This window comes from Bordetella genomosp. 6 (genome assembly GCF_002119705.1).
Lineage (GTDB): Bacteria > Pseudomonadota > Gammaproteobacteria > Burkholderiales > Burkholderiaceae_B > Bordetella > Bordetella bronchiseptica_F.
The window spans coordinates 3,720,166-3,775,107 of record NZ_CP021107.1 but is presented as its reverse complement, the minus strand read 5'-3'; the positions used below and the strand labels follow the sequence as shown (position 1 = coordinate 3,775,107).

Sequence of the window (54,942 nt, the reverse complement as noted above, 5' to 3'; positions counted from 1 at the left end):
CGGCGGCGCGCCGCGACGTCGAGCAGCGGGTGGCCGGCGGCCTCGTCCTTCCAGACCGGGCCGCCGTCAAAGCGCGTGGTGGGACACAGCTCGGTGTTGGAGGCGCCCGGATACAGCACGCCGCCGTCGGGATCGCGGTTCAGGTCGATGACGTAGCGCGAGTGGGTGGCCGCCATCAGCGTGACGCCGCGCGCGCGCACGAAATCGTACAGGCGGTCGACGTGCCAGTCGGTGTCGGGCACGCCCAGCGCCTCGGCCTGCATCAGCGGACGCAGTTCGGCCGGCACCCAGGTGCCGACGTGGGGGATGTTGACGACCAGCGGCGCGTCGCCGCGGGTCAGGGTATAGAGCGTGCTCATGGTCGGATCGGATGGGAAAGGGCGGCCGCGCTCAGACCGAGCGCGTGATGCCGCCGTCGATGCGGATGTTCTGGCCGGTGATGTAGCCGGACTGCGGCGAGGCCAGGAAGGCGATCAGGTCGGCCACCTCCTCGGCGCGGCCATAGCGGCCCATCGGAATGCGCGCGCGGCGGTCTTCCTTTTCGGGCAGGCTGTCGATGAAGCCGGGCAGCACGTTGTTCATGCGCACGTTGTCGGCGGCGTACTGGTCGGCGTACAGCTTGGCGAAGGCGGCCAGCCCGGCGCGCAGCACGCCCGAGGTCGGAAACGCCGCCTCGGGTTCGAAGGTGGCGTAGGTGGAAATATTGACGATGCTGCCGCCGCCCTGCTCGCGCATGACGGGGGTGACCAGCCGGGCGATGCGCACCACGTTCAGCAGGTAGTAGTCCATGCCCGCGTGCCAGCCGGCGTCGTCGATTTCCAGCAGCGCGCCCTTGGGGCCGTGGCCGGCGCTGTTGACGACCGCGTCGATGCGGCCCCAGCGCTGCAGGGTGGCGTCGACCAGCGCCCGCAGGTCGGCCGGCTCCAGGTTGGAGCCGGTCATGCCCAGGCCGCCCAGCTCGGCGGCCAGCGCCTCGCCCTTGCCCGAGGAGGAGAGAATGGCGACCCGAAAGCCGTCGGCGGCCAGCCGGCGCGCCGCCGCGGCGCCCATGCCGCTGCCGCCGGCGGTGACGATGGCTGTTTTTTCCGTGCTCATGGGCGTCTCCTGGGGATGTCCGAGCAGGCTATTTGAGCAGGCGCGGCGTCCGGGCGCAAACGACGGGCGCCAGGTTCACCCGCGCCGGCGCGCGCGCAGCTCGTGGCGCGCGACGATGCCCGCGCCCGCCAGCACCATGGCGGCCAGGCCGAACCAGGTGAGGGCATAGCCCAGGTGGTTGTTGGGGAAGCTGAGCACCGTCAGCCCGCCCACCGGCGCCTGCGCGGGGTTGCGCGGCGCGCCGGCGGCGGCGTCGGCGTCGATGAAATAGGGCGCCACCTCGCCCAGGCCGCGGCGCGCGGCGATGGCGGGCAGGTCGCGCGAGTACCAGAGGTCCGCGGCGGGCTTGTTCTCGCGCAGGAACCCGCCGGCCGGCTCGCCCATGCGCAGCAGGCCTTCGACCTGCGCCGGCGCGTCCGGCCGCGCGGCGTCGCCGGCCGATTGCTGGCGGCGCCATTCGGGCAGCACGAAACCGCGGTTGACCAGCACCGTGCCGCCGCCGTCCAGTCGCAGCGGCGTCATGACCCAATAGCCGCTGCCCAGTTCGGTGGCCGCCTGCACCAGGGTCTGGCCGGCGTAATGCCAGGTGCCGCTGGCGGCGACGCGCCGGTACTCGGCATTGGCGTTGCTCAGGCCGGACCAGTCGGCCGGCGCGGGGGCGGGCGTGGCCGGCGCGTGCGCGCGCGTCTCGACCTGCGCGATGAGATTGCGCTTCCAGGCCAGGCGGTGCACCTGCCACACGCCCAGCGCGCAGGTGCCGGCGAACAGCGCGGCCGCCAGCACGGCCAGGACGATCAGGGTCGCCACGCCGCGCGGTTGGCGCGCCGGGACCGGTTCGCGGCCGGCGGCCGCGTGTTGCTGCTTGGGATGTGTCAAGGCATGTTCCGTACGTCATGCACGGACATGGGCATCATGTTGGTGTTGAGGTGATACATGATCCAGATCGAGCCACTGAGCGTAATCACGACCAGCACCAGCGTGAAGATCAGCGCCAGCATGTTCCAGCCGCTTTCCGACTTGGCGTCCATGTGCAAGAAATAAACCAGGTGCACGACGATCTGCACCACTGCGAACGCCAGTATAACCAGCGCGGTGGTGCGCGAGCTGGCGAACACGCCGTCCATGACCAGCCAGAACGGGATCGCCGTGAGGATCGCGGCCAGCACGAAACCGGTCAGGTAGCTCGCCAGCGTGCCGTGCGGGCCGTCGTCGTCCTCGTGGTGATGGCCTGCGCCGTGCGGGGGAGACAGATTGGGCGTGTGCTGGGTGTGCTCGCTCATGGCAGGACTCCCATCAGGTAGACGAAGGTGAACACGCCGACCCAGATCAGGTCCAGGAAGTGCCAGAACATCGACAGGCACATCAGGCGGCGCCGGTTCTCGGGGATCAGGCCGTGCCGTGCGACCTGCACCATCAGCGTCGCCAGCCAGACGATGCCGAAGGTGACGTGCAGTCCATGCGTGCCGACCAGGGTGAAGAACGCGGACAGGAAGGCGCTGCGCTGCGGGCCGGCGCCCTGGTGGATCAGGTGGGCGAATTCGTACAGCTCCAGGCCCAGGAAGCCGGCGCCCAGCAGCCCGGTGACGGCCAGCCAGGCCTGGGTGGCGCCCAGGCGCCGCCGGCGCATCTCCAGCATGGCGAAGCCGTAGGTGATGGACGACAGCAGCAGCAGCGAGGTATTGACCGCCACCAGCGGCAGGTCGAACAGGTCCGCGCCGGTCGGCCCGCCGTCGTAGTTGCGGCCCACCACGCCGTAGGTGGCGAACAGGCACGCGAACACCAGGCAGTCGCTCATCAGGTAGACCCAGAAGCCCAGCAGGGTGCCGTTCTTCGGGTGGTGCTCGCCCGGGACGTAGAACAGGCGTTCCGGATCCGGCGCGTGCGGGGGCAGGGTGGTGGCGGTGGGCTCAGACATGGCGGGACAGGAGCGCGGTGCGGGCGGCTTCGCAGCGGACGACTTCCTCGGCCGCTACGTAGTGGTCCCGCTGGTAGTTGAAGGTATGGGCGATGGTGACGCCGATCAGCGCGGCGAACGCCAGCACGACCAGCGGCCACATGTGCCAGATCAGGGCGAAGCCCAGCACGCCGCTGAGCCCGGCCAGCACGATGCCGGCCCAGGTGTTGCTGGGCATGTGGATGGGCACGAAGCCTTGCTGCGGGCGGACGTAGCCGCATTGCTTCATCTGCCACCAGGCGTCCAGATCGTGCACGCGCGGCGTGAACGCGAAGTTGTAGGCCGGCGGCGGCGACGAGGTGGACCACTCCAGCGTGCGGCCGTCCCAGGGGTCGCCGGTATCGTCGCGCAGCGCTTCGCGGCGGCGATAGCTGACCACCAGCTGTACCAGGAAGCTGGCGATGCCCAGGGCGATCAGCAATGCGCCCAGCGCCGCGGCCTGGAACCAGATCTGCAGCGAGGCGTCCTCGAAATGGTTGACCCGGCGTGTCACGCCCATCAGTCCCAGCACGTACAGCGGCATGAAGGCCAGGTAGAAGCCCACCAGCCAGAACCAGAACGAGCACTTGCCCCAGAACGGGTCGAGCCGGTAGCCGAACGCCTTGGGAAACCAGTAGGTGATGCCGGCCATCAGGCCGAACAGCACGCCGCCGATGATGACGTTGTGGAAGTGCGCGATCAGGAACAGGCTGTTGTGCAGCGCGAAGTCGGCCGGCGGCACCGCCAGCAGCACGCCGGTCATGCCGCCGATGACGAAGGTCACCATGAAGCCCAGGGTCCACAGCATGGGCACTTCGAAGTGGATGCGGCCGCGGTACATGGTGAACAGCCAGTTGAAGATCTTGGCGCCGGTCGGGATCGAAATGATCATCGTGGTGATCCCGAAGAACGAGTTGACGCTCGCGCCCGAGCCCATGGTGAAGAAGTGGTGCAGCCAGACCAGGTACGACAGCACGGTGATGACCACCGTGGCGTACACCATCGAGGCGTAGCCGAACAGGCGCTTGCGGCAGTACGTGGCCACCACTTCGGAGAAGATGCCGAACGCCGGCAGGATCAGGATGTACACCTCGGGATGGCCCCAGATCCACACCAGGTTCACGTACATCATGGCGTTGCCGCCGCCGTCCGCGGTGAAGAAGTTGGTGCCGACGTAGCGGTCCATCGACAACAGCGCCAGCACCGCGGTCAGCACCGGGAAGGCCGCCACGATCAGGATGTTGGTGCACAGCGCCGTCCAGGTGAAAATCGGCATGCGCATCAGCCTCATGCCCGGCGCGCGCATCTTGACGATGGTCACCAGCAGGTTGACGCCGGAAAGCAGGGTGCCCACCCCGGCGATCTGCAAGGCCCAGATGTAGTAGTCGACCCCCACGTCCGGACTGTGCAGGATGCCCGACAGCGGCGGATAGGCCAGCCAGCCGGTGCGCGCGAACTCGCCCACGAACAGCGACATCATCACCAGCACCGCGCCGGTGGCGGTCATCCAGAAGCTGAAATTGTTGAGAAACGGAAAGGCCACGTCGCGCGCGCCGATCTGCAGCGGCACGATGTAGTTCATCAGGCCGGTCACCAGCGGCATGGCGACGAAGAAAATCATGATCACGCCATGGGCGGTGAAGATCTGGTCGTAGTGGTGCGGCGGCAGGTAGCCCAGGTTGTCGCCGAAGGCGATGGCCTGCTGCAGCCGCATCATGATGGCGTCGGCGAAGCCGCGCAGCAGCATCACGATTCCCAGCACCACGTACATGATGCCGATCTTCTTGTGGTCGATGCTGGTGAACCATTCGCGCCACAGGTAGCCCCAGGCTCGCATATAGGTGATGGCGCCCAGCAGCGCGATGCCGCCGATGGCCACGACGATGAACGTGACCAGCAGGATGGGCTCGTGATACGGAATGGCCTCCCAGCTCAGGCGGCCGAGGAGCAGCGTTTGGTCCGGTTGATCAGTCATGTCGATTTCCGCGTGAGCCATGAATGAAAGCCCGCGCGCGCCGGCGGCGTGCGCGCTACAGCACCAGGTCCTGCTCGCCGCGGCATACCTGCCCGGCCAGTTGGGTCGCCAGCGCCTTGGCGGGAGACGGTTTGCCGTGGTCCATGCAGGCGCGGCCCGGTTCGACGCAGCGCCCGACGATGCGCGCGAACAGGTCGGGCGCCACGCTGGCGTAGTGGCGCACCGGCTCGCGCTCGCTCGGCTGCGCCAGCGCCAGGTAGGCGTTGCCGTCGAGCGCGCCGCCGGCCTGCCTGACCCGCGCGATCCACTGGTCGAAGCCGGCCTGGTCCAGGCCATGGAAACGAAAGCGCATGCCGGAGAAGCCGCCGCCGCTGTAGTTGGCGGACAGGCCCTCGTATTCGCCGGGGTGGTTGATGACCGCGTGCAGCGTGGTCTGCATGCCGGGCATGGCATAGATCTGGCCGGCCAGCGCCGGCACGAAGAACGAATTCATCACCGACGAGGAGGTGATCTGGAACTTGATGGGGCGGTCCACCGGCGCCGCCATTTCATTGACGGTGGCGATGCCCTGCTCGGGATAGACGAACAGCCATTTCCAGTCCAGCGCGGCTACCTGCACCACCAGCGGCCTGGTGCCCGGCGGCACGTCGCGGCCATCGGCGATGCGCGCCAGCGGACGGTACGGGTCGAGCTGGTGGGTGCTGACCCAGGTCAGCGCGCCCAGGGCGATGATGATCAGCAGCGGCGCCGACCAGATCAGCAGCTCCAGCACGGTCGAGTGGTTCCAGTCCGGCTCGTAGCGCGCCGCGGTGTTGCCGGCCCGGTAGCGCCAGGCGAACAGCAGGGTCAGGGCGATCACCGGCACGATGATCAGCAGCATCAGGCCGGTCGAGATGATGATGAGATTGCGTTGTTGCAGCGCTATGTCGCCCGACGGCGAAAGCAGCACCGCATTGCATCCCGCAAGCAGGGGCAGCACGCCCAGCATGGTCAATCCGCGGAGTCTTTGGAATAACGGCATAGCCCTACCCCGAAACGTAACCGTGGGAAATGAATCTGAACGCTACGCTGGAAGACGCGAAAAATCTAGGGTAAAAAGAGTAAAAGTGTGCGGTGGCGGTGTTTTTTCGCCCAGGCGGCGCGGGTCATGGCGCGGCCCGGCGCGGCGTTGCCCGGCTTCGCATGCGGTGAATTGCACGAACGCAGAAAGGCGAATTCAGACCTCCGAATTCAACCTCCGGACCAGCGAGCAATCACATGGCGACCACCACGCAGCACCCCGGCTATGCCCCCGCAACGTCCCATCCGGGCTCCTCGGGCGGCGCCAGCCACTCGCACGTGGCGCCCGGCGAGATCGCGGTCGGCGTGGTCATCGGCAGGGCCTCCGAATACTTCGATTTCTTCGTCTTCGGCATCGCCTGCGTGCTGGTGTTTCCCAGCGTGTTCTTTCCGTTCGAGAGCGAACTCGACGGCATGCTGTGGGCGTTCGTGATTTTTTCCTTCGCGTTCATCGCGCGTCCGTTCGGCACCGCGCTGTCGATGGCGGTGCAGCGTCGCTGGGGGCGCGGCGCCAAGCTGACCGCGGCCCTGTTCCTGCTGGGCACGGCGACCTGCGGCATGGCCTTCCTGCCCGGCTACGACGCCATCGGCATGTATGCGATCCTGTTGCTCAGCCTGTTTCGCTGCCTGCAGGGCCTGGCGCTGGGCGGCTCGTGGGATGGCCTGCCATCGCTGCTGGCGCTGAACGCGCCGGCGGGGCGGCGCGGCTGGTACGCCATGCTGGGCCAGCTGGGCGCGCCCATCGGCTTCATGATCGCCAGCGCCCTGTTCCTGTTCCTCATCTCGACGCTCAGCCGCGAGGATTTCCTCGACTGGGGCTGGCGCTATCCCTTTTTCGTCGCCTTCGCCATCAACGTGGTCGCGCTGTTCGCGCGCCTGCGGCTGGTCGTGACCGAGGAATACACCCAGTTGATGGAAGAGGGCGAACTGGAGCCGATCCGCACCACCGAGATGTTGCGCGAGCAAGGCTACAACATGCTGATCGGCGCGTTCGCGGCGTTGGCCAGCTATGCGCTGTTCCACCTGGTGACCGTGTTCCCGCTGTCGTGGATCGCGGCCGGCGCCAGCCAGATGAGCAGCGATGTGCTGGTGGTGCAGATCGCCGGCGCGGCGCTGGCCATCTTGTGCACCCTGGCCTCGGGCTGGCTGGCCGACCGCATCGGCCGGCGCACCACGCTGGGCCTGATGGCGCTGCTGATCGGCGTGTTCGCGCTGTTCACGCCCTGGCTGCTGGGCGGCGGGCCGCTGGCGCAGGATGCCTTCATCCTGATCGGCTTCGCGCTGCTCGGCTTGTCGTACGGGCAGGCGTCGGGCACGGTGACGGCCAACTTCATCCGCCGTTTCCGCTATACCGGCGCCGCGCTCACGGCCGACATGGCCTGGCTGCTGGGCGCCGCGTTCGCGCCGCTGGTGGCGCTGGGGCTGTCGGCGCGCTTCGGCCTAGTGGCCGTCAGCGTCTACCTGCTGTCGGGCGTGGCCTGCACGCTGCTGGCGCTGCGCGTCAACCGGCTGCTGGAAACGCGCGACTAGCGGCAGGCCGGACGGCATCAGGGTAAACCAGCACGCCGGGGCCGCCGGCGCGATCGCCGGTAGAATCCTGCGCATGGGGCGGTTTGCGCCCCGGTTCCGACGTGCTCCCATGAATGCCCCGCCCATCCTTCGCCAATCCTGTCCGCCAGGCGCCTGCGTGTGCGAACGCGAACGCCTGCAGGCCGACCCGCAGGGCGACCTGCGCATCCTCAAGCTGACCCGCGAGGAAGAAAAACGGCTGACGTCCCGGCTCGAGAACCTCGCCAGCCTGGATGACCTGCGCGCCATGCAGGGGCGCATGTACGCCCTGCTGGGGCTGGTGGTGCGCATCGTGCCCAGCGCGCGCGGCGTGCGCACCGTGCGCGGCATCGCCATCGAGCTGGACGCCCAGCCGGGCCTGTGCCGCAAGACCCGCGCGGCCATTCCGGCCGCCATCCGGCGCGGCTTCGAGCGCAATCCCGAAATCGTCTACGCCCTGCTCAACGAGCGCGACCTGCTCTCGGGCGCCTGAGGGGGGCGGGCTCAGTCCGGGCCCAGGTGGCGCGCGAAGGTGGCCGGGTCGGTGTTGGTGCCGCACAGCAGCACCCCCACGCGCTGGCCGGCCAGTTCTTCTCGCAAGGGCCCCACCAGCGCGGCCGTGGCGGCCGCGCAGGCCGGCTCGGTGGCCAGCTTGAGCTGTTCGAACAGCAGCCGCATGGCCGCGCGCAGCGCATCGTCGTCCACCTTGACCAGCCGGTCGACATGGCGCCGGCACAGGTCGTAGGTGTACTGCTCGGTGTGCGGCGCCATCAGGCTGTCGGCGATGCTGTGCATGGGGCCCATTTTGATCGGGCCGCCGGCGGCGAAGCTGCGGTGCATGGCGTCGGCGCCTTCGGGCTCGACGCCGATGACCTGGCATTGCGGCGCGGCCAGCTTGATCGCGGTGGCTATGCCGGAGATCAGCCCGCCGCCGCCGATGGGCACGATGACCGCATCGAGTTCGCCGGCTTGCTGGAGCCATTCGTGGCCCAGCGTGGCGGTGCCCAGCACCGTGCGATAGCCATCGAACGGATGCACGAAGTAGCGGCCCTCCCCGCTTTCGATGCGGCGCACCGTCTCGAAGGCCCGCGGGCCGTCCTCGGCCAGGACGACCTCGGCGCCGTACTGGCGGCACAGCGCCACGCGCGCCGGGCTGGCGGTCTTGATCATGACTACCTTGGCCGGCATGCCCAGCCGCATGGCCGCGTAGGCGACGGCCACGGCGTGGTTGCCGGCCGAGACGCAGGTCACGCCGGCCTGGCGCCGCGCATCGTCGAGCGCCAGCAGGTGGGAGAAGGCGCCGCGCGCCTTGAAGGTGCCGCTGGCCTGCAGCAGTTCGAACTTGAAGCAGACGGCCGTGCCGGCCACCGGCTCGAAATCGCTTCTCTCCAGGATCGGCGTGGCGCGCACCCAGCGCTGCAGCTGGGCGTACAGGTAGGCGATGGCGGAACTGTCGGGGACGGCGGCGGTATCGGAGGTCACGTCGAGGATCCTTGCGGCCGCCGCTGGCGCGGGGCAGCCAGGCGAGGGGCTATGGGGGGGCGCCATCGGACATGGTAACCGCGATGCGCGCCGGCGGCGTGCCGGCCATGGGCCGGCAGCCCTGCCGCCTCAGCCGCGCCGCCGGCCGGTGGCGGTGATGCCGGCCGAGGCCGCGACGATGGCGGCCACCGCCAGCCACTGGGTGGCGTTGAGCGTCTCGCCGAGAAAGAGCAGGCCCGACAGGGCGCCGAAGACCGGCTCGAGGCTGAGCAGGGTGCCGAACGTGCGCGCCGGCATGCGCGTGAGCACCTGCATTTCCAGCGCATAGGGCAGCGCGCTGGAAAGAATGGCCACGGCCAGCCCCAGCGGAATGATGGCCGGCGAGAACAGCGCCGCGCCGGCGTGGGCCAGTCCGAAAGGCAGGACCGCGGCCGCGGCGACGGTGGCCGCCAGCGCCACCGTGCGGGTGCCGTGGCGCAGGCCGGCGCGCTGGCCGAACACGATGTACAGCGCCCAGCAGGCGCCGGCCGCCAGCGCATAGGCCACGCCGGCCGGGTCCAGCGGCCCGGCGGCCGCGTCATGGGGGATCAGCAGCAACAGGCCGCCGGCGGCCAGGCCGATCCAGGCAAAGTCGTGCCAGCGCCGCGAGGTCAGCACGGCCACCGCCAGCGGCCCGGTGAATTCCAGCGCCACCGCGATGCCCAGCGGAATGGTGCGCAGCGACAGGTAGAACAGCAGGTTCATGCAGCCCAGCGCCAGGCCGTACAGGATCACCACGCGCCAGCCGGCCGCGTCCAGGCGCAACCGCCAGGGCCGCAGCAGCGGCAGCAGGATCAGCGCGGAAAAACCCAGGCGCAGGGCGGCCGTGCCCTGGGCCCCCACCGCCGGAAACAGCGTCTTGGCCAGCGAGGCGCCGCCTTGCAGCGACGCCATGGCGACCAGGAGCAGGACAACGGGAAGCAGGGCGGACCCGGCGCGCGGGGTGGGGCGTTTCATGGCTGCGGCGGTGAAAAAGGCCGCGCCATTCTACGGCAGACGCGGCGGCTACTTGACCAGCGTGACGGGCGTCTCGGTCAGGTGCAGCACCTTGGTCGCGACCGAGCCCAGCATGACCGACGAGATCGAGCCCAGCCCGCGCGAGCCCATGACGATTTCGTCCACGTCCAGGCGCTTGGCCAGGTCGACCAGGCTTTCGGCCACCTGCCCCAGCTCGCTGTGCGTTTCGTAGGGTACGCCGGCCGCCTCCAGCAGCTTCTGCGCGCCGCTCAGGGCGAATTCGCTTTCCTCGCGGTAATAGGCGTCGATCTCGGCCTGCGACAGGCCCATGTGCACGCCTTGTGGATACAGCGGCACCTGGGCCGTGGCCAGGTGCACGCGCTCGAGCGACGGATACAGCTTGGCGTCCAGCACGGCGCGTACCGCCGCCAGGGCGTGTTCCGAGCCATCGACGGGAACCAGGACTTGCTTCATGCGGGCCTCCTGAATGGGCGGGTTGTCCGGGACTGACAGGAATACTGTAGCCCACCCGGCGCGCCAGGCGTCTGCGCGGGATCAAACGATTTGCGTATCGGGGCGGCCGGGAGTAGGCTTTCGGGCCGCTGGCCATCCTCTCTTTCCGGTCCGGCGCCGCGGCGCCGGATGCCTCATCCATGACTGCCGTGCCAACCGACTCCGACGCCTCCTCCCTTGCCACGCCGCCCTCGTGCGGCGCCCTGTTCAACGGTTTCTTCTGGCTCGGGGTGACCGCCTTCGGCGGCGCCCTGCCGCTGGCGCGCAGCATGATGGTCGAGCGCCGCCGCTGGCTCTCGCCCGACGAGTTCACCGATCTGCTGGGCCTGTGCCAGTTCCTGCCGGGCGGCAACATCATCAATATGTCGGTGGCGGTGGGCATGAAATTCCGCGGCCCGCGCGGCGCCTTCGCCGCCCTGATGGGCCTGATCCTGGCGCCGTCCATCATCGTGATACTGCTGGGCATGGTGTACCAGCGCTACGAGCAGGACCCGCGCGTCCAGCATCTGTTCACGGGCCTGGCGGCGGCCGCCGCCGGCCTGCTGGTGTCGATGGCGCTCAAGATCGCCCGGCCGCTGCGCGGCAAGTGGGCCGGCATCGCCATCGCCGCGGCCTGCTTCGTGGCGATCGCCCTGTTGCGCCTGCCGCTGTTGCCCACCATGCTGGTGCTCACGCCGCTGAGCATCGCGCTGACCTGGAGGCTGCGCCGATGACGGACATCCTGCTTGCGCTGGCGGGGATCTTCGCGCAGCTGTCGTTGCTGGCGTTCGGCGGCGGCAATACCATCCTGCCGGAAATGCAGCGCCAGGTGGTCGATGTGCACCACTGGATGACGGCGGCCGACTTCAGCGCGCTGTTCGCCCTCGGCCAGGCCGCGCCCGGTCCCAACCTGATGGTGGTGACGCTGGTGGGCTGGCACGTGGCGGGCTGGCAAGGCGTGCTGGTGACCACGCTGGCCAAGTTCGGCCCGTCGTCGGTGGTGGCCGCGGTGGCGCTGGGACTTTGGGAACGCTTCAAGGACCAGCCCTGGCGCGGCGTGGTCCAGGCCGGCATTTTTCCCATGACCGTGGGCCTGATGGCCGCCAGCGCCGCGCTCATCTCGCATGCGTCGGTGCATGGCTGGCTGACCGCCGCCATCGTGGCCGGCGTGGCGGCCGTGGCCACGTTGACGCGCGTGCATCCGCTGTGGCTGCTGGCCGCGGGGGCGCTGGTCGGGTTCGTGGCGCTCTGAGCGGCGCCGGGCAGGCTTAGCGGGCCGCCAGCCGCCACAGCGAGGTGACTTCGGCCGCGCGCGCCGCGTGCAGCGGGTCGGCGGGGTCGCTGGCGCGCGGATGGACCGGACGCGTATCGACGCGACCCGCCACCCGCAGGCCGGCCTGCTCGATCCGCGCCAGCAGCCAGTCCCGGCTGCGCAGGCCCAGGTGTTCGGCCAGGTCGGACAGGATCAGCCAGCCTTCGCCGCCCGGGTTCAGGTGGCCCGCCAGTCCGGCCAGCCAGCCCGTCAGCATGCGGCTGTCGGGGTCGTAGATGGCGTACTCCACCGGCGCCGAGGGCCGCGCCGGCAGCCAGGGCGGGTTGCACACCACCAGGTCGGCGCGGCCGGGCGGAAACAGATCCGCCCGGAGCAGCCGGACACGCTCGTCCAGGCCCAGCCGCCGCAGGTTGTCGGCGGCGCAGGCCAGGGCGCGGGGATCCAGGTCGGTGGCCGTTACGTCCAGGCCGCGTCGCGCCAGCACGGCTGCCAGCACGCCCGTGCCGGTGCCGATGTCGAAGGCCGTGGCGCCGGCCGGCAGCGGCGTGTTCGCCACCAGGTCGACATATTCGCCGCGCACCGGGGAAAACACGCCATAGCGGGGGTGGATGCGCGCGTCCAGCGCCGCGATGGGCACGCCTTTGTGCTGCCACTGCGCCGCGCCGATCAGGCCCAGCAGCTCGCGCAGCGACACCAGATAGGGGGCGGCGGCCGGGCCGTAGGCGTCCAGGCAGGCCTGCCCGACGTCCGGCGCGCGCCGCAGGGCCACGTGATGGCCGGGTTCGACCGGCACCAGCAGCATGCCCAGCGTGCGGGCGCGCTGGCCCTGCCGCATGCGATGCTGGTTGAACGCGTCCAGGGGGCTGGCGGCGGGCTTGGCGGGCCGCTTGTCGAAGCGCCGGCCCATGGCCTGCAGCAGCTGGCGCGCATTGTGGAAGTCGCCGCGCCACAGGATGGCCGTCCCTTCGCAGGCCAGGCGCCAGGCGGCGTCGGCCTTCAGCGTGTCGTCGGCCGCCACGATGCGGTGCGGCGCCGGCGCGCCGCTTTCCGAGCGCCACAGGGCCTGGCGGGTAGCGCCGTTCTCGGCCCATTGCACGGTGGGGAGTTCATTCATGGGCGAAACGGCGGCAGGCAGGCGGCAGGTGGCGGAAACCGGCACTGTAGCAGTTTCAAGGCGGTGCCTGTCCTCGTGGGGACAGGCACCGCGGGAGTGGCAGGTGCCTGTCCTCGTGGGGACAGGCGCCGCGGGATCTCACGCCTTGGGCGTCAGCCGGGCCTGGGCGTCGCGGACGGCGTTCAGCACGATGCCGTTCAGGCGCGCCTGTCCGTCGTCGCCGTCGGGGTGCCGGGCCACGAAGGCCAGCAGCTGGATGCGCATGCGCGGTTCCCAGAATTTCTGGATGTGGGTGGCGATATTGGCCTGCGCTTCGGCGCGGTCGGGGTAGGCGTCGAAGAAATCGCCAATGCGGTTGGCCATGCGGATCAGGTTGCCGATTTCCATAGCGTATGCGTTCAGGCAGCGATGCGCTGCGGGTGGGAATAGATGGTGGCGTCGCTGTTGCGCACGAAGCCCAGCAGGGTGACGTTGGCCTGGCGGGCCAGGCGGATGGCCAGCGCGGTGGGCGCCGAGACGGCCGCCAGGATCGGAATGCCGGCCGAGGCGGTTTTCTGCACCATTTCGAAGCTGGCCCGGCTGGAGACCACCGCCATGCCGGGCAGGGGGGCGATGCCCTGGCGCGCCAGGGCGCCGATCAGCTTGTCCAGCGCGTTGTGGCGCCCCACGTCCTCGCGCGCCAGCACGACTTCGCCGCTGGCGTCGGCCCAGCCGGCGGCATGGGTGGCGCCGGTGGCGTCGTGCAGCGTCTGGCGCGAGCGCAGCGACTGCATGGCGCGCAGCACGTTTGCCACCGGCACGGCGGCGCTGTCGGCGACCGGCGCCACGTCGCGCACGACTTCGGGCAGGGTCTCCACGCCGCACAGGCCGCAGCCGGTGCGCCCGGCCATGGCGCGGCGGCGCTCTTTCAGGCGCACTTCGCACGAGGTGGCGATCTCCACCTGCACCACGATGCCGTCGCAGCGGGTTTCCAGCTCGACCCCGCGCACGTCGGCCATGCCGCCGACGATGCCCTCGGTCAAGGCAAACCCCAGGGCGAAATCGTCCAGGTGGGTCGGCGTCACCAGCATGGTGGCGTGGCTGATGCCGTTGAACTCCAGCGCCACCGGCGTTTCCTCGGCCACGTGGTCGCTTTGCCCGGCCGCCTGCAGCGCGCCGCCGCGCACCCGCACCACCTGCGTGGCGAGGTGGTCGGGCCAATCGGCCGAAGAGGTGTGCAGACGGTCCATGGCGGCGCTCCGGGGCTATTTGTTGGCGAGCGCCGGTTCGGTCTCGCGGCTGCGTTCATGCAGCAGCTTCTGCTGGATGTCCGCAAAGCGTGACCATTGCCGTTGCCATTCCGACGGTTGCGACACGCGGGTCACCTGCACGGCGGTGACCTTGTATTCGGGGCAGTTGGTGGCCCAGTCGGAGTTGTCGGTGGTGACGACGTTGGCGCCCGATTCGGGGAAGTGGAACGTCGTATATACCACGCCTGGCTGTACCCGGTCGGTCAGGGTGGCCCGCAGCACGGTCTCGCCGGCCCGGCTCTGGATGCCGACCCAGTCGCCGTCGGCCAGGCCGCGCTCCTGGGCGTCGTGCGGATGGATCTCCAGCACGTCCTCGCCATGCCACATGACGTTGGGCGTGCGGCGGGTCTGGGCGCCCACGTTGTACTGCGACAGGATGCGCCCGGTGGTCAGCAGCAGCGGATAGCGGCGCGTGCTGCGTTCGTCGGTGGCGACATACTTGGTCAGCATGAAGCGCCCGCGGCCGCGCACGAACTCGTCGATGTGCATGGTGGGCGTGCCCTCGGGCGCCTCGTCGTTGCAGGGCCACTGGATGCTGCCCAGGCGGTCCAGCTTCTCGTAGGTCACCCCGGCGAAGGTGGGCGTGAGGCGGGCGATCTCGTCCATGATTTCGCCCGGATGCGCGTAGTGCATGGGGTAGCCGAGGGCGTTGGACAGCGCCATGGTGATTTCCCAGTCGGCCATGCCGTTGCGCGGCCGCATGACCTTGCGCACGCGCGAAATGCGCCGTTCGGCGTTGGTGAAGGTGCCGTCCTTCTCCAGGAACGACGAGCCCGGGAGGAAGACGTGCGCGTACTTGGCGGTTTCGTTCAGGAACAGGTCCTGCACCACGATGCATTCCATCGCCGACAGCGCCGCGGCCACGTGCTGCGTGTTGGGGTCGGACTGCACGATGTCCTCGCCCTGGCAGTACAGGCCGAGGAAGCTGCCGCCCAGCGCCGCCTCGAACATGTTGGGAATGCGCAGGCCCGGTTCGGGCTGCAGCGTCACGCCCCAGTCGCGTTCGAATTCGCCGCGCACGGCGTCGTCGGAGATGTGGCGATAGCCGGGCAGCTCGTGCGGGAACGAGCCCATGTCGCACGAACCCTGCACGTTGTTCTGGCCGCGCAGCGGGTTGACCCCCACGCCTTCGCGGCCGATGTTGCCGGTGGCCATGGCGAGGTTGGCGATCGCCATCACGGTAGTCGAGCCCTGGCTGTGCTCGGTCACGCCCAGGCCGTAGTAGATCGAGCCGTTGCCGCCGGTGGCGTACAGGCGCGCGGCGCCGCGCACCAGCTGGGCCGGCACGCCGGTGACCTCCTGCATGGCCTCGGGCGAGTTCTCGGCGCGCGCCACGAATTCGCGCCACATGTCGAACGACGGCGCCTCGCAGCGCTCGGCCACGAAGGATTCGGCGACCAGGCCTTCGGTGACGATGACGTGCGCCATCGCGGTCAGCAGCGCCACGTTGGTGCCCGGGCGCACCTGCAGGTGGAAGTCGGCCTTCACGTGCGGCGCGCTGACCAGCTCGATGCGGCGCGGGTCGATCACGATCAGGCGGGCGCCTTCGCGCAGGCGGCGCTTGAGCCGCGAGGCGAACACCGGGTGCGCGCTGCTGGGGTTGGCGCCCATCACGATGACCACGTCGGTATGCATGACCGAGTCGAAGGTCTGCGTGCCGGCCGATTCGCCCAGCGTCTGCTTCAGTCCGTAGCCGGTGGGCGAGTGGCACACGCGCGCGCAGGTGTCGACGTTGTTGGTGCCGAACGCGGCGCGCACCAGCTTCTGGACCAGCCAGGTTTCCTCGTTGGTGCAGCGCGACGAGGTAATGCCGCCGATGGCGTCGCGGCCGTGGGCGGCCTGGATGCGGCGGAATTCGGAAGCGGCGTAGCCGATCGCCTCGTCCCACGAGACTTCGCGCCACGGGTCGGTGATGCGCTGGCGGATCATGGGCTTGAGCACGCGCTCCTTGTGGGTGGTGTAGCCCCACGCGAAGCGGCCCTTGACGCACGAGTGGCCGCGGTTGGCCTGGCCGTCCTTCCACGGCACCATGCGGACCACTTCCTCGCCCTTCATCTCGGCCTTGAAGCCGCAGCCCACCCCGCAGTAGGCGCAGGTGGTGATGACCGAGTGCTCGGCCTGGCCGAGCATGATGATGGACTTCTCCTGCAGCGTCGAGGTCGGACAGGCCTGCACGCAGGCGCCGCACGACACGCATTCGCTGTCCATGAACGGCTGGTCCTGCCCGGGCGACACGCGCGAGGCGAAGCCCTTGCCGGAGATGGTCAGCGCGAACGTGCCCTGGGTTTCCTCGCAGGCGCGCACGCAGCGGTTGCAGACGATGCATTTGGACGGGTCGTACGTGAAGTACGGGTTCGATTCGTCCTTGGCCTCGGCCAGGTGGTTCTCGCCGTCGTAGCCGTAGCGCACTTCGCGCAGGCCCACCACGCCGGCCATGTCCTGCAGCTCGCAATCGCCGTTGGCCGGGCAGGTCAGGCAGTCGAGCGGGTGGTCGGAGATGTACAGCTCCATGACGCCGCGGCGCAGGTCGCGCAGCCTGGCGTTCTCGGTCTGCACCACCATGCCGGCCTCGACCGGCGTGGTGCACGACGCGGGATAGCCGCGCCGGCCTTCGATCTGCACCAGGCACAGGCGGCACGAGCCGAACGGCTCCAGGCTGTCGGTGGCGCACAGTTTCGGGATATTGATGCCGGCCTCGGCGGCCGCGCGCATCACCGAGGTGCCGGCCGGCACGCTGACCGGCTGGCCATCGATGGTCAGGGTGACGAGTTGGGCGGATTCGCGCGCGGGCGTGCCCAGGTCGCGGTCGCGCTTGATGACGGTTTCGAGCATGGCGGTCTCGTAGGCGTTCAGGCCGGCTGCGCGGCGGGTTGCGGGGCGAGCCCGAAGTCTTCGGGGAAGTGGTTCAGGGCCGACAGCACCGGATAGGGAGCCATGCCGCCCAGCGCGCACAGCGAGCCTGCCAGCATGGTGTCGCACAGGTCGCGCAGCAGGTGCACGCGCTGTTCGCGCTGCGGGCCGCCGGCGATGATCTTGTCGATGGTCTCCACGCCGCGGGTCGAGCCGATGCGGCAGGGCGTGCATTTGCCGCACGATTCGATGGCGCAGAACTCCATCGCGTAGCGGGCCATGCGCGCCATGTCGACCGTGTCGTCGAAGGCCACCAGGCCGCCATGGCCGACCATGGCCGAGATCTGCACGTAGGCCTCGTAGTCCAGCGGCACATCCCATTGCGATTCGGGCAGGTAGGCGCCCAGCGGGCCGCCCACCTGTACCGCGCGCAGCGGCCGGCCGCTGGCGCTGCCGCCGCCGAAGCCGTAGAGCAGGTCGCGCAGCGTCAGGCCGAAGGCCTTCTCGACCAGGCCGCCGTGCTTGAGGTTGCCGGCCAGCTGGAACGGCAGCGTGCCGTGCGAGCGGCCCACGCCGAAGTCGCGGTAGTAGGCCGCGCCGCGCGCCATGATGGTGGGCACCGTGGCCAGCGAAATCACGTTGTTGATGACCGTGGGCTGGCCGAACAGGCCGGCGATGGCCGGCAGCGGCGGCTTGGCGCGCACCACGCCGCGCTTGCCTTCCAGGCTTTCCAGCAGCGAGGTCTCCTCGCCGCAGATATAGGCGCCGGCGCCCTCGCGGACTTCCAGGTCGAAGCGCTGCCCGCTGCCGTGGATGTCGTCGCCCAGCCAGCCGACTTCGCGGGCGCGCGCGATGGCCTGCCGCAGCGTGGCGATGGCGTGCGGATACTCCGAGCGCACGTAGATATAGCCGTACGTGGCGCCCACCGCCAGGCCGGCGATGGTCATGCCTTCGATCAGCGAGTAGGGGTCGCCTTCCATCAGCAGGCGGTCGGCGAACGTGCCCGAGTCGCCCTCGTCGGCGTTGCAGACGATGTACTTGCGCGGCGCCGGCGTGGTCAGCACGGTCTTCCACTTGATGCCGGTCGGGAACGCCGCGCCGCCGCGCCCGCGCAGGCCCGAGGCGCTGACTTCGTCGACGATCTGCTCGGCGCTCATGGCCAGCGCCCGGTTCAGCCCGGCCAGTCCGCCGTGCGCGGCATAGTCCTGCAGCGACAGCGGGTCGATCACGCCGACGCGGGCGAAGGTCAGGCGCTCCTGGTGCTTGAGGTACGGGATCTCGTCGGTCAGGCCCAGCCGCAGCGGATGCGCGCCGCCGTCCAGCCAGCCGGCGTCGAACAGCGCGGCCACGTCTTCGGGCTGCACCGGGCCGTAGGCGATGCGGCCGGCCGGCGTGGCCACTTCGACCAGCGGCTCCAGCCACAGCATGCCGCGCGAGCCGTTGCGCACGATGCGCACCGGCAGATCCCGCGCCGCGGCCTGTTGCGCGATGGCCTGCGCCACGGCGTCGGCGTCCATGGCCAGCGCCGCGGCATCGCGCGGCACATAGATGGTGACGGGGGTGGTCAGCGGCGCGTTCATGGCGTGGCCTCGATGGTGCGGGCCAGCAGGCGGTCCAGCTTGGCGGGGGTGACGCGGGCGTGCGGCTGGCCGTCGATCATCACGGCCGGCGACTGGGCGCACAGGCCCAGGCAATACACCGGCTCCAGCGTACAGCTGCCGTCGGCGGCGGTGGCGTGGAAGTCGCAGCCCAGCCGCTGGCGCGCATGGGCGGCCAGCGCGTCGCCGCCCATGGCCTGACAGGATTCGGCCCGGCAGATTTCCAGCACATGGCGGCCCGCCGGCTCGCTGCGGAAATGGGGATAGAAAGTGATCACGCCGTGTACCTCGGCGCGCGACAGGCTGAGCGTCTCGGCGATGGTCTGGACCGCCTCGGGCGGAATGCAGCCCAGTTCGTCCTGCACCGCGTGCAGCACGGGCAGCAAGGCGCCGGGCTGGTCTTTCATGGCGGCCAGCAGGCGCGCGGTCGTGGCGATGGCGGGGCTGGCCGAATGCTCGGCGCTCTCCAGCGCCAGGGCGCCGCCGCGGGCGCCGGCGCTGGAGGCGAGATCGGTCTTCGCCGGATGGGCAGGCATGGCAATGTCTCCGGATGCGGGGCGGCGGCAGGCGCGCGCCCGGGTCGTTCATATGGGCGAATATATGTTATTCAGTACATATTTGATTCGCGCGCAAAGGCCTTTTCCGCTACTCTAGTCGTCTATCTTGTTGGGTTCAATAAGAAATAAATGACATATAAATTCCGCATCGGCCTGCGGCCGCAATGGGTGCTGGAAGGCGGCGAGGGCGCCGCCGGCCAGCCCCTGCAGGACATGCTGGCGCTGCTGGCGGCCATCGACGCCAGCGGCAACATCGCCGGCGCGTGCAAGACCTGCGGGCTGTCATACCGCCACGCCTGGGGCGTGCTGCGCCGTTTCGAGGCGCTGTTCGGCACGCCGCTGCTGGTCACGCGCCGGCGCCTGGGCACGGCGCTCTCGCCGTTCGCCCAGCGCCTGCTGTGGGCCAACCGGCGCATCGACGCGCGCCTGATGCCCACGCTGGAGAGCCTGGCCTCCGAGCTGCAGGAAGAACTGGAACGCCTGCTGCCCGAAAGCCGGCCGCACCTGCGCCTGCACGCCAGCCACGGCTTCGCGGTCGAGGCGCTGATGCAGCACCTGGGCACGCGCCTGCCCGGCGTGGAGCTGCGCTACCGCACGGCCGCCGAGGCGCTGGCCTCGCTGCGCGGCAACGATTGCGACCTGGCCGGTTTCCAGGTGCCCCAGGGCGAGTTCGAGGCGCCCATCCTGCGGCTCTATGCCCAATGGCTGGACCCCGACGAACACCTGCTGATCCACCTGGCCGTGCGCAATACCGGGCTGTTCGTGGTGGCGGGCAACCCCAAGGGCATCGGCGGGGTGGCGGACCTGGCGCGCGCGGACGTGCGCTTCGTCAACCGCCAGGCAGGCTCCAGCACGTACTACCTGGTCAATCTCATGCTGCAGCGCGCCGGGGTCGAGCCGGCGGCCGTGCAGGGCTACCAGAACAACGAATTCACCCACATGGCGGTCGCTGCCCATATCGCCAGCGGCATGGCCGACACCGGCATCGGGGTCGAAACCGCGGCGCGGCGCTTCGGGCTGGACTTCATCCCGCTGGTGCGCGAGCGCTATTTCTTCGCCATCCGCAAGACGGCGCTGGAGAGCGCGGCCATGCGCGCGCTGCTCGAAGGCATGCGCAGCCCCGAATACCGCGGGTTCGTCGGCCAGCTGCCCGGCTACGATGCCAGCGATACCGGCGCCATCCAGACCCTGGAGCAGGCGTTCTCCCGCGATTTCCGGCCGCGTGCCGCGCTATGATCGACTATCTATGAGCAAAGTCATCTTCCTGACCGATCGCCGCCAGGCCGACCTGGCGGCGCCGAGCGCGGACCTGCCGCCGGCCGGCGAGCCCGCGCGGGACGCCCGCGCCCGGCCGCTGCGCGACCTGCGCATTTCCGTGACCGACCGCTGCAACTTCCGCTGCACGTACTGCATGCCGCGCGAAGTGTTCGACAGCAGTTATGCGTTCATGCCGCACTCGGCGCTGCTGTCGTTCGAGGAGATCACCCGGCTGGCCGCGCAGTTCGCCCGCCTGGGCGTCGAGAAGATCCGCCTGACCGGCGGCGAACCGCTGCTGCGCAAGAACATCGAAACCCTGGTCGGCATGCTGGCCGAATTGCGTACGCCCGCTGGCCGCCCGCTGGACCTCACGCTGACCACCAATGGCAGCCTGCTGGCGCGCAAGGCGGCGGCGCTGAAGCAGGCCGGCCTGTCGCGCGTCACCGTCAGCCTGGACGCGCTGGACCCGGCGCTGTTTGCGCGCATGAGCGACAGCAACTTCAGTCCCGACGACGTGATGCGCGGCATCGACGCCGCCGCCGACGCCGGGCTGGCGCCGGTCAAGGTCAACATGGTGGTGCGGCGCGGCCTGAACGACGCCGAGATCCTGCCCATGGCGCGGCGCTTTCGCGGCAGCGGACATATCCTGCGCTTCATCGAATACATGGACGTGGGCAGCACCAACGGGTGGAACCTGTCCGAAGTCGTGCCCAGCGACGAAGTCCTGGCGCGCATCGCCGAGCACCATCCGCTGGCGCCGCTGGATACGCCGGTCATGGGCCGGGTGGCCGAACGCTGGCGCTACGACGATGGCGGCGGCGAAATCGGCGTCATCTCCAGCGTGACGCATGCCTTCTGTTCGGGCTGTACGCGGGCGCGCCTGTCGCCCGAGGGCCGGCTGTTCCTGTGCCTGTTCGCCTCGCATGGCCACGACCTGCGCGCGCCGCTGCGCGAAGGCGCCGACGACGACGCCCTGGCGCGCATCCTGACCGGCATCTGGGGCCGGCGCGACGACAACTACTCCGAACGGCGCGGCCAGGGCGGCGGCGCGGCCGACCGCATCGAGATGAGCTACATCGGCGGGTGAGCGCGGTGCCTGCTCCCGTGGGGAGTGGCACCTGCGGCGTGCCTCGGAGCCAGTCCCCATGCCGGGACAGGCGCCCGAGGATCAGGTCAGCCAGTGCCTGAGGTCGTAGTAGCCGACGCGCTCGCCGTCGTTGACGGGGACGCCGGCGGGCAGGCGGGCCAAGCCGGTGGACCAGGGCACGGAGGTGATGATGGCCGAGTCCTGGTTGCCGAAGGGCAGCAGTTCGCCGGCGCCGTCGTCGGTGGCGCGCCATTGCACGCGCAGGAACTCCTCGCGGCTGTCCTGGCGCGGCCGTTCGGTGCGCAGCGGCAGGCGGCTGACGGCCGGATAGAGCTCCACGCGGCCTTGCATGCGCCGCACCAGCGGCGACACCAGCAGCGCGAACACCGCATAGCTTGAGACCGGGTTGCCCGGCAGGCACACGACCGGCTTGCCGTCGATGTGCGCCAGCGCGACCGGCTTGCCCGGCTTCATGCGCACTTTCCACAGCCCCAGTTCGCCGCCCAGCGATTCCAGCACCGGCTTGACCAGGTCGCGCTCGCCGACCGAGACCCCGCCCGAGCTGAGCACCAGGTCGCTGTCGGACAGCAGGGTGCGCAGCGCCGCGCGCAGCGCGTCTTCGTCGTCGCGCGCATGCAGCACGTGCGAGACCTGCGCGCCCATGCCGCGCACCAGCGCCGCCAGCATCGGGCCGTTGGAGTTGTAGATCTGCTGCGCGGCGCGCGGCTGCCCGGGCGCGACCAGTTCGTCGCCCGTGGTCAGCACGCCGATGCGCAGCCTGGCCCGCACCGGGATGCTGGCCAGGCCCTGGGTTCCCAGCAGGCCGACGTGGCCGGCATGCAGCAGGGTGCCGGCGGCCAGCAGCGGCCGGCCGGCGGTGGTGCCGTCGCCGCGCTTGCGTATCCATTGGCCGAGCGCGGGCGCCTGGGTGATCTCCACCTGGCCGTCGGCTTCGCGCGCGTCTTCCTGCATGACGACGGTGTCGGCGCCGGCGGGAATGAGGCTGCCGGTGAACAGGCGGGTGGCCTGGCCGGGCACGAGCGCCTGCGGCATGTCGCCGGCGTAGGCGCGCTGCTGGATCGGCATGCGCGCGCCGGCCCGGTAGTCGGCCAGGCGGATGGCGTAGCCGTCCATGGCGCTGTTGTCGGCCGGGGGCAGGTCCACGGTGGCGGCCAGGTCGCTGGCCAGCACGCGGCCGTCGGCCTGTTCGAGCGCCACGTGTTCGGCGCCGGCCACGGGTTCGCCGGCCTGCGCCAGCAATTGCTGGGCTTGGTCGAATTCAAGCATGATGGGTCAGTCCGCGGCCGGCTTGGCGCGGTAGTGCATGGCGAAGTTGCAGGGTTTGTGGGCGTCGTCGAGCTGTTCGCGGATGATGCGGTTCCATCCCAGCTTGCAGGCATGGTTGGAGCCCGGCATGCAGAAGATGACGGTATCGTTGGCGGTGCCGGCCAGCGCGCTGGACTGCACGGCCGAGCTGCCGATCTCCTCGTACGAGAGCTGGCGGAACAGCTCGCCGAAGCCTTCGATGGTCTTGTCGAACAAGGGTTCGATGGCCTGGGCGGTGCAGTCGCGCGGCGTGAAGCCGGTGCCGCCTGACACCAGGATGACCTGGACTTCGGGGTCGGCGATCCATTCGCTGATGACGCGGCGGATCTGGTAGAGATCCTTCCTGACCAGGTCGCGCCGCACGCACATGTGCCCGGCGTGCGCCAGGCTCTCGGCCAGCATGTTGCCCGAGGTGTCGTCGCCGGCGCTGCGCGAGTCGCTGACGGTGAGGATGGCGCAGGCCAGCGAAACCTGCTTGGCGTCGTTCATGGATGCTCCTTGGTGGGCGTGCCCGGGTCGTCCCAGGACTGGGTGCGGTCGGCGTCGGATTGGCGCTGCTCCACCCAGAAGCTGTCGCCGGCCGCCAGGGTTTCGCGTTTCCAGAATGGCGCCCGGGTCTTCAGGGCGTCGATGATGTATTCGCAGCCGCGAAAGGCGTCGCCGCGATGCGCGCTGGCGGCCGCCACGAACACGATCTGCGCGCCGCGCGGCAGGGCGCCCACCCGGTGGGCGATGACCGTGCCGGCCAGGTCCCAGCGCTCGCGCGCGGTGGCCGCGATGGTTTCCAGCTCGCGTTCGCACATGCCGGGATAGTGGTCGAGATACAGCGTCTCGGTGGCCCGCTCGGGCGCGAAGTCGCGCACGTAGCCCACGAACGTGACGATTGCGCCGGCCTGTCCGCCGACCCGCTCGCGCAGCGCCGCCAGCAGGGCGGCCCCGTCGAAATCGGCTTCCTGGACGATAACCATGATGTTCAACCCCCGGTCACCGGTTCGAAGACCGCGACCTCGTCGCCCGGGCGCACCGCCGCGCCCACCTTGACATGCGTCTGGTTGACGGCCAGCTTCAGGCGCTCGGCCGGCTCCAGCTGCGGATAGCGTGCCGCCAGCGCGGCCAGCAGCTGCGCGCCGGTCACGGTTTCGGCCAGCGGCCAGTCTTCGGTGCGCTTGCCGACGAGTTCGGCCACGCGCGCGAAATACAGAACCTTAATCGTTGCGCCACTCACCGCTTTTTCCTCCAGCCTTGTATTGCAGGCGTATCTGTTCGATGACGATGCCCTTGTCGGCGGCCTTGCACATGTCGTAGATGGTCAGCGCCGCGACGCTGCAGGCCGTCATGGCCTCCATTTCCACGCCGGTCTTGTACTGGGTGCGGCAGGTGGCGCGGACATGCACGCTGTGCGCGGCTTCGTCGAGCTCGAAATCGATGCCCACGAAGGCCAGCGGCAGGCTGTGGCACAGCGGGATCAGTTCGGCGCAGCGCTTGGCCGCCAGCACGGCCGCCACGCGCGCGGTATTGAGCACCTCGCCCTTGCCCTGGCCGGGCTGGGTCAGCAGCCCGTAGGCGGTCGCGTTCATGCGCACGCTGCCGCGCGCGATGGCGACCCGGTCGGTGTCGGTCTTGTGGCCGACATCGACCATACGGATCTGGCCCGATTCGTCCAGGTGGCTCAGGGTGGGGGTAGTAGACATGGCGCAGCCGCTGTGGATCGTCAAATATTGAAAGTACCCGGCCTTCGGGTATGCCTCGAGGCCAAGCATGCCTATCATAGACGAGCCGCGATAGCGGCGCGATAATCCCCCCAATCCGTGTCGGGAGTTGCCCAATGCCTGTGCGAATGCCCGGAGTGAGACTCACCCGCCGTACCGTGAAAGTCCTCCTGGCGACCGTGCTGGTCGTGCTGCTGCTGGCCGGCCTGGCGGCGTGGCAGGTGCCGCGCATCGTGCGCGGCGCGCTGACGCAGGACGTCTCCGCCATGCTGGGCCGCGACGTCAGCGTGGGCAAGATCCGCTTCAATCCCTTCACGCTCACGCTGCGCGCCCATGACCTGGCGCTGGCGCAGCCCGAGGGCGCCGCGCCGCTGCTGCAGGTGGCCGAACTGGACGTCAGCGCGTCCTGGATGTCGCTGTTCTGGTTCGCGCCGGTGGTCGACTCGCTGGTGGTGCGCCAGCCGAAGATCGCGCTGGTGCGCGAAGACGTCACGCGCTTCAACTTCTCCGACATCCAGCAGAAAGTCGCCGACATGGCGGCGCAGGCGCCGCCCGAGCCCGAGCCCAAGCCGGGCCTGCCGCGCTTCTCGCTGAACAACATGGTGCTCGAAGGCGGCGAGATCACGCTGGACGACAAGGTGTCGGGGCGCCGGCAGCGCATCGACGAGATCGCCCTGGGCGTGCCGTTCATCTCGACTTTCGGCTACGCCACCGACATCGACGTGCAGCCGCGCGTGCACATGCGCATCAATGGCAGCCCGTTCGACCTGACCGGCGTGGCGCGGCCGTTCGATACGGTGCCGAGCTCGACGCTGGACGTCTCGTTCGCCGGGCTGGAGCTCGAGAAATGGGCCGACGCCTGGCCGCTGCCGCTGCCGGTCAAGCTGGAGCGCGCGCTGCTGGACTCCAGCCTGCAGGTCCTGTTCGAGCAGCCCAAGGACGCGGCGCCGCGCATCAAGGTGGTGGGCGAGCTGGGCCTGCGCCAACTGGATGTGCGCGAGTCGTCCGGCGATGTGCTGGCGCAATGGGGCGCGCTGGCGGTGCGCCGCATCGCCTTCGAACCCATGCAGCGCAGCCTGTACATCGGCGAGGTCGAGCTGTGGTCGCCCCAGATCCAGACGCGGCGCTACGCCGACCAGCGCCTGAACTGGCTGGACATCGCGCAGAAGCTGCAGAAACTGGGCGCCGGCGACGCGCCGGCCAGGCCGGCGGCCGCGCCCGCGCCCGCGCCCGCGACGCCGGCTCCGGCTCCGGCCGCCGAGGCGGCCGCCGCGCCGCAGGCCAGTGCCGCCGCGGCCCCGCCCGACGCGTGGCACGTGGCGGTGGATGCGATCAATGTCAGGGATGCCGAGCTGCACTTGCGCGACGCGGTCACCAAGCTGGACTACGTGATGAACGGCGTGGGCGCCACGGTCGAGGGCCTGGAGCTGCCGCAGCCGCCGGACCGTCCGATCGGCCTGTGGCTGACCATGGACAGCACCATCGATGGCAGCTGGCTGCGCGCCAAGGGGCCCTTGACGCTGGAACCGCTGAACCTCGACGTCAAGGTGGAGCTCGACAGGCTGGCCCTGGCGCGCCTGGCGCCGGCGGTGCGGGCCAGCGCGCCCATCCTGGTCGAGGACGGTCGCCTGGGGGCGCAGGCGCGCGTGCGCCTGGCGCAGCGCGAGGGCGGCACGCAGGTCGTCGCCGAAGGCGTGGCGCTGCGGCTGTCGGACCTGAGCCTGCGCGACGAGTCGGTCAAGCCGGCGGTGCCGGTCAGCGTGAAGCAGTTCGAGGCCCGCTTCGACCGGCTGGCGCCGGATGCCCAGCCGTCGCCCTTCACCCTGAAGGCCGATGGCGTGCAGGGCGAGGGCGCGCTCGCCATGCAGGGGTCCCTGACGGCGCAGCCGCTGGCGCTGAAGTCCAGCGTGGACCTGGCCCGCCTCGACCTGGCGCCGTTCGCGCCGTATATCGCCTCCAGCCTGAACGCCACGGTGCGGGCCATCAATCTCAGCGCGCGCGGCGACGCCGAGTTCGCCGCGGCCGCCGGCGCGGCGCCCATGAAGGCGGCCTGGCGCGGCGCGGTCGACGTCAACGACCTGGACCTCGCCGACCGCGTCAATCGCGACGACTTCATGCAATGGAAGCGGCTGGGCCTGGCCGGCATGCAGGTGTCGGTCAATGGCGATGCCTTTGCCGCCAACCTGGGCGACATCACGCTGGAGGATTTCTACGGGCGCGTGCTGCTCAACGCCGAGGGCCGGCTCAACGTCATGGACCTGGTGGCCGAGCCCGGCCAGGCGGGCGGTTCCATCACCCAGGACACCCAGACCCGCGCCCGCGCCGCGGCGCCCGCCAAGCCCGGTCCGATGCCCGACATCGCGATCGGCAGCGTGACGCTCAAGGGCGGCAAGATGACCTTCACCGACCGCTTCGTCAAACCCAACTACACGGCCGAGCTGTCGCGCATCGAAGGCTCGGTGTCGGCGGTGTCCTCGCGCCAGCCCAAGCCGGCCAAGGTCAACGTGGCGGGCCGCGTCTATACGTCCGCGCCGTTCTCCATCAGCGGCACGGTGCAGCCCTTCGCGCAGTTCCTGTCGCTGGATCTCAAGGCCTCGGCCAAGGGGGTGGACCTGCCGCGCTTCACGACGTACTCGGCCAAGTACGTGGGCTATCCGATCAAGCGCGGCAAACTGTCGCTGGACGTGCAGTACCAGATCAAGGACCGCGCGCTGCAGGCGAGCAACCGCGTCGTGCTCAACCAGCTGACCTTCGGCGACAAGACCGACAGCCCGGACGCGGTCAAGCTGCCGGTGCTGCTGGCGGTGGCGCTGCTCAAGGACAGCCGCGGCAACATCGACATCAACCTGCCGATCTCCGGCTCGCTCGACGATCCGCAGTTCTCGGTCGGCGGCATCATCGTGCGGGTGCTGGTCAATCTGGTGGTCAAGGCCGTGACCTCGCCCTTTACGCTGCTCGCCTCGGCCTTCGGCGGCGGCGAGGAGCTCTCGTACATCGAGTTCGACCCGGGCAGCGCGGCGCTCACGCCCGAGGCCGAAAGCCGCATCGAGACGCTGGCCAAGGCGCTGAACGACCGTCCGGGGCTGAAGCTGGACGTGGCCGGCCGCGCCGATCCCGCCAGCGACGAGGAAGGCCTGCGCCAGGCCTGGGTCGAGCGCCAGATCCGCCTGGCCAAGGCCCGCGATACCGCCGGGCGCGGCAAGAAGCCGGCGCCCGACGGCGTCGAGGTCGCGCCGGCCGAACGGGAGAAGTACTTGGAGGAGGTCTACGACGATACTAAGATCGAAGGCAAGCCGCGCAATTTCATCGGCATGGCCAAGTCGATCCCGGCCGAGCAGATGGAGGCGCTGCTGCGCGGCGCCGCCCCCCTGGGCGCCGACGACCTGCGCAAGCTGGCCGACGCGCGCGCGCAGGCCGTCTATGAAAAGCTGCAGGCCGCAGGGCCGGCCGACCGTATTTTCGTCGTAGCGCCCCAGCTCGACGCCGACGGCATCAAGGATGACGGCAAGCCGACGCGCGTGGACTTTTCCCTGAAGTGACGCACCGGAGGTTCCCCATGACCGATGCAGATCCGCATTTCGACAGCCTGTTGCCGCCCTTGACGCTGACGCGGCGCGGCTTCGTCGTCACCAGTCTGGCGGCCGGCTTTTCGCTGGCGGCCGGCGCGGCCGCCGCGCAGAGCGCCATCCATACCGACGCGGCCGGGCTGACCGCGGGCAAGGTCGACATTCCCACGCCCGACGGCAAGATGCCGGCCTATCGCGCCGCGCCGGCCGGCAAGAAGGACCTGCCGACCCTGCTGGTGGTGTCCGAGATATTCGGGGTGCACGAGTACATCCAGGACGTCTGCCGCCGCCTGGCCCGGCTGGGCTACCAGGCGGTCGCGCCCGAGCTGTTCGCGCGCTACGGCGACCCGACCGGCTATACCGACATCGGCCGCCTGCGCGCCGAGGTGGTGGACAAGGCCGGCGATCGCCAGGTGCTGGCCGACCTGGATGCGGCGGCGGCCTGGGCGGCCGCCAACGGCGGCAATTCGTCCCGCCTGGGCATACTGGGGTTTTGCTGGGGCGGCCGCATCGTGTGGCTGTATGCGGCGCACAATCCCGGGCTGAAGGCCGGCGCGGCCTGGTACGGCCAGCTGGGCGGGCAGGCCAGCGAGCTCAAGCCGCGCTCGGTGCTGGAGTCGGTCGGCGACCTCAAGGCGCCGGTGCTGGGCGCCTATGGCGGCAAGGATGCCGGCATCCCGCTGTCGGACGTGGACCGGATGCGGCTGGCGCTGGCCAAGGGGCCGCCGGCCGCGCGCGACTCGCGCATCGACGTCTACCCGGAGGCGCCGCACGCGTTTCACGCCGACTACCGGCCCAGCTACCGCAAGGCCGAGGCCGAACAGGCCTGGCAGCGCATGCTGGACTGGTTCGGCCAGCACGGCCTGGCGGCGTAGCGCCGGCGTTCAGTCGGCGGGCTGGTCCTCGGGCAGTCCGTCGGTCGCCTCGGCGATCGCCTGTTTCATTTCGTCGTAGGTCATGGCGCGTTCGCGCTGGAAGCTGGCCAGCGCGCCCGTGCAGCCGTCCACCCCCGAGGCGCGCATGTCCGCCATCATTTCGGCGCCTTCCTGCTGGCCGCGCGCATAGCGCTCGTCGAAAGCGTCGAAGGCGTAGTGGTACTCATCGGCGTAGCGCCGCAGGTTCAGCCGCCAGGTTTCGGCGTGCTGGGCCAGGTCCGGGGGCGAGGCGCCGCAGGTCCGCGCCGCGCCGTTGGCCGCGCCCGAGGTGAGCACGATCTGGTCGAAGATGGCCTGGCCGGCCGGGTCGGCGGCGGCCTGGGCGCAGGCCGCGCCGCTTGTGGCCGCCAGCAGCAGGGCGGCCAGGAAATGTCTGGTCATGAAGAGGCCTCCACATGGCGCCGCGCGGGGCGGCGCGGGCGTGGCACGCGTGTGCCGCAATCCTGCATTATGGCCAAAGCCGCGCCGCGCCTGGGCGGTTGGCGGTTTTGAGTCGTTTCAGACTGTGCGGGGTTTTTTCCGCTGCGCGGCGGGCGGCGCGAAAACCGCGCAGGAACTATGATTGAGCTTTGCCGCGCCCGCCCGGGCGCACCTCACCCGAGAAACCGGAGAGCCTCATGACCATCAAAGTCGGCGATCGCGTGCCCGACGGCACGTTGACCGAATTCATCGAAACCGAAACCGCCGGCTGCACGCTGGGGCCCAATGCCTTCCAGGTCGCCGACCTCGTCAAGGGCAAGAAGATCGCCCTGTTCGCCGTGCCGGGCGCGTTCACGCCGACCTGCTCGGCCAAGCACCTGCCCGGCTATGTCGAACAGGCCGCCGCGCTGCGCGCCAAGGGCATCGACGAAATCTGGTGCGTGGCGGTCAACGACGCGTTCGTGATGGGCGCATGGGGCCGCGAGCAGCAGGCCGGCGGCAAGGTGCGCATGCTGGCCGACGGCTCGGCCCTGTGGACCACCGCGCTGGGCCTGGAACTCGACCTGGTGCAGCGTGGCATGGGCGTGCGCTCGCAGCGCTATTCGGCGCTGATCGACGACGGCGTGGTCAAGCAGCTCAACATCGAGGCGCCTGGCAAGTTCGAAGTCAGCGACGCCGCCACCATGCTGGCCCAGGCCTGAGCCTTACGCAGTTGCTGTATGCCGCGGGCCATCGAGGCCCGCGGCCCGTTTTGCCGCAAGCGGACATCCGTGTTCCCATGCTCACCACGATTTCCTCATTCTCGTCGCTTTATTTCGCCACCCTGCTGATGCTGATCGGCACGGGCCTGTTCAATACCTACATGGGGCTGCGGCTGACCGCGCAGTCCGTCAACGAGATCTGGATCGGCGCGCTGATCGCTGGCTACTACCTGGGGCTGGTGTGCGGCGCGCGGCTGGGGCACAAGCTGATCATCCGGGTCGGCCATATCCGCGCCTTCGTGGCCTGCGCCGCCGTGGCCACCAGCATGATCCTGGCGCAGGCGCTGGTCGACCACCTGCCGCTGTGGCTGCTGCTGCGCCTGATATCGGGCATCGTGATGGTCACCGAGTTCATGGTGATCGAAAGCTGGCTCAACGAACAGACCGAAAACCACCAGCGCGGCCGTGTCTTCTCGGTGTACATGGTGGTGTCCGGCCTGGGCACGGTCCTGGGGCAACTCGCCCTGACCGCCTACGCCACGCTGGACGACGGCCCGCTCACCCTGGTGGCCATGTGCCTGGTGCTGTGCCTGGTGCCGATCGCCGTGACCGCGCGCTCGCACCCGCCCACGCCGCTGCCCGCGCCGCTGGACCTGCGCTTTTTCGCCAGCCGTGTGCCGCTGTCGCTGACCGTGCTGTTCGTGGCCGGCAACCTGTCCGGCGCGTTCTACGGGCTGGCGGCCGTCTACGCCGCCAAGCACGGCCTGTCCACGTCGCAGTCGGCCATTTTCGTGGCCGCCGCGGTAACGGCGGGGCTGCTGTCGCAGTGGCCGATGGGCTGGCTGTCCGACCGCATCAACCGCGCCGGGCTGATCCGGTTCAACGCGGCGGTGCTGGTGCTGCTGCCGGTGCTGATGTGGGGCTGGATCGTGCTGCCGTACTGGGCGATGGTGGCGTTGTCGTGCGTATTCGGCGTGCTGCAGTTCACCCTTTATCCGCTGGGCGCCGCCTTCGCCAACGACCACGTCGAACCCGAGCGCCGCGTCGGCCTGAGCGCCATCCTGCTCATGACCTACGGCGTGGGCGCCTGCCTGGGGCCGCTGATCGCCGGCGTCATGATGTCGCTGGGAGGCCCCGGCATGTACTACGTGTTCATTTCCGCCTGCGCGGTGATCCTGGTCTGGCAGGTACGGCCGGCGCGCGTTACCGGCGCGCACCAGGTGGACGAGGCGCCGGTGCACTTCGTGCCCATGCCCGACACCCTGCAAAGCTCGCCCGCGGCCGTCGCGCTCGATCCGCGCGTCGACCCCGACGTGGACATCACGATGGAAATGGCCGATCCCGGCCCCGACGTGGTCGAGCCGCCGGCGCCGGCCGGCCCGCCCGCGCCGAGCGCCGACAGCGAAAGCACGAGCGCGCCGCAGGCCGGCGAGCAGGCCGCGCCAGACGACGCGGCAGCCCGGCGCACCGGAACCTGAGGCGCGCGGCCTGGGGAGCGGCAGCCGCGGCAAAGGTAGCGGGAACCTGTCCCCGCTGGGACAGGCTTCCGGGGATCGGGGTTACCACGGCAGCATGGCGGCGATGGCCGCCAGCGCCAATGCCAGGCCGGCCAGGTTGAGCGCGCTCAGGCGTTCGCGAAACGCCAGCGCGCCCACCAGGGTGCCCACCGTGATGACCCCCATGTTCATCGCGCCGAACACCAGGGCCGGGTGGTCCGGCAGGCTTTGATGGGCCCGCACGTACGTGAGGATATTGCCGAAGTTGGCCAGGCCCAGCGCGACGCCGGCCAGCGCGTGGCGGGCTTGCCAGCGGGTGCGCCGGATGCACAGGTAGGCCAGCGTCAGCAGGCCCGCGGCCACGAAGGTCGTCAGCAGGCCGGCCGAAAACGCCGTGCCGCTGCGCGCCAGCTGCTTGAACAGGATATCGATCACGCCATAGCCGGCCCAGACCGCCAGCGGCCACATCCATGCCGCGCGGCGATCGTCCGGCGCGTCTTGCGCCGCCGCGCCCGCGGGCGCGCGGCGGCGCAGCAGGCAGGCCAGCGCCGCGAACGCCAGCGCGATCGCGGCCAGCTTGCGCGCCGTCAGGCTTTCGCCGAACAGCACGAAGGCGGCCAGCAGCGGGATGAACAGCGACAGGCGCTGCGCCGCGTCGCTCTTGACGATGCCCGCGTGGCGCACCGAGCGCGCCATGGCGACGAACACCGTGGGCAGCAGCACGGCCAGCGCCGCCAGCACGGGCGCGCCCTGCATGGCCTGGCGCAGCGCCTGCGCATCGGGGCGCAGCAGCAGCCAGCACAGGGCCGCCGCCACGGCGTAGTTCACCGCGATGGCCTGGCGCACGTCGATGGCGTGGCGGCGCGCCAGCTTCAGGAGCACCGCCACGGTGACGCTGCAGGCGACGCTGGCCGCCAGGTACAGCAGGCCCTGGTTCATGCCTGCCCCGCCGCGCAGGGCAGGCCTTCGGCGCGCATGCCCAGGCGTTGCAGCAGCCGCCGGTCGGCCTCGACCTGCGGGTTGCCGGTGGTCAGCAGCACATCGCCATAGAAGATCGAGTTGGCGCCGGCCATGAAGCACAGCGCCTGTTCGCTGTCGCTCATGGTCTCGCGGCCCGCCGACAGCCGCACCTTGGCCAGCGGCATGGTGATGCGCGCCACGGCGATGGTGCGGATGAACTCGAACGGATCCAGCGTCTCGGCGCCCGCCAGGGGCGTGCCTTCGACCTGCACCAGGTTGTTGATGGGCACCGATTCCGGGTAGGGCTCCATGTTCGCCAGCTGGGCGACCAGGCCGGCGCGATCGCGGCGCGACTCGCCCATGCCGACAATGCCGCCGCAGCACACGTTGATGCCGGCCTCGCGCACCTGTTGCAGCGTGTCCAGGCGGTCCTGGTAGGTGCGCGTCGAAATGATCTTGCCGTAGAACTCGGGCGCGGTATCCAGGTTGTGGTTGTAGTAATCCAGCCCGGCGGCCTTCAGCTGCCCGGCCTGGCCGTCGCGCAGCATGCCGAGCGTGACGCAGGTTTCCATGCCCAGCGCCTTGACCGCGCCGATCATTTCGGCCACGGCCTGCAGGTGATGCGGCTTGGGGCTGCGCCAGGCCGCGCCCATGCAGAAGCGTTGCGCGCCGTTGGCCTGGGCCGCGCGCGCCGCGCGCACCACCTCGTCCAGCGGCATCAGCTTGTCGGCATCCACGCCGGTATCGTAGTGGGCCGATTGCGGGCAGTACGCGCAATCCTCCGGACAGCCGCCGGTCTTGATCGACAGCAGGCTGGACAACTGCACCGTATTGGCGTCGAAGTGCTGGCGGTGCACCTGCTGGGCGCGATGCAGCAGGTCCAGGAAAGGCAGCTCGAACAATTCGGCGACCGCCGCCAGGGGCCAGCGCTCGGCGCCGGGCGGACGGACGGGAGTGGGGACGGGAACGTAGGCCGTATGCATGGGGCGGGGCTCCATAGGGGCGGTGGGACAAGCGGCTGGGCGCCGGGGGCAATGCGGCCGATCGTAGGAATGAACTCGCGGTTTGGGCAATATCCCGGATTTCCGGGAAAATGAATGAAAATTGACGTAATTTAAAAGAAATAAAAGGATTTTATGGCGCGGCCGATGTTAACGCGATGCGATCTTCCGGCAGGCGGAGGCATCGAATTATTGTTTCAGTGTGTAAATTTTTCATCGATGCGCCAGGTCTGCCCGATGTTGCGGGCAGGCGACGTCTTATCAAGTTACAAAAAACCCGTGCGGAAAGGCTTGCGCTGTCTATCTACTAGTAGGTAATATTCATCCATCGACGCAGCAATCCCGTTTCACGCGGCATCGATGCAGCAAGGCTTACCGGCCTTTTTTATTTATCGGCTTATCTATCTACACATAGATAGCTCAATGCAGCATCCTCTATCGGAGATTGACCATGAACCGCATCGCTACCGCCCTGATTCTTTCCGCTTCCGTGTTCGGCGCCGCCCAGGCCGGCGAGCTGGACTATCCGCCCGCCATCGAAAGCGCCAGCACCCTCAGCCACGCCCAGGTGCAGGATGAACTGCTGGCCGCCCGCGCCGCCGGCCAGATGAACAGCGCCGAGCTGGCTTATCCGCCCGTCCTCGAGCAGGCCGCCACCCAAGTGTCGCGCAGCCAGATCCGCCAGGAGCTGAGCGCCGCCAAGGCCCAGGGCCTGGACGCCTCCGGCGAGCTCGACTATCCGCCCGTCGCCGGCTGATATTTCGCCTTCACACCTATCTACGCATAGATCATTTTTCTTGACGAATCCAGGAGTCTCACCATGAACCGCATCGCTACCGCCCTGATTCTTTCCGCTTCCGTGTTCGGCGTGGCCCAGGCCGGCGAACTGGACTATCCGCCCGCCATCGAAAGCGCCAGCACCCTCAGCCACGCCCAGGTGCAGGCCGAACTGCAGGCTGCCCGCACCCAGGGGTTGATGGCCGCCGGCGAGCAGGACTATCCGGTCACCGCCTATGCCGCCGCCAGCGCCGTGTCGCGCGAGCAGGTGCGCAACGAACTGGCCGCCGCGCGCGCCCAGGGCCTGACCGAGTCCGGCGAACTGGCCTATCCGCCCGTCGCGGGTTGAGCCATGCCGGCTCGCGCGAGCCTGCGCGCCCCAGGGCGGCGGGTTCGCTTCGCCGCTTGCCGCGTGAACCCGTTCTGGGTTAACCCGCTATCGCCCCAACCTACGTATAGGTAAAATTCGATCATGGACACGCCAAGCACAAACTCCACCCGCGACCAGCTTCTCGACTACGCGCAGAAGCTGATCCGCACGCGCGGCTGCAATGGCTTCAGCTATCGCGACCTAGCCGATCACGTGGGCGTCAAGACGTCCAGCGTGCACTACTACTTCCCGTGCAAGGACGACCTGCTGTACGAAGCCGTCGAGAACTACACCGGCTCCGCGCTGGAAACCCTGCGCGGCATCTCGCCCACGCTGCCCGCCAAGGAGCGGCTGGACGCCTATATCGCCATGGTCGAGTCGCACAGTTGCCAGGCCGACCAGCTTTGCCTGGGCGGGATGCTGGCCGCCGAGCTCAACACCTTGCCGGAACGCGTGCGCGCCGCGCTGCAGGCTTTTTTCACGGTCGAGGAAAACTGGCTGGCCAATGTGCTGGCCGACGGCGCGCGCGAAGGCACGCTGCGCTACGCCAGTACGCCGGAGAAGGCCGCGCGCGCGCTGTTCGCCACGGTGCAGGGTTGCCTGCTGGGCGCGCGCCTGTTCCAGCGTCCGCCCGATCTGCGCGAAGCCCTGGGCGCGTTGTACGTCCAGTGCGGCGAAAGCCCGGCGCATTGAGCGCCGGCGTATCGCCATGACGAACGGCCGCCGCGGGCGGCCGTTTTCTTGGCTGGCGGCGGATCGGTGCCTGTCCCTGCGGGGACAGGCGCCCCGAGAGTTTGCGGGTGCCAGTCCTCATGCGGGGACAGGCACCCGGAAAAGAAAAAAGCCAGTTGCTTACGCAACTGGCTTTCCGGAATCTTTTGGCGGAGCGGACGGGGCTCGAACCCGCGACCCCCGGCGTGACAGGCCGGTATTCTAACCAACTGAACTACCGCTCCGCAGCGGCGTAACTTGCTACACCATGCCAGGCGAACTGGCGTCCCCTAGGGGATTCGAACCCCTGTACTCACCGTGAAAGGGTGATGTCCTAGGCCTCTAGACGAAGGGGACAGGACTTGCACATACCGTCGCGTTACTGGTGGAGGTAAGCGGGATCGAACCGCTGACCTCTTGCATGCCATGCAAGCGCTCTCCCAGCTGAGCTATACCCCCTATGTGTCAAACATAGTGTCGTAAGCGACAGGGCCGCAATTATGCACTATTTTTGAAACGCCTGCACGGCGCTGCGATCGCGCGCTGCGCGAGGGGCGCGCGATCGCGCCGGGCAGCGTCAGTCGAGCGTGGTCAGCTTCTTTTCTAGCGCCCGCATGGTTTCGTAGTCCATCAGTTCCATGATGTCCTCGATGCCGACCAGCAGGTCGGGGCGGTGGGCCGGCGTGCCGGTGGCGATGACATTCTTCATTTCTTCCAGCGCGCTGCGCATGCCATGGATGGCGGCGGCCGGCAGCATGCGCGGCAGGCTGATGCGCTTGACGCCGAGCCGCTTGAGTTCGGGCAGGGGAATGAGCGGCGTGGTGGGGCGCTGGCGCACGCCGAAGCCCATGTTCACGCTGACCGGCACGCCCGCCGCCTCGACGATGCGGCCGATATCCTCGGCGGTGCGCACCGCGTCGGGAAAGATGACGTCGGCGCCCGCGGCGGCATAGGCCTGGGCGCGGCGCGCGGCGCCCTCGATGCCTTCGACGGCCAGCGCGTCGGTGCGGGCGATGATGACGAAGTTGTCGTCGCGTCGCGCCAGGCAGGCCGCCTCGATCTTCTTCACCATTTCCTCGAGCGGGATCACGTCCTTGCCGGGCATGTGTCCGCAGCGCTTGGGGCTGACCTGGTCTTCCAGGTTGACGCCGGCCACGCCGGCTTCCTCGAACATCTGCACCGTATGGAAAACGTTCACGGGATTGCCGTAGCCAGTATCGGCATCGGCCGTCAGCGGGATGTCGACCGAGCGCGCAAGCATGCGGCAGTGGTTGACGTTTTCCATCAATCCCATCACGCCGATGTCGGCGATGCCGAGCAGGGCGTTGGACAGGGCCGCGCCGCTGGTGCAGGCAGTCTTGAAGCCGGCGGCCTGCACCAGACGCAGGCTGTAGCCGTCGTACACGCCTGGCGAGACGATGAATTCGGCCGAATTGAGCAGATCCCGAAATTTCTTGGCGGCGGAGGACATGAGTGGGTGGTTCCTTTGAACGGCGAATGGCGGCGCACGGGCGCAGAGTGGGTGCATTATCCGGCTCGGCTCGATAAAGTGTCAACTCTTTTGTCTGTGGCGGCGGGCGCTTCCCGTTATTCTGGGTGGATGGATAGCCTGTTTCGCTGATTTTCCGTGTTTTCGGAATTTACTGTTGACAGTTTGCTGCCTCCACGCCTATGCTTTCGAGATGACAGACAGGGGCTACATGAACGCGTCGTTTCTCCACCAAGGCACTCCGATCCATTACGCCGATGTGGCGGCCGCGGCCGCCCGCTGCGGGGTCGAGCTGGCTTCGCTGCCGTACGTGATCCGCATCCTGCTGGAGAACCTGCTGCGCCATCGCGGGCGCGGTCGTCCGGTGCAGGAAGCCGAGATCGAGGCTGTCGCCCATTGGCAGGCCCATATCTCCGAGCAGATCTCGCTGCACGTCGAGCGCGTGATCCTGCCCGATTCCAGCGGCCTGCCGGTGCTGCAGGACCTGGCCGCGCTGCGCGACGCGGTGCGGGCCGGCGGCGGCGATCCGGCGCGGGTCGACACCCGCGTGCCGGTCGATCTGATCGTCGATCATTCGCTGCAGGTCGATGCCTGGAGCCGTGAAGACGCCGTGCGCCGCAACCTGGACGCCGAGTTCGCGCGCAACGAAGAGCGCTACCGCTTCCTCAAGTGGGCGCAGCAGGCCTTCGACGGGTTGCGCGTGTACGCGCCGGGCACCGGCATCATCCACCAGGTCAATCTCGAGAAGCTGGCGTCGGTGGTCAGCACCGGCGAACACGGCGGCCAGCAGTGGGCCTGTCCGGATTTCGTGATCGGCGGCGACTCGCATACGCCCATGGTCAACGGGCTGGGCGTGCTGGGCTGGGGCGTGGGCGGCATCGACGCCGAGTCGGCCCTCCTGGGCCGGGCCTATACATTCCCGATTCCCGAGGTGGTCGGCGTCGAGCTCAAGGGCGCGTTCCGCAGTCCGGTCAGCACGACCGACGCCGCGCTGCTGGTCACGCAGCGACTGCGCGCCGAAGGCGTGACCGGCTGCATGGTGGAGTTCTTCGGCGAGGCCCTGCCGGGCCTGTCGGTGGCCGACCGCGCCACCATCGCCAACATGGCGCCCGAGTACGGCGCCACCTGCGGTTTCTTCCCGGTCGACGGTCAGACGCTGGATTACCTGCGTCTGACCGGCCGGCCGGCCGAGCACATCGAACTGGTGCGGGCCTATTGCCAGGCCAACGGCCTGTGGCGCGCCGACCCGACCGCCGCCGCGGTGCGCTACGCGCGGGTCGTGCGCATCGACCTGGCGCAGGCCGAACCTTGCATGAGCGGCCCGCGCCGCCCGCAGGACCGCCTGCCGATCGGCCAACTGGCCGAAGACTTCAGGCAGCGCCTGCCGCGCCCGGCGGCCGAGGGCGGTTTCGGCCTGGACGCCGCCGCGCTGGCCCGTGCGCCCGGCAGCGCCGGGTTGCGCCACGGCAGCATCGTGGTGGCGGCCCTGACCTCGTGCACCAACACTTCCAATCCGTCGGTCATGCTGACCGCCGCGCTGGTGGCGCGCGCCGCGCGCCAGCGCGGCATCGCCCCGCCGGCCTGGGTCAAGCGTTCGCTCGCGCCGGGCTCGCGCACGGTCACCGACTACCTGGCCGCTACCGGCCTGCTGGAGGACCTGGAGGCGCTGGGCTTCGGCGTCATCGGCTACGGCTGTACCACCTGCGGCGGCAAGTCCGGCCCGCTGGCGCCCGAGGTCGCGCAGGATATCGCCGACAACCAGTGGGTGGTGTGCACCGTGCTGTCGGGCAACCGCAATTTCGAAGGGCGCATCCACAAGCTGGCGCGCGCCAACTACATCGGTTCGCCGCCGCTGGTGGTGGCCTATGCCCTGGCCGGGCGCATCGACATCGATTTCTCGCGCGAGCCGATCGCCACCGACGCCCAGGGCCAGCCCGTGTGGCTGCACGAGCTGTGGCCCAGCGAGGCGCAGCTGGACGGGATCATGGCGCGCGCCTTGTCGCCGCAAGGCTTTCGCAAGGTCTGGGGCCTGGAGCCCGAAGGCGCGTCTCAGTGGCGCGCGCTGGCCGAGGTGTCCGGGCAGCATTGGCACTGGGACGATTCCAACTACCTGGTCGAGCCGCCGTTCTTCAAGGCGCCGGCCCAGCAGTTCGGCCAGCGCCTGGGCGGGGCGCGCGTGCTCGGCCTGTATGGCGATTCGCTGACCACCGACCACATCTCGCCCAGCGGCGAGATTCCCGCCGAGGCGCCCGCGGGCCAGTACCTGCTGAGCCTGGGCGTGGCGCAGCGGGATTTCAACACCTATGTGGCGCGCCGCTCCAACTTCGAGGTCATGACGCGCGCGACCTTCGGCAACATCCGGATCCGCAACCTGCTGGTGCCGGGCACCGAGGGCGGCTACACGCGCCATTTCCCTTCCGGCGAGCTGCTGAGCATCTACGACGCCAGCCGGCGCTACATGGCCGCCGGTACGCCCACCATCGTGCTGGCCGGCGAGGAGTACGGCACCGGCAGCAGCCGCGACTGGGCCGCCAAGGGCACGGCGCTGCTGGGCGTGCGCGCGGTGCTGGCCAAATCGTACGAACGCATCCACCGCGCCAACCTGGTGGGCATGGGCGTGATCCCGTTCCAGTTCGAGCGCGGCCAGGGCTGGCGCGAGCTGGGCCTGGACGGCAGCGAGACGTTCGAGTTCTTCGATGTGCTCGACGGCATACGCCAGGGCCGGCCGGTGCGGGTGGCCGCCAGCCGCGACGACGGCATGCGGGTCGAATTCAGCGTCATGCCGCAGGCGCTGACCGAGTCCGAGCGCGAACTGTTGCTCCAGGGCGGCATCCCGGCCAGCGTGCTGGCCGATTATCTGCAGTAATCCCACGAATCAAGGAAAACCAACATGGCACGACCTCTGGATACGCTACTGGCCAACACCCTCGTGTTCCTGGAAGGGCAGGGCCTGGTGCCGGGGAGCATCGGCATCGCCGACGGCCGGATCGCGGTGATCGGCAGCCACGGGCAGGACATGCCCGCCGCGCGCGAGACCATCGACTGCCAGGGCCTGTGGACCTTGCCGGGCGTCATCGACCCGCACGTGCACTTCGGCTTCGGCTCGCCCGAAACCGATTTCGAGACCGAGTCGCGCAACGCGGCCCTGGGCGGTACGACCAGCGTCATTTCGTTCCACCGCTCGGCCGATATCCGCGAGAGTTTCGACGCGGTGCGCGAGCGCGCCGAAAGCCAGAGCTGCATCGATTTCGGCTTTCACTTCGGCATCACCAGCCGCCTGCACGTGGACACGCTCGACGAGATCTCGCACCGCTTCGGCGTCAGCTCGTACAAGCTGTACATGATGTACAAGGGGGCGGCGGGGTTGTCCAAGGGCTTTACCGATATCGACGACGGCCTGCTGTGGGGCGCGCTGAACGCCACGCGCGCCATCCCCGGCGCGGTGCTGGGCGTGCATTGCGAAAACGTCGAGGTGATCCCGTGGCTGCGCGACCCGCTGCGCGCGGCCGGCCGCGACGACCTGGCCGCCTGGAACGAGCAGAGCCCGGACTTCCTCGAGGCCGAGAACGTGCATCGTGTCTGCTACTTCGCAGGCAAGACCGGCACGCCGGTCAATATCGTGCACCTGAGCAGCCGCGAGGCGCTGCGCGAAGTGCGCCGCCATCGCCACGAAGGGCGCGTCGCGCCCATCTATGTGGAAACCTGCCCGCACTATCTGTTCCTGGACGACCGCAGTCCGGCCGGCACCTATGCCAAGGTCAATCCGCCGGTGCGCTCGGCCGCCGACATCGACGCGATGTGGGAAGGCGTGTGCGACGGCGCGATCACCACCATCGGCTCGGACCACGTGCCGCGCAAGCGCGCCACCAAGGACAAGGACATCTGGGCCGCCAGCAACGGCTTTCCCGGCACCGGCATGATCCTGCCCATCCTGCTGCACGAGGGCTATCACCGGCGCCAGGTGCCGCTCGAGACGCTGATGCGGGTGGCCAGCGGCGCCACGGCGCGCATCTACGGCATGCCGGGCAAGGGCCGCATCGCGGTCGGCAACGACGCCGACCTGGTCATCGTCGATCCGGATCTGGAGAAGACCGTGGACCCGGGCGAACTCGAATCGCACGCCGATTACTCGCCGTACGAAGGCATGCGCCTGAAAGGCTGGCCAGTGCGCACGCTGGTGCGCGGCCGCACCGTGGCGCGCGACGGCCGCATCGCCGACGAGGCCCGCCAGACGCCGGGCGGGCGCTATCTGCGTCGCCTCTGATCGATACCCATACTATTCACTGGAGCATCAATATGTCGGAAACCAAGCGCATCTGGGACGCTTTCCTCACCGAGCGGGACAAGGAGGTATACAAGGCGGCCGGCTACGGCAAGCGGGGCGGCTTCGGCAAGCGGCCGGCGCTGTTCATCATCGACGTGCAATACAACTTCTGCGGCGACAAGCCCGAGGACATCCTCGAAGGCCTGAAGCAGTACCGCACGCACTGCGGCGCCGAGGCATGGGACGCGGTCAAGCACATCGTGCCGCTGCTGGAACTGGCGCGCGAGAAGAACCTGCCGGTGTTCTACACCGAAAGCGGCCGCCGCAACGACCTGCTCGACAGCGGCGTGCAGGTGGGCAAGAACCATCGCGGCGGCGAGAAAACCGTGCTCGCCAACACCCACGCCACCCGCACGGTCGAGGAGCTGGCGCCGCTGCCGCAGGACATCCGCATCGTCAAGCAGAAGCCGTCGTGCTTCTTCGGCACGATCTTCATGAGCCACCTCAACTTCTTCGACGTCGATACGCTGATCCTGGTCGGCTGCACCACGTCCGGCTGCCTGCGCGCGACCACTGTCGACGCCTACTCGTACAACTTCAAGGTCATCATTCCCGAGGAGGCCTCATTCGACCGCTTCCAGTCCAGCCACGCGATGAGCCTGTTCGACCTGAACTGCAAGTATGCCGACGTCATCCCGACCGCCGAGGTCGCCGAATACCTGAAGGCGCTGCCGGCGCGCGAAGCGGGTTGAGCGCGGGGCAATGAGCACCATCCCCATCACCCTGCTGACGGGTTTCCTGGGCAGTGGCAAGACCAGCCTGTTGCGGCGCTTGATCCACCAGCCGGGATTCGCGCGCTGCGCGGTGATCATCAACGAGTTCGGCGAGGTCGGGCTGGACCAGGCGCTGGTGGCCGACCAGTCCGACGACCGCGATATCCAGCTGCTCGATTCCGGCTGCCTGTGCTGCCTGGCCAGCAGCGCGATCCAGGATACGCTGGCCTCGCTCTACTACCGGCGCCTGCGGGGGGAAATCCCCTGGTTCGATCGCGTGCTGATCGAGACCTCGGGGCTGGCCGAACCCGGCCCCATCATCAACGCCGTGTACGGCGACGGGGCGCTGGCGCGCCAGTTCCGCTTCGCCGGCATCGTCACCACCTTCGATGCCGGCTTCGGCCAGGGCGATGTCCAGGCGTATGCCGAAGCAAAGACGCAATTGCTGATGGCCGACACCGTGGTGCTGACCAAGCTGGACCTGCACCCCGAGGCGCGGCACCTGGCCGCATGGCTGGGCGAGCTGAACCCGACCGCGCGGGTCTACGACAACAGCCTGCCCGACGAAACGCTGGCGCGCCTGCTGCTGGACCCGGCGGCGGACCGGCCGGTGCCGGCGGCGCAGGGGCATGTGCCGGCCGGCGCGCCGCAGGCCAGCGCGCTGCGCCACCTGCTGGCCTATGGCATCCACAGCGTGACGGTCGATGTCCCGGATGCCATCGGCTGGCCGGCCTGGGCCGCTTTCGTGCACGAGGTGCAGCGCACATTCGCCGACCGGCTGCTGCGGCTCAAGGGCGTGCTGGCCTTCGCGGGCCAGGGGCGGATGGCGGTGCATGCGGTGCATCACGTGTTTTCCGCGCCCGAGCCGGCCGGGGCGGTGCCGCCAGGCCTGGTCGGGAAGCTGGTTTTCATCGTGCGCGACATGGAACGCGAGGAGGTCGTGCATGCGGTGCGGCACCTGACCGGCGCGTCGCCCGCCGACGATGCATAGGTGTTAACACCAGCCCTCAATCTGTTAACACTTTTATGGTTTTAAGGTAGATTCTCGTCTGAAGCGCTGGGCTTTCTGCGATTTCAGTGTCATTCAAGTAACTATTTGCTTAATCTGTCAACATTAAAGGACCAGCCATGAACTTCTACAACTTCGGATTCCTGCCCGGCGCCGCGCGCACGCGCCGCCGGGTCACGGCGACGGTCCTGGCGCTGGCCGCCTGGGCGGCCCTGCCGGCCCAGCAGGCCGCGGCGCAACCGCAATGGCCGCAGCGTCCCGTGACGCTGATCGTGCCGTTCGCGCCTGGGGGCCCCACCGACATCACGGCGCGCGTGCTGGGCGAGGCGCTGGGCAAGGAATGGAAGCAGACCGTGGTGATCGAGAACCGCGCCGGCGCGGGCGGCACCGTGGGTGCGGGTTTCGCGGCCAAGGCCGCGCCCGATGGCTACACGCTGCTGCTGGGCGTCACCGGCTCGCATGGCATCGCCGGGTCGCTCTATCCGAGCCTGACCTATGACCCCAAGGGCGATTTCGAGGCCATCTCCAAGGTGGTGTTCTATCCGAACGCCATCATCGCCAACCCCGATGTGCCGGCCAACAATCTGCAGGAGCTGATCGCCCTGGCCAAGAAGGACCCCAAATACCAGGTGTACGGCACCGACGGCAACGGCACCGCCTCGCATCTGACCATGGAGCTGCTGCGCGAGCGCGGCGGGTTCCCGATGCAGGCCGTGCAATACAAGGGCGCCAGCCCGCTGATCAACGATATCGTCGCCGGCTTCGTGCCGGTCGGCATCACCGGCTTTCCCTCGGCCGAGCCGCAAGTCAAGGCCGGCAAGCTCAAGCTGATCGCCCTGACCACCGACAAGGACTACAGCGGCAACGGTTATCCCACCATCGCCGGCCAGGGCTTCCCGGGCTTCGCGGCCGCGCCGTGGTCGGGCGTCTTCGCGCCCAAGGGCACGCCGGCGCCGGTCGTGCAGAAGATCGCCGCCGACATCAAGACCGTCATGGCGTCGCCCGACGTGGTCGAGAAAATGGAGAAGCTGGGCCTGACGCCCAGCGCGGTCACGCTGGCCGATTTCGAGACCGAGCTCGATCGCGAGCGCGCTTCGTGGGCCACGGCGGTCAAGATCTCCGGCGCGAAAGTACAGTAAGCGCGGAGCACGGCGACGATGCAATTCGATATGGAGTTCGATGTCGTCATCGTGGGGGCGGGCGGTTGCGGCCTGACGGCCGCGGTCGCCATCCATGATGCGTATCCGCAGGCCAGCATCGCGGTGCTGGACACGGCCGAGCGGGCCTGCGGCAACACGGTGCTGTCCAGCGGTTCGATTCCGGCGGCCGGCACCCGGTTCCAGAAGGCCGCAGGCGTGCACGATACGCCGCGGATGTTCCAGGAGGACCTGCTGACGATCGCCGGCGAGCATGAGGCCATGGACCTGACGCGGGCCCTGACCGAAACCTCGGCCCGGCTGGTCGAGTGGCTGGTCGACAGCGCCCATGTGCGGCTGACCCTGGTCGAGACGTACAAACACATCGGCCACCGCGTGCATCGCCTGCACTCTCCGCCATCGCGCCGTGGCGCCGACCTGGTGGACGACCTGCTGCGCGAGTGCGAGCGGCGCGACATTCCGGTGGCATGGAGCAACGCGGTGACCGGGCTGATCGCCAGCGAGGGACGGCCGCGCGGCGTCGAGTGCGCCACCCCGGACGGGGCGGTCACGCGCGTGGGCGCGCGCCACGTGGTGCTGGCCAGCAACGGCTACGCCGCCAACAAGACCCTGCTGGCGCGCTTCGTGCCCGAAGTGGCCGCGGCGCCGTATGGCGGCGGCACCGGCAGCGAAGGCGAGGCCATCCTGTGGGGCGAGTCGCTGGGCGCGGGGCTGGCCAACATGAAGGCCTACCAGGGCCATGCCAGCCTGGCCGATCCGCACGGCTCGCTGGTCACGTGGACCGTGATCGAGAAGGGCGGCATCATCGTCGACCGCTCGGGCCGGCGCTTCGGCGACGAAAGCATCGGCTACTCGGCCTTTGCCGCGCTGGAGCTGGCGCGCACGGGGCCGTTCTGGGTGATCGCCGATACCCGGGTGCGCGACGTCACGGCGGCCGGGCAGGAAGAGTATGCCGAACTCGTCGCGCACGGCGGCGTGCTCGAGGGCGGCCTGGAAGAACTGTGCGCCCGCACAGGCATCGATGCCGCCGGGTTGGCGGCCACGCTGCGGGCGGCGCGCCAGTGCGCCGCGGACGGCGGCGTCGACGCCCACGGGCGCGCGCAATGGGGCCTGGGCCCGCTGGGCGAGCGGCTGACCGCCACGCGCATCGGCCCGGCGATCTTCCACACCCAGGGCGGCCTGCGCGTCGATATCGACGGTCGCGTGCTGACGGACCAGGCCGGCGTCATCGACGGGCTGTGGGCCGGCGGCGGGGCGGCGTGCGGCATCAGCGGCAACCGGGGCAGCCTGGGCTACATGTCGGGCAACGGCCTGTTGTCCGCGCTGGGATTGGGTTTGCGCATCGGCCAGGCGATCGCGTCCCGGCTGGGCGAGGAGCAGGCATGACACACGATTTCAGCGGTTCCCTGATGGCTGGCGGCACGCCCACCCGGGCCCTGGCCGATTGGTGCGCGGCGCTGCGCGACGGCCGGCCGTCCGAGGCGGTGCTGCGCGAAAGCGCCCGGCATGTGCTCGATACGCTGGCCGCGTGCGCGGCGGGCATGCGCCAGCCCCTGGTGCGCGCGGCCATCGAGCTCGAGCGCGGCATCAATGCGCAGCCCGGGCCGGTTGCCTTGTTCGGCGGCGCCGAACGCTGGACCGTGCTGGAGTCCGCCGGCCTGATGGCGGTGGCCTGCCATGCCCTGGAAATGGACGATGGCAACCGCGAGGGTTCCATCCACCCGGCCACCACGGTCGTGCCCGCCGTGCTGGCGTTGGGCTGGCGGCAGGGGGCCGACTACCTCGAATTCCTGTGCGCGGTCGTCGCCGGCTTCGAAGTGGCGGTCAGCATTGCCGAAGCCCTGCATCCGCATGCCAGCCAGCGCGGCTTCCAGACTACGCCGGTCGCCGGGGTGGTGGGCGCGGCGGCCGCGTGCGCGACCTTGCTGGGCCTGGACAGCGCCGGCATCGAAAGCGCGATGGGCCTGGCCGCCAGCGCGTCCGGCGGCCTGTTCGCCTATCTGGCCGGCGGCGGCAACGTCAAGAAATTCCACCCGGGCCATGCCGCGCGCGAAGGATTGCGCGCCGCGCTCATGGCCCGGCAAGGCGCGGCCCAGGGGCCGCGCGGCGTCATCGAGGGGCGCGCGGGCCTGCTGCAGGCGTTCGGCGGCCTTGCGCAATGGGACGGCAGCCGCGCGCGCGAACGCGCCGCGCCGGCCATCGTCCGTTCGTACCTGAAACCCTATCCCTGCTGCCGCCATATTCATCCGGCCATCGATGCCGTTCTGGCGCTGAAGGCGGGTGCCGCGTGGCAGGCGGCGGACGTGGCGGCCATCGAGGTCGAAACCTACGGCGCGGCCATGCCGCACGCCCGCTTGCCGTGGGACACCCTCGAAGTCGCCCAGCTGTCGTTTCCCTGGGTCATGGCGCTGGCCTGCGCGGACGGCGCGGTGACCCTGGCCGGTTTCTCGGAAGCGGCGCGGGCGCGGCCCGATCTCAATGCGCTGGCGGCGCGCGTCAGCGTGACGCAGACGCAGGAGTGCGACAGCCTGTACCCGGCCAGCGGCCCGGCGCGGGTCACGTTGCGCCTGCGCTCGGGCGAGAGCCTGTCGGAGTGGGTGGCCGATCCGCTCGGTTCGGCTGACCGGCCGCTGGCCGACGAGGCGCTGGACCGCAAGGCCGAAGAGGCTTTCGGCCTGGTGTTCCCGGCCGCGAAGGTACAGGCCCTGATCGGCCAGCTGCGCCGCCTGGAGCCCTGGCCGCTGGCCGAGCTGTATTGAGCGCGTCGCCCGCGTGGCGCCACGCGGGCGGCGTGTACCGGATTCTCAACGCAACTGTCGGAAGTCCCATGAGCAGAAAATTCCTGAGCGCCCTGCGCAACGCGGGCATGTGCGGTGTCATGATGCTGGGCGGCCTGTCGGCCGCGCCCGCGGCGGCGGCCGACGCCTGGCCCGGCCAGCCGATACGCATGGTCGTGCCGTTCGCGCCTGGCGGCGCGGTCGATACGCTGGGCCGGCTGGTGGCCAAACAGCTGACCGATGTCCTGGGGCAGAGCGTCGTGGTCGAGAACAAACCCGGCGCGGGCGGCAACATCGGCTCCAATATCGTGGCCAAGGCCGCCCCGGATGGCTATACGCTGCTGTTCGGCGCGGCCGGCAACATCACCATCAATCCTTCGCTGTTCGACAACATGCCGTACAACGTCGAGAAGGATCTGGCGCCCGCCGCGCTGGCCGGCCAATCGATGAACGTGCTGGTGGTGCCGGCCGCGCTGCCGGTCAATTCGGTCGCCGAGCTCATCGACTACGCCCGCAAGCATCCGGACAAACTCAACTACGGCTCATCGGGCAATGGCGGCACCACGCACCTGGCCGGCGAACTGTTCAACGCGATGGCGGGAACGCGCATCACGCACGTGCCCTACCAGGGCAGCGGCCCGGCCATGATCGACCTGCTGGCCGGACGGGTGCAACTGATGTTCGACAACCTGCCGTCGGCCATGCCGCATATCCAGCGCCGCGACCTCAAGGCGCTGGGCGTGACCGGCGCCATGCGCAGCCCGCAATTGCCCGACGTGCCCACCATCGCCGAAACCGGGCTGGCCGGGTTCGAGGCGACGACCTGGTTCGGCGTGTTCGCGCCCGCGGGTACGCCGCAGGCCGTGCTCGAGCGCCTCAACGGCGCGGTCAACCAGGTGATGCAAAGCGCGCCGGTCGAGCAGAAGCTGCAGTCCATGGCGGCCTATTTCCAGCCCACCTCCCGGGCGCAATTCCAGACGCTCATCCGCGACGACACGGCCAAGTGGGCCCGCGTCATCAAGGCGGCGGGAATCAAGCTGAACTAGGGGGCAGGGCGCGCCGCGCGGCGCGCCCGTCTCTCAGGCCCGGCGCGCCAACGCGGCGAGCCAGGCGCCGGTTTCCTCGTCGAGCGCCGCCTGCCAGGCGGCGGGCGCGATGGCCTGCGGCAGGCGCGGCAGCACGTCGGCGCCGAGCCGGGCCAGCTTGTCCTCGAACTGCGCCGGCGTGACCGGGTTGTCGGGGCTGCCGGTCGCGCTCAGGCAGCTGGCGCGCAGCACCCGCCCGTCGTCCAGTTCCACCTCGAGCCAGGCCGGCCGGTCGTGCGGCGCGGGCATGGGCGCGTCGGCCAGGCGCATGCGCACTTGCTCGCGCAGCGCGGCCACCGCCGGGTCGGACAGCGTCGACTGGCTGAAGGCCGCGGCGCTGCCGGTGCCCAGCGCCAGCGCGGCCGCCACCATGTGCGGCATGGAAAATCGCGCGCCCAGGGTGGTCGTGGGGTGGACCGTGTCCAGGGTCAGCGCCAGCGGGTGGGTGTCCAGGCGGATGGCGCGGATGCGCGCCGGCTCGAAGGCCGGGTCGGCGCGCAGCGCCAGGCAGGCCTGTACGGCGGAGTGCCCGTGCTGGCAGCACGAATACAGTTTCTGGTAGCCGTGCGAGAGCGACCAGCGCGTGCCCAGCTCGCGCGTGATTTCGCCTTCGCGCAGGCTCGCCTTGACGATGCCCGCGCAGACTTCTTCCATGCTGGCGGGGGAGCCGCCGAAGCCGCATTCGGCCCAGTCGGCGCACTGCATGCCGTTGACCGCGCCGGCGGCGGCCCAGCCGTTGCGGATCAGGACGCCGGCCATCAGGTGCGAACGCGGTCCCATGCTGGCGGTGGTGATGGCGCCGGACACGGCGCGCAGCAAGGTCTGCGCGTCATGGCCGCGCAGCAGCGATACCGCGGCCGCCGCGCCGACCGCGCTCCACAGCGCGTGGCCGTGCACGGGCGGCGGCATGACATGGAAACTCATGGCGCAGCGCGTGACCAGTTCGTAGGCGCCGGTCAGGGCCGTGAGCACGTCGCGCAGGCGCGCGCGCGTGGCCGTGGCCTCGGCCAGCAGCGCGGGCAGGGTATAGATGCCGGCATGGCAGATTGCCAGCCGGAATCCTTCGTCGAGTTCGCACCAGTTGCCGGCCAGGGCATTCCAGGAGGCGGCTTCCATGCGGCCCACGCGCGGCAGCGCCGGGCTGAGCAGGGGCGATTCGGCCGCGCCGGCGCGCGCCGTCAGCAACGCGGCGTAGCGGCGCAATTCGGGCTCCGGGGCGGCGGCGGCCATGGCCGCCAGGTCGTCGCACAGGACGTCCACCGCGCGCTGGCGCACGGCGTCGGGAATGGCGTCCCAGGTCAGCGTGGAGACGAACTGGCAGACTTCGGCCAGCCCGGCGGCGAAACGGTCCGAGGGCGTGGCAGGCAGGGCAGGGGTCATTGGATGGCGGGTTCGCTCAGTTGGCTGGCGACGTGGTTGGCGGCCCGCTCGATGTGCGAGCGCATGAGGGATTCGGCCAGGCGCGCGTCGCGGCTGGCGATGGCGCGCACGATCTGCCAATGCTCGTCGTAGGCGTCGTCCTTGCGCTCGAGCGCCGAGCCCGAGTGCCGGCGATAGATGCGCAGCAGGTGGTAGAGGTCTTCGCACAGCGCGGCGATGATGCGCTTGTTGCCGCTGGCCCGCACGATGCGTTCGTGCAGGTCGAAATGGCGCTCCTCGCCGTTCGGGGCGCCTTCGCGCCGCGCTGCCCAGCTCTGGTAGTGCGCATCCATGTCGCGCTGCAATTGCGCGATATCGGCGTCGCTCATGCGCTGCGTGGCCAGGAAACAGGCCACGCCTTCCAGGCCCATGCGCATCTGGAACAGCTCGAGCGCCGATTCGGCCGACATCGCGACCACGCGCGCCTTCATGTACGGTTCGCGGGTGACGATCTGGATGCCCTGCAGGCGGCGCACCGCTTCGCGCACCGGGCCGCGGCTCACGCCGAATTCGCGCGCCAGTTCCACCTCGTTGATCACGCCGCCGGGAGGCAGCCCGCCGGCATAGATGCCGTCGAGCATGCGTTGGTACACCACGTCGGTGAGGGGGGCGTCGATGCCATTCTTGTCGATGGCGGTAATGGGCTTTTCCTTCATGGCGTAAAGGTAGAAGGAGCCGGTAAAAGTGTCAACTCTTTTGCGGAAAGAGGGTGCGACAGGAAGGGGCCCCGTGGGGCAGGCGCCTGCGGCATGGTGTGTCTGTCCCTGCTGGGACAGGCACATCGATCTACGCCATGAACGGCATCGAGAGTTTGCGGGTGCCAGTCCCCATGCGGGGACAGGCACCCGGAAAGAAAAAAGCCAGTTGCGTGAGCAACTGGCTTTCCGGAATCTTTTGGCGGAGCGGACGGGGCTCGAACCCGCGACCCCCGGCGTGACAGGCCGGTATTCTAACCAACTGAACTACCGCTCCGCAGCGGCGTAACTTGCTACACCATGCCAGACGAACTGGCGTCCCCTAGGGGATTCGAACCCCTGTACTCACCGTGAAAGGGTGATGTCCTAGGCCTCTAGACGAAGGGGACAGGACGGGTACTACCTGATACTACGTTACTACTTTACTTCGCCTTGGACTGGTGGAGGTAAGCGGGATCGAACCGCTGACCTCTTGCATGCCATGCAAGCGCTCTCCCAGCTGAGCTATACCCCCGGTGTAAAACATCCTAATCAAGCTGGTAACTCAACCGCATTTCTGCTGAAATTTCGGTTTTCGTTGCCGGTTTGTTTAGTGCCGTTGGCGAAGAAACGAGATTATGCACGAGTTTTTCATGGCGTGCAAGTCGAGGGAAAAATAAATCGACAGAGCCATGCGTGCGCTTGCGTGTCGGTTTGAGTATGGCGCCGACCTGTCCTAATCTTGGCGCAGCCCGGCCGCGGGCGCATGCCCATCACGCAGGAGCACGCCATCATGAGCACTTCATTTCCCACCCAGAGGCTGGGCGCCACCGATATGCGGATCACGCGCGTGGGTTTCGGCGCCTGGGCGATAGGCGGGCCGGGCTGGTCCGTGGGCTGGGGCGCGCAGGACGATGGCGAGTCCATCCGCGCGATCCGCCACGCGGTGAATCGCGGCATCAACTGGATCGATACCGCGGCCGTCTACGGGCTGGGTCATTCCGAAAGCCTGGTGGGCCGCGCGCTGGCCGGCATGCCGCCGTCGGAGCGGCCCTATGTCTTCACCAAGGGCGGGCTGGTCGGCTCGCCCGCCGACCCCATGGCCAAGCCGCGCCGCATCGGCGCCCCGGACAGCCTGCGGCGCGAGGTCGAGGCGTCGTTGCGCAGGCTGGGCGTCGAAGCCATCGATCTCTACCAGATGCATTGGCCGGCCGGCGACGGCACGCCCCTCGAGGTCTATTGGCAAACGCTGCTCGATCTGCGCCAGGCCGGCAAACTGCGCCATGTCGGCCTGTCCAACCACAATCTGGCGCAGGTGCAGGCGGCCGAGCAACTGGGCCATGTCGAAACGCTGCAACCGCCGTTCTCGGCCATACGCCGCGAAAGCGCCCAAGACCTGCTGCCCTGGTGCGCAAGCCACGACACCGGCGTCATCGTCTACAGCCCCATGCAGTCGGGCCTGCTGTCGGGCGCCTTCAGCGCCGAGCGTGCCGCGGCCTTGCCGGAAGGGGACTGGCGCGCCCGCAACGCCGAATTCATGGCGCCGCGGTTGGCGGCCAACCTCGAGTTTGCCGATGCGCTCAAGCCGATCGCGCGGCACCACGGCGCCAGCGTGGGGGCGATTGCCGTCGCCTGGACGCTGGCCTGGCCCGGCGTCACCGGCGCCATCGCGGGCGCGCGCAGCGCCGAGCAGGTGGACGGCTGGCTGGGCGCGGCGACGCTGGAGCTGGATCCCGATGACATGCGCCAGATTGCCGATGCGCTGGCGCGCACCGGCGTGGGCGGCGGGCCCCTGCTGCCGCCGCCCGACGAGGCGGCGCTCGCGCTGACGGCGCGGCCCTAGGGCTGGCGCGGTCGGCGGCTGCGCGCCGCGGCGGCGATCAGCAGCAGCCCGATCAGCGCCAGCGCGGGCTTGTCGCCGAAGCGGGCGTAAGGCGTCAGGCCGGTCATGCCCTGCACGGCGACCGGCAGCACGCCGGCGCGGTCGGCCGGCAGCGCGGCCGCGACGCGCCCGCGCGCATCGATGGCGGCGGTGATGCCGGTGTTGGTGGCGGCCACCATGGGGCGCGCCGTTTCCATGGTGCGCAGCCGGCCGATCTGCAGGTGCTGGCGCAATGCCCACGTATCGCCGAACCAGCCGAGGTTGCTGACATTGGCCATGATGGTGGCGCCGGGCTGGCCGTCGGGGCCATCCTGCAGCGCAGGCAGCAGTTCGGGGCCGAACAGGTCTTCGTAGCAGATGTTGAAGGCGATGCGCTGGCCCGCGATGTCGAAGCTGGGCTGGCGCGCGGCGCCGCGATCGAAGTCGCCCAGCGGGATGTCCAGCATGTCGACGAACCAGCGGAACCCCGGCGGGACGTATTCGCCCCAGGGCACCAGGTGCTGCTTGTCGTAGCGCATGGCGGTGGTGCCGGTGCGCAGTTGCTCGACGGGCGTGCCGGCGTCGAAGCCGATCACGCTGTTGGTGTAGCGGTGCCCCGCGGCGCCGTCGGGCAGCGTGTGCAGCGGCACGCCCATGGCGATGTGGGCATCGGCGCGCCGCGCCACCTCGATCCAGGCGTCCCAGACACTGGCGGGCAACTGGTCCTGGAAAATGGGCAGCACGGTTTCGGGCAGGATGATGAGATCAGGCTTGGGCTCGCCGGCGCGCGGCGGCAGCGCGGCCAGTTCGAGGTGCCGCCGCAGTCCGGTCTCAAGCAGCGCCGGATCGAATTTCTGCGACTGCTCGACGTTGCCCTGCACCAGGCGCAGGTGCAGCGGCTGCCCTTCGGGCCGCGACCAGCTGAACTGGCCGAGCAGCCAGCCGGCGGCCGCCAGCAGCAGCGCCACCCCGGCCGCCAGGGCCTGGCGGCTGTCGATGCGTCCCGAGGCCGATTGCCACAGGCCGGCCAGCGCGGCGGCCGCGAAGGCGGCCAGCAGCGCCATGCCATGCACGCCCAGCAGCGGCGCCCAGCCGGCCAGCGGGCCGTCGACGTGCGCGTAGCCGATGTTCAGCCACGGGAAACCGGTCAGCACTACGGCGCGCAGCCATTCGAGCGCGGCCCAGCAGGCGGCCCAGGTGGCGGCGGCGTAGAGGGTGCGGCGCGCGCGCGCCGGCGGGCTGGCGTCCCAATGGGGCGGGCTCAGCCAGCGCGCGGCGGCGCAGGCCAGGCCCGGGAACAGCGCCAGGAACGCCGACAGCGCCAGCACGCCGGCCGCCGCCAGCGGCGCGGCCAGCCCGCCGTAGTCGTGCATGCTGACGTACAGCCAGTACAGGCCCAGGCTGAAGCTGAACATGGCGAACAGCCAGCCGCGCGCCAGCGCCCGCCGCGCCGAGGGCGCCTGCAAGGTGGCATGCGCGGCCACCGCCAGCGCGATGACCTGCACCGGCGCCAGCGACCAGGCGGGCAGGGGATCGGGGGCGAAGCTCAGTGCGTGCGCGGCGCCCGCGGCGGCCAGGATGGCGGGTTGGCGCCAGGCTGGCCCCTTGCCGGCCGGGCTCATTCAGCGGCGCTCGCCGGAGGCTGCGCGCCCGCGATGCGGCGCACGCGCAGCCACAGGGCGCGCCGCGCGTCGGCGCGCACGACTTCGATATGCAGGCCGTCGTGGTCGGCGCTGTCGCCGCGGCGCGGAATGCGCCCCAGCTGGCCGCCCAGCCAGCCGCCCACGCTGTCGTATTCGTCGTCGGGCAGGTCGGTGGCAAAGGTGGCGTTGAAATGGCTGATGTCCGTCGAGGCGGTCAGGCGCCACTGGTTCTCGCCCTCGGGGAAGATCGACTCTTCCTCGTCCTCGTCGAATTCGTCCTCGATGTCGCCGACGATCTGCTCCAGCACGTCTTCCATGGTGACCAGGCCGGAAATGCCGCCATGTTCGTCGATGACGATCGCCAGGTGGTTGCGGCTGGCGCGGAACTCGCGCAGCAGCACGTTCAGGCGCTTGACCTCGGGGATGAACACGGCCGGCCGGACCAGCGAGCGGATATCCAGCGCCGGCTCGAGCATGTAGCGCAGCAGATCCTTGGCGAGCAGGATGCCGATGATGTTGTCGCGGTCGTCTTCGTAGACCGGAAAGCGCGAGTGCGCGGTCTCGATGATGGTGGCCAGCAACTGCGGCAGCGGCTGGGCGATATCGAGCAGATCCATGCGCGAGCGCGGCACCATGATGTCGGCGACGGTGCGCTCGGACACGGCCAGCGCGCCCTTGATCATGGCGTAGGACTCTGCGTCGAGCAGCTCGCGTTCGTGCGCGGCTTCGAGGATGGCCTTGATGCCTTCGCGGTCTTCAGGCTCGCGCCGCACCAGGGAAAGCAGACGGTCCAGCAGGGATTTGGGAGAGGATTTGGCGGCGCGCTGAGCGTGCGCCTCGGTAGCAGGGTAAGGGTCGGACATCGTCCAGGCGGACAAGTTGGTAAAGATTCAGCATAACCGAATATTTGGCGCAAGTTGTTACGCCGCGCTCCGATTTTGCATACAACAGCGGCCATTGTTCCCCGATTTGGGGTGCATTGGCGTCAATCTGCGCGGCGCCGTCAGGCGGTCAGATAGGGGTCGGCGATTCCCATGCGCGCCAGCACGGCGGTTTCCAGGGCCTCCATGCGCCGCGCCTGGCCGGCCTTGACGTGGTCGTAGCCCAGCGCATGCAGGGTGCCGTGCACCGTCAGGTGGGCCGCATGGGCGAGCAGCGTCTTGCGCTGCTCGCGCGCCTCGCGGGCCAGCACCGGCACGCACACCACGATGTCG

52 protein-coding genes and 6 tRNA genes (2 of these 58 cut by a window edge) are annotated in these 54,942 nt (G+C 69.5%); 22 read left to right on the top strand and 36 right to left on the bottom strand.

Going from position 1 to position 54,942, the window contains the following annotated elements; genetic code table 11:
- From hutG to cyoA, 7 genes are all read right to left on the bottom strand, one after another.
- Positions 1-359, bottom strand: the 5' portion of a protein-coding gene (gene hutG / locus CAL11_RS17740) for an N-formylglutamate deformylase (protein ID WP_086093679.1). It extends 433 nt beyond the left edge of the window; only the first 359 of its 792 coding nucleotides appear in the window; it begins with the start codon at positions 357-359; the stop codon falls past the left edge of the window.
- Positions 360-390: 31 nt separating this feature from the next.
- Positions 391-1,095, bottom strand: a complete 705-nt coding sequence (locus tag CAL11_RS17735; protein WP_086093678.1) for an SDR family oxidoreductase — start codon at positions 1,093-1,095, stop codon at positions 391-393.
- A gap of 75 nt (positions 1,096-1,170) precedes the next feature.
- Positions 1,171-1,971 carry an SURF1 family protein gene (locus tag CAL11_RS17730; RefSeq protein ID WP_086093677.1) on the bottom strand — a complete coding sequence of 267 codons (801 nt, stop codon included), beginning with the start codon at positions 1,969-1,971 and terminating at the stop codon, positions 1,171-1,173.
- On the bottom strand, positions 1,968-2,375 hold the full coding sequence (cyoD, locus tag CAL11_RS17725; protein ID WP_086093676.1) for a cytochrome o ubiquinol oxidase subunit IV: 408 nt from the start codon (positions 2,373-2,375) through the stop codon (positions 1,968-1,970). The genes CAL11_RS17730 and cyoD overlap by 4 nt, the downstream gene beginning before the upstream one ends.
- On the bottom strand, positions 2,372-3,010 hold the full coding sequence (gene cyoC, locus CAL11_RS17720; protein WP_086093675.1) for a cytochrome o ubiquinol oxidase subunit III: 639 nt from the start codon (positions 3,008-3,010) through the stop codon (positions 2,372-2,374). Before cyoC ends, cyoD begins: the two co-directional genes overlap by 4 nt.
- Positions 3,003-5,003, bottom strand: coding sequence for a cytochrome o ubiquinol oxidase subunit I (cyoB, locus tag CAL11_RS17715; protein ID WP_167382531.1), 2,001 nt, complete (start codon positions 5,001-5,003; stop codon positions 3,003-3,005). The genes cyoC and cyoB overlap by 8 nt, the downstream gene beginning before the upstream one ends.
- A gap of 55 nt (positions 5,004-5,058) precedes the next feature.
- Positions 5,059-6,024, bottom strand: a complete 966-nt coding sequence (gene cyoA / locus CAL11_RS17710) for a ubiquinol oxidase subunit II (RefSeq protein WP_080699642.1) — start codon at positions 6,022-6,024, stop codon at positions 5,059-5,061.
- Between the two features lie 236 nt (positions 6,025-6,260).
- Here cyoA and CAL11_RS17705 point away from each other — a divergent pair, with 236 nt between their 5' ends.
- Both CAL11_RS17705 and CAL11_RS17700 read left to right on the top strand, forming a co-directional pair.
- On the top strand, positions 6,261-7,592 hold the full coding sequence (locus CAL11_RS17705) for an MFS transporter (RefSeq protein WP_086093673.1): 1,332 nt from the start codon (positions 6,261-6,263) through the stop codon (positions 7,590-7,592).
- 109 nt (positions 7,593-7,701) lie between these two features.
- Complete coding sequence (locus CAL11_RS17700) at positions 7,702-8,103, top strand: hypothetical protein (protein WP_086093672.1); 402 nt, start codon at positions 7,702-7,704, stop codon at positions 8,101-8,103.
- An 11-nt stretch (positions 8,104-8,114) separates the two neighbouring features.
- On the opposite strand, the gene CAL11_RS17695 is transcribed toward CAL11_RS17700, so the two are convergent.
- From CAL11_RS17695 to CAL11_RS17685, 3 genes are all read right to left on the bottom strand, one after another.
- On the bottom strand, positions 8,115-9,101 hold the full coding sequence (locus CAL11_RS17695) for a threonine/serine dehydratase (RefSeq protein ID WP_086094615.1): 987 nt from the start codon (positions 9,099-9,101) through the stop codon (positions 8,115-8,117).
- 120 nt (positions 9,102-9,221) lie between these two features.
- Positions 9,222-10,025, bottom strand: a complete 804-nt coding sequence (locus CAL11_RS17690; RefSeq protein WP_244172957.1) for an EamA family transporter — start codon at positions 10,023-10,025, stop codon at positions 9,222-9,224.
- A 111-nt stretch (positions 10,026-10,136) separates the two neighbouring features.
- Positions 10,137-10,562, bottom strand: a complete 426-nt coding sequence (locus CAL11_RS17685; RefSeq protein ID WP_086093670.1) for a universal stress protein — start codon at positions 10,560-10,562, stop codon at positions 10,137-10,139.
- A gap of 179 nt (positions 10,563-10,741) precedes the next feature.
- On the opposite strand from CAL11_RS17685, the gene CAL11_RS17680 reads away from it, so the two are divergent.
- Both CAL11_RS17680 and CAL11_RS17675 read left to right on the top strand, forming a co-directional pair.
- Positions 10,742-11,314 (top strand): chromate transporter, encoded by a 573-nt coding sequence (locus CAL11_RS17680; protein ID WP_033460762.1) that lies wholly within the window; start codon positions 10,742-10,744, stop codon positions 11,312-11,314.
- On the top strand, positions 11,311-11,832 hold the full coding sequence (locus CAL11_RS17675; protein WP_033460759.1) for a chromate transporter: 522 nt from the start codon (positions 11,311-11,313) through the stop codon (positions 11,830-11,832). The genes CAL11_RS17680 and CAL11_RS17675 overlap by 4 nt, the downstream gene beginning before the upstream one ends.
- A gap of 16 nt (positions 11,833-11,848) precedes the next feature.
- On the opposite strand, the gene CAL11_RS17670 is transcribed toward CAL11_RS17675, so the two are convergent.
- The 6 genes from CAL11_RS17670 to CAL11_RS17645 form a co-directional block, all read right to left on the bottom strand.
- Entirely contained in the window at positions 11,849-12,967 is a 1,119-nt protein-coding gene (locus CAL11_RS17670; protein ID WP_086093669.1) for a methyltransferase, read from the bottom strand.
- A 138-nt stretch (positions 12,968-13,105) separates the two neighbouring features.
- Positions 13,106-13,354, bottom strand: coding sequence for a formate dehydrogenase subunit delta (locus tag CAL11_RS17665; protein ID WP_086093668.1), 249 nt, complete (start codon positions 13,352-13,354; stop codon positions 13,106-13,108).
- An 11-nt stretch (positions 13,355-13,365) separates the two neighbouring features.
- Positions 13,366-14,196 carry a formate dehydrogenase accessory sulfurtransferase FdhD gene (gene fdhD, locus CAL11_RS17660; protein WP_033460751.1) on the bottom strand — a complete coding sequence of 277 codons (831 nt, stop codon included), beginning with the start codon at positions 14,194-14,196 and terminating at the stop codon, positions 13,366-13,368.
- A gap of 15 nt (positions 14,197-14,211) precedes the next feature.
- Entirely contained in the window at positions 14,212-17,088 is a 2,877-nt protein-coding gene (fdhF, locus tag CAL11_RS17655) for a formate dehydrogenase subunit alpha (RefSeq protein WP_086093667.1), read from the bottom strand.
- Between the two features lie 17 nt (positions 17,089-17,105).
- Entirely contained in the window at positions 17,106-18,686 is a 1,581-nt protein-coding gene (locus CAL11_RS17650) for a formate dehydrogenase beta subunit (protein WP_086093666.1), read from the bottom strand.
- The gene (locus tag CAL11_RS17645; protein ID WP_086093665.1) at positions 18,683-19,240 is read right to left on the bottom strand and encodes a formate dehydrogenase subunit gamma; all 558 of its coding nucleotides are present in this window, start codon (positions 19,238-19,240) and stop codon (positions 18,683-18,685) included. Before CAL11_RS17645 ends, CAL11_RS17650 begins: the two co-directional genes overlap by 4 nt.
- Positions 19,241-19,390: 150 nt before the next feature.
- On the opposite strand from CAL11_RS17645, the gene CAL11_RS17640 reads away from it, so the two are divergent.
- A complete protein-coding gene (locus CAL11_RS17640; RefSeq protein WP_086093664.1) occupies positions 19,391-20,497 on the top strand; it encodes a substrate-binding domain-containing protein in 1,107 nt (368 codons plus the stop codon).
- Between the two features lie 10 nt (positions 20,498-20,507).
- Positions 20,508-21,605 (top strand): GTP 3',8-cyclase MoaA, encoded by a 1,098-nt coding sequence (gene moaA / locus CAL11_RS17635; RefSeq protein ID WP_015064345.1) that lies wholly within the window; start codon positions 20,508-20,510, stop codon positions 21,603-21,605.
- Positions 21,606-21,686: 81 nt separating this feature from the next.
- Here moaA and CAL11_RS17630 read toward each other — a convergent pair whose 3' ends face one another.
- From CAL11_RS17630 to moaC, 5 genes are read right to left on the bottom strand one after another with little or no spacing between them, the layout of a single operon-like run.
- Positions 21,687-22,892 (bottom strand): molybdopterin molybdotransferase MoeA, encoded by a 1,206-nt coding sequence (locus CAL11_RS17630; protein ID WP_086093663.1) that lies wholly within the window; start codon positions 22,890-22,892, stop codon positions 21,687-21,689.
- 6 nt (positions 22,893-22,898) lie between these two features.
- Positions 22,899-23,420 (bottom strand): molybdenum cofactor biosynthesis protein B, encoded by a 522-nt coding sequence (moaB, locus tag CAL11_RS17625; protein WP_086093662.1) that lies wholly within the window; start codon positions 23,418-23,420, stop codon positions 22,899-22,901.
- On the bottom strand, positions 23,417-23,908 hold the full coding sequence (locus tag CAL11_RS17620; protein ID WP_015064342.1) for a molybdenum cofactor biosynthesis protein MoaE: 492 nt from the start codon (positions 23,906-23,908) through the stop codon (positions 23,417-23,419). The genes moaB and CAL11_RS17620 overlap by 4 nt, the downstream gene beginning before the upstream one ends.
- The gene (locus CAL11_RS17615; protein ID WP_003809331.1) at positions 23,905-24,156 is read right to left on the bottom strand and encodes a MoaD/ThiS family protein; all 252 of its coding nucleotides are present in this window, start codon (positions 24,154-24,156) and stop codon (positions 23,905-23,907) included. The genes CAL11_RS17620 and CAL11_RS17615 overlap by 4 nt, the downstream gene beginning before the upstream one ends.
- A complete protein-coding gene (gene moaC, locus CAL11_RS17610) occupies positions 24,137-24,622 on the bottom strand; it encodes a cyclic pyranopterin monophosphate synthase MoaC (RefSeq protein WP_015064341.1) in 486 nt (161 codons plus the stop codon). The genes CAL11_RS17615 and moaC overlap by 20 nt, the downstream gene beginning before the upstream one ends.
- 134 nt (positions 24,623-24,756) lie before the next feature.
- Here moaC and CAL11_RS17605 point away from each other — a divergent pair, with 134 nt between their 5' ends.
- Positions 24,757-28,179 (top strand): DUF748 domain-containing protein, encoded by a 3,423-nt coding sequence (locus tag CAL11_RS17605; protein WP_086093661.1) that lies wholly within the window; start codon positions 24,757-24,759, stop codon positions 28,177-28,179.
- 17 nt (positions 28,180-28,196) lie between these two features.
- Positions 28,197-29,081, top strand: a complete 885-nt coding sequence (locus CAL11_RS17600) for a dienelactone hydrolase family protein (protein WP_167382530.1) — start codon at positions 28,197-28,199, stop codon at positions 29,079-29,081.
- A 9-nt stretch (positions 29,082-29,090) separates the two neighbouring features.
- Here CAL11_RS17600 and CAL11_RS17595 read toward each other — a convergent pair whose 3' ends face one another.
- The gene (locus CAL11_RS17595) at positions 29,091-29,522 is read right to left on the bottom strand and encodes a hypothetical protein (protein ID WP_086093659.1); all 432 of its coding nucleotides are present in this window, start codon (positions 29,520-29,522) and stop codon (positions 29,091-29,093) included.
- Positions 29,523-29,758: 236 nt separating this feature from the next.
- On the opposite strand from CAL11_RS17595, the gene CAL11_RS17590 reads away from it, so the two are divergent.
- Positions 29,759-30,262 carry a peroxiredoxin gene (locus CAL11_RS17590; protein WP_003809348.1) on the top strand — a complete coding sequence of 168 codons (504 nt, stop codon included), beginning with the start codon at positions 29,759-29,761 and terminating at the stop codon, positions 30,260-30,262.
- 77 nt (positions 30,263-30,339) lie between these two features.
- Positions 30,340-31,740: an MFS transporter gene (locus CAL11_RS17585; protein WP_167382529.1), complete on the top strand. Its 1,401-nt coding sequence runs from the start codon at positions 30,340-30,342 to the stop codon at positions 31,738-31,740.
- Between the two features lie 81 nt (positions 31,741-31,821).
- On the opposite strand, the gene CAL11_RS17580 is transcribed toward CAL11_RS17585, so the two are convergent.
- Positions 31,822-32,697: a hypothetical protein gene (locus CAL11_RS17580; RefSeq protein ID WP_086093657.1), complete on the bottom strand. Its 876-nt coding sequence runs from the start codon at positions 32,695-32,697 to the stop codon at positions 31,822-31,824.
- A complete protein-coding gene (gene bioB, locus CAL11_RS17575) occupies positions 32,694-33,701 on the bottom strand; it encodes a biotin synthase BioB (RefSeq protein ID WP_086093656.1) in 1,008 nt (335 codons plus the stop codon). The genes CAL11_RS17580 and bioB overlap by 4 nt, the downstream gene beginning before the upstream one ends.
- Positions 33,702-34,170: 469 nt before the next feature.
- On the opposite strand from bioB, the gene CAL11_RS17570 reads away from it, so the two are divergent.
- From CAL11_RS17570 to CAL11_RS17560, 3 genes are all read left to right on the top strand, one after another.
- Positions 34,171-34,476 carry a DUF4148 domain-containing protein gene (locus CAL11_RS17570; RefSeq protein WP_086093655.1) on the top strand — a complete coding sequence of 102 codons (306 nt, stop codon included), beginning with the start codon at positions 34,171-34,173 and terminating at the stop codon, positions 34,474-34,476.
- A gap of 63 nt (positions 34,477-34,539) precedes the next feature.
- Positions 34,540-34,845 carry a DUF4148 domain-containing protein gene (locus tag CAL11_RS17565; RefSeq protein WP_086093654.1) on the top strand — a complete coding sequence of 102 codons (306 nt, stop codon included), beginning with the start codon at positions 34,540-34,542 and terminating at the stop codon, positions 34,843-34,845.
- Positions 34,846-34,968: 123 nt separating this feature from the next.
- The gene (locus tag CAL11_RS17560; RefSeq protein ID WP_033447630.1) at positions 34,969-35,559 is read left to right on the top strand and encodes a TetR/AcrR family transcriptional regulator; all 591 of its coding nucleotides are present in this window, start codon (positions 34,969-34,971) and stop codon (positions 35,557-35,559) included.
- 186 nt (positions 35,560-35,745) lie between these two features.
- On the opposite strand, the gene CAL11_RS17555 is transcribed toward CAL11_RS17560, so the two are convergent.
- The 4 genes from CAL11_RS17555 to CAL11_RS17540 form a co-directional block, all read right to left on the bottom strand.
- A tRNA-Asp gene (locus CAL11_RS17555) sits at positions 35,746-35,822 on the bottom strand.
- A 36-nt stretch (positions 35,823-35,858) separates the two neighbouring features.
- Positions 35,859-35,934, bottom strand: a tRNA-Glu gene (locus tag CAL11_RS17550).
- Positions 35,935-35,960: 26 nt separating this feature from the next.
- Positions 35,961-36,036: transfer RNA gene (locus CAL11_RS17545), tRNA-Ala, on the bottom strand.
- 118 nt (positions 36,037-36,154) lie between these two features.
- Complete coding sequence (locus tag CAL11_RS17540) at positions 36,155-37,048, bottom strand: isocitrate lyase/PEP mutase family protein (RefSeq protein WP_033465028.1); 894 nt, start codon at positions 37,046-37,048, stop codon at positions 36,155-36,157.
- 229 nt (positions 37,049-37,277) lie between these two features.
- Between CAL11_RS17540 and acnA the strand changes: the two genes are divergently transcribed.
- From acnA to CAL11_RS17500, 8 genes are all read left to right on the top strand, one after another.
- On the top strand, positions 37,278-39,932 hold the full coding sequence (acnA, locus tag CAL11_RS17535; protein WP_244172827.1) for an aconitate hydratase AcnA: 2,655 nt from the start codon (positions 37,278-37,280) through the stop codon (positions 39,930-39,932).
- 24 nt (positions 39,933-39,956) lie between these two features.
- Positions 39,957-41,330, top strand: a complete 1,374-nt coding sequence (locus CAL11_RS17530; RefSeq protein WP_086093652.1) for a dihydroorotase — start codon at positions 39,957-39,959, stop codon at positions 41,328-41,330.
- 32 nt (positions 41,331-41,362) lie between these two features.
- Positions 41,363-42,082, top strand: coding sequence for an isochorismatase family protein (locus CAL11_RS17525; protein ID WP_033465023.1), 720 nt, complete (start codon positions 41,363-41,365; stop codon positions 42,080-42,082).
- Between the two features lie 10 nt (positions 42,083-42,092).
- On the top strand, positions 42,093-43,094 hold the full coding sequence (locus CAL11_RS17520; RefSeq protein WP_086093651.1) for a CobW family GTP-binding protein: 1,002 nt from the start codon (positions 42,093-42,095) through the stop codon (positions 43,092-43,094).
- Between the two features lie 137 nt (positions 43,095-43,231).
- Positions 43,232-44,251 (top strand): Bug family tripartite tricarboxylate transporter substrate binding protein, encoded by a 1,020-nt coding sequence (locus CAL11_RS17515; RefSeq protein ID WP_050458152.1) that lies wholly within the window; start codon positions 43,232-43,234, stop codon positions 44,249-44,251.
- An 18-nt stretch (positions 44,252-44,269) separates the two neighbouring features.
- Positions 44,270-45,655, top strand: coding sequence for an FAD-dependent oxidoreductase (locus CAL11_RS17510; RefSeq protein WP_086093650.1), 1,386 nt, complete (start codon positions 44,270-44,272; stop codon positions 45,653-45,655).
- On the top strand, positions 45,652-47,028 hold the full coding sequence (locus CAL11_RS17505) for an MmgE/PrpD family protein (RefSeq protein WP_086093649.1): 1,377 nt from the start codon (positions 45,652-45,654) through the stop codon (positions 47,026-47,028). The genes CAL11_RS17510 and CAL11_RS17505 overlap by 4 nt, the downstream gene beginning before the upstream one ends.
- Positions 47,029-47,096: 68 nt before the next feature.
- Positions 47,097-48,092 (top strand): tripartite tricarboxylate transporter substrate binding protein, encoded by a 996-nt coding sequence (locus tag CAL11_RS17500; protein ID WP_086093648.1) that lies wholly within the window; start codon positions 47,097-47,099, stop codon positions 48,090-48,092.
- Between the two features lie 33 nt (positions 48,093-48,125).
- Here the strand turns inward: CAL11_RS17500 and CAL11_RS17495 are convergent, their stop codons facing one another.
- From CAL11_RS17495 to CAL11_RS17475, 5 genes are all read right to left on the bottom strand, one after another.
- Positions 48,126-49,511 carry an MmgE/PrpD family protein gene (locus CAL11_RS17495; RefSeq protein WP_086093647.1) on the bottom strand — a complete coding sequence of 462 codons (1,386 nt, stop codon included), beginning with the start codon at positions 49,509-49,511 and terminating at the stop codon, positions 48,126-48,128.
- On the bottom strand, positions 49,508-50,206 hold the full coding sequence (locus CAL11_RS17490) for a GntR family transcriptional regulator (protein ID WP_086093646.1): 699 nt from the start codon (positions 50,204-50,206) through the stop codon (positions 49,508-49,510). Before CAL11_RS17490 ends, CAL11_RS17495 begins: the two co-directional genes overlap by 4 nt.
- Positions 50,207-50,445: 239 nt before the next feature.
- A tRNA-Asp gene (locus CAL11_RS17485) sits at positions 50,446-50,522 on the bottom strand.
- 36 nt (positions 50,523-50,558) lie between these two features.
- Positions 50,559-50,634: transfer RNA gene (locus CAL11_RS17480), tRNA-Glu, on the bottom strand.
- Between the two features lie 49 nt (positions 50,635-50,683).
- Positions 50,684-50,759 (bottom strand) — tRNA-Ala (locus tag CAL11_RS17475).
- 300 nt (positions 50,760-51,059) lie between these two features.
- Between CAL11_RS17475 and CAL11_RS17470 the strand changes: the two genes are divergently transcribed.
- Positions 51,060-52,067, top strand: a complete 1,008-nt coding sequence (locus CAL11_RS17470) for an aldo/keto reductase (protein WP_086094614.1) — start codon at positions 51,060-51,062, stop codon at positions 52,065-52,067.
- Here CAL11_RS17470 and lnt read toward each other — a convergent pair.
- The 3 genes from lnt to ybeY form a co-directional block, all read right to left on the bottom strand.
- Complete coding sequence (gene lnt / locus CAL11_RS17465; protein WP_086093645.1) at positions 52,064-53,707, bottom strand: apolipoprotein N-acyltransferase; 1,644 nt, start codon at positions 53,705-53,707, stop codon at positions 52,064-52,066. The two genes, CAL11_RS17470 and lnt, sit on opposite strands and share 4 nt — an antisense overlap.
- Positions 53,704-54,591, bottom strand: a complete 888-nt coding sequence (locus CAL11_RS17460) for an HlyC/CorC family transporter (RefSeq protein ID WP_033448832.1) — start codon at positions 54,589-54,591, stop codon at positions 53,704-53,706. Before CAL11_RS17460 ends, lnt begins: the two co-directional genes overlap by 4 nt.
- 140 nt (positions 54,592-54,731) lie before the next feature.
- Positions 54,732-54,942, bottom strand: the 3' portion of a protein-coding gene (gene ybeY, locus CAL11_RS17455) for an rRNA maturation RNase YbeY (protein WP_033465013.1). The gene runs 263 nt beyond the window's last position; only the last 211 of its 474 coding nucleotides appear in the window; its start codon lies beyond the right edge, outside the window; the stop codon is at positions 54,732-54,734.

Excerpts from the sequence above, each read along its gene's own strand:
- CAL11_RS17700 (WP_086093672.1), top strand. The coding sequence starts at position 7,702 with ATGAATGCCCCGCCCATCCTTCGCCAATCCTGTCCGCCAGGCGCCTGC.
- CAL11_RS17685 (WP_086093670.1), bottom strand. The coding sequence starts at position 10,562 with ATGAAGCAAGTCCTGGTTCCCGTCGATGGCTCGGAACACGCCCTGGCG.
- CAL11_RS17585 (WP_167382529.1), top strand. The coding sequence starts at position 30,340 with ATGCTCACCACGATTTCCTCATTCTCGTCGCTTTATTTCGCCACCCTG.
- CAL11_RS17470 (WP_086094614.1), top strand. The coding sequence starts at position 51,060 with ATGCGGATCACGCGCGTGGGTTTCGGCGCCTGGGCGATAGGCGGGCCG.
- cyoA (WP_080699642.1), bottom strand. The coding sequence starts at position 6,024 with ATGCCGTTATTCCAAAGACTCCGCGGATTGACCATGCTGGGCGTGCTG.
- CAL11_RS17595 (WP_086093659.1), bottom strand. The coding sequence starts at position 29,522 with ATGACCAGACATTTCCTGGCCGCCCTGCTGCTGGCGGCCACAAGCGGC.
- CAL11_RS17605 (WP_086093661.1), top strand. The coding sequence starts at position 24,757 with ATGCCTGTGCGAATGCCCGGAGTGAGACTCACCCGCCGTACCGTGAAA.
- CAL11_RS17640 (WP_086093664.1), top strand. The coding sequence starts at position 19,391 with ATGACATATAAATTCCGCATCGGCCTGCGGCCGCAATGGGTGCTGGAA.
- fdhD (WP_033460751.1), bottom strand. The coding sequence starts at position 14,196 with ATGGACCGTCTGCACACCTCTTCGGCCGATTGGCCCGACCACCTCGCC.
- CAL11_RS17510 (WP_086093650.1), top strand. The coding sequence starts at position 44,270 with ATGCAATTCGATATGGAGTTCGATGTCGTCATCGTGGGGGCGGGCGGT.
- cyoB (WP_167382531.1), bottom strand. The coding sequence starts at position 5,003 with ATGACTGATCAACCGGACCAAACGCTGCTCCTCGGCCGCCTGAGCTGG.
- CAL11_RS17690 (WP_244172957.1), bottom strand. The coding sequence starts at position 10,025 with ATGGCGTCGCTGCAAGGCGGCGCCTCGCTGGCCAAGACGCTGTTTCCG.
- CAL11_RS17735 (WP_086093678.1), bottom strand. The coding sequence starts at position 1,095 with ATGAGCACGGAAAAAACAGCCATCGTCACCGCCGGCGGCAGCGGCATG.
- CAL11_RS17560 (WP_033447630.1), top strand. The coding sequence starts at position 34,969 with ATGGACACGCCAAGCACAAACTCCACCCGCGACCAGCTTCTCGACTAC.
- CAL11_RS17515 (WP_050458152.1), top strand. The coding sequence starts at position 43,232 with ATGAACTTCTACAACTTCGGATTCCTGCCCGGCGCCGCGCGCACGCGC.
- CAL11_RS17525 (WP_033465023.1), top strand. The coding sequence starts at position 41,363 with ATGTCGGAAACCAAGCGCATCTGGGACGCTTTCCTCACCGAGCGGGAC.
- CAL11_RS17580 (WP_086093657.1), bottom strand. The coding sequence starts at position 32,697 with ATGAACCAGGGCCTGCTGTACCTGGCGGCCAGCGTCGCCTGCAGCGTC.
- CAL11_RS17680 (WP_033460762.1), top strand. The coding sequence starts at position 10,742 with ATGACTGCCGTGCCAACCGACTCCGACGCCTCCTCCCTTGCCACGCCG.
- cyoC (WP_086093675.1), bottom strand. The coding sequence starts at position 3,010 with ATGTCTGAGCCCACCGCCACCACCCTGCCCCCGCACGCGCCGGATCCG.
- lnt (WP_086093645.1), bottom strand. The coding sequence starts at position 53,707 with ATGAGCCCGGCCGGCAAGGGGCCAGCCTGGCGCCAACCCGCCATCCTG.
- CAL11_RS17705 (WP_086093673.1), top strand. The coding sequence starts at position 6,261 with ATGGCGACCACCACGCAGCACCCCGGCTATGCCCCCGCAACGTCCCAT.
- CAL11_RS17530 (WP_086093652.1), top strand. The coding sequence starts at position 39,957 with ATGGCACGACCTCTGGATACGCTACTGGCCAACACCCTCGTGTTCCTG.
- CAL11_RS17570 (WP_086093655.1), top strand. The coding sequence starts at position 34,171 with ATGAACCGCATCGCTACCGCCCTGATTCTTTCCGCTTCCGTGTTCGGC.
- CAL11_RS17630 (WP_086093663.1), bottom strand. The coding sequence starts at position 22,892 with ATGCTTGAATTCGACCAAGCCCAGCAATTGCTGGCGCAGGCCGGCGAA.
- CAL11_RS17590 (WP_003809348.1), top strand. The coding sequence starts at position 29,759 with ATGACCATCAAAGTCGGCGATCGCGTGCCCGACGGCACGTTGACCGAA.
- moaA (WP_015064345.1), top strand. The coding sequence starts at position 20,508 with ATGAGCAAAGTCATCTTCCTGACCGATCGCCGCCAGGCCGACCTGGCG.
- CAL11_RS17460 (WP_033448832.1), bottom strand. The coding sequence starts at position 54,591 with ATGTCCGACCCTTACCCTGCTACCGAGGCGCACGCTCAGCGCGCCGCC.
- CAL11_RS17645 (WP_086093665.1), bottom strand. The coding sequence starts at position 19,240 with ATGCCTGCCCATCCGGCGAAGACCGATCTCGCCTCCAGCGCCGGCGCC.
- bioB (WP_086093656.1), bottom strand. The coding sequence starts at position 33,701 with ATGCATACGGCCTACGTTCCCGTCCCCACTCCCGTCCGTCCGCCCGGC.
- CAL11_RS17505 (WP_086093649.1), top strand. The coding sequence starts at position 45,652 with ATGACACACGATTTCAGCGGTTCCCTGATGGCTGGCGGCACGCCCACC.
- CAL11_RS17600 (WP_167382530.1), top strand. The coding sequence starts at position 28,197 with ATGACCGATGCAGATCCGCATTTCGACAGCCTGTTGCCGCCCTTGACG.
- CAL11_RS17540 (WP_033465028.1), bottom strand. The coding sequence starts at position 37,048 with ATGTCCTCCGCCGCCAAGAAATTTCGGGATCTGCTCAATTCGGCCGAA.
- CAL11_RS17495 (WP_086093647.1), bottom strand. The coding sequence starts at position 49,511 with ATGACCCCTGCCCTGCCTGCCACGCCCTCGGACCGTTTCGCCGCCGGG.
- acnA (WP_244172827.1), top strand. The coding sequence starts at position 37,278 with ATGAACGCGTCGTTTCTCCACCAAGGCACTCCGATCCATTACGCCGAT.
- CAL11_RS17520 (WP_086093651.1), top strand. The coding sequence starts at position 42,093 with ATGAGCACCATCCCCATCACCCTGCTGACGGGTTTCCTGGGCAGTGGC.
- moaC (WP_015064341.1), bottom strand. The coding sequence starts at position 24,622 with ATGTCTACTACCCCCACCCTGAGCCACCTGGACGAATCGGGCCAGATC.
- CAL11_RS17675 (WP_033460759.1), top strand. The coding sequence starts at position 11,311 with ATGACGGACATCCTGCTTGCGCTGGCGGGGATCTTCGCGCAGCTGTCG.
- CAL11_RS17500 (WP_086093648.1), top strand. The coding sequence starts at position 47,097 with ATGAGCAGAAAATTCCTGAGCGCCCTGCGCAACGCGGGCATGTGCGGT.
- moaB (WP_086093662.1), bottom strand. The coding sequence starts at position 23,420 with ATGAACGACGCCAAGCAGGTTTCGCTGGCCTGCGCCATCCTCACCGTC.
- CAL11_RS17670 (WP_086093669.1), bottom strand. The coding sequence starts at position 12,967 with ATGAATGAACTCCCCACCGTGCAATGGGCCGAGAACGGCGCTACCCGC.
- CAL11_RS17665 (WP_086093668.1), bottom strand. The coding sequence starts at position 13,354 with ATGGAAATCGGCAACCTGATCCGCATGGCCAACCGCATTGGCGATTTC.
- CAL11_RS17490 (WP_086093646.1), bottom strand. The coding sequence starts at position 50,206 with ATGAAGGAAAAGCCCATTACCGCCATCGACAAGAATGGCATCGACGCC.
- CAL11_RS17650 (WP_086093666.1), bottom strand. The coding sequence starts at position 18,686 with ATGAACGCGCCGCTGACCACCCCCGTCACCATCTATGTGCCGCGCGAT.
- CAL11_RS17565 (WP_086093654.1), top strand. The coding sequence starts at position 34,540 with ATGAACCGCATCGCTACCGCCCTGATTCTTTCCGCTTCCGTGTTCGGC.
- fdhF (WP_086093667.1), bottom strand. The coding sequence starts at position 17,088 with ATGCTCGAAACCGTCATCAAGCGCGACCGCGACCTGGGCACGCCCGCG.
- cyoD (WP_086093676.1), bottom strand. The coding sequence starts at position 2,375 with ATGAGCGAGCACACCCAGCACACGCCCAATCTGTCTCCCCCGCACGGC.